The following is a 57149-nucleotide window of genomic DNA, read 5'->3' as shown; positions in this document are numbered from 1 at the left end:
TACTGCGCACCGCGAAGATCGGCGAATACGCGGTCACTGCGTAGTTCGTGCGAGCGCCTTCCCAGGTCACCGGCACCGGGAGCCCCTCCGCAATCCCAAAACGCAGGACATCCGCCACCAGAAGACCCCTTTTGCCGCGAAACGACCCCGTTCGTGGTGAATGTCCTGCGTTTTCGGCAGGGGCAACGGTAGGGCAGGTGCGACGGCAGCGGCAGGGGATGGCGCCGCCGGGAGCGCTCGGAGCCGGCCTAGGAGGCGCGGGTTGCGCGGCGCGCGGCGAGCTCGTCCGCGACGTCCGGACGCTCGGAGTCGAGCTCCACGAGGCTGTTCTCCACCTCGCGCAGAACCTTGCCGACCGCGATGCCGAAAACGCCCTGGCCGCGGCTGACCAGGTCGATGACCTCGTCGTTGGAGGTGCAGAGGTAGACGCTCGCTCCATCGCTCATGAGCGTGGTCTGGGCGAGGTCGCTGACGCCGGCCTCACGCAACTGGTTGACCGCGGTTCGAATCTGCTGCAGCGAGATCCCGGTGTCGAGAAGGCGCTTGACCAGCTTGAGCACGAGGATGTCGCGAAAGCCGTAGAGACGCTGCGAGCCGGATCCGGCGGCGCCTCGCACCGTCGGCTCGACGAGTTCCGTGCGTGCCCAGTAGTCCAGCTGGCGGTAGCTGATGCCAGCGGCGCGAGCGGCGACCGCTCCGCGGTAACCGGCGGTGTCGTCGAGGTCGGGAAGGCCGTCGGTGAAGAGCAGTCCGAGGTCGTAACGAGAATCCTCGTTACGGGTACTGAGCTCACTCATCTGACTGCCTTCCACCTGTTGTCGACCACCCTCAACTCTCAAGGAGTGGTTGATACTTCTGTCCCGACCCACGTTACCGAGAGGACCGCCCGGTTGGGCCGCATTGTCGATCCGAGGTGTCGGCGTGTCGGCGAGATTGCGCTCTCGACGTCGAAGATCGGGAACTTTCAGCTTAGGGGTCGAGGCGCGACAGTGCCGAGCGAATCAGGCTCGATCGCACGATCTCGAGCTGGCCGGCGATCTCGCGCGCGAGTTCGCCTGCCTTGGCCCTGCTCGACGCGTCTTTTCGGCGCGCGACGGGGATGAGGGCACTCTCGATCAGCCCGAGCTCGCGCTCGGCGGCGGCGCGGAAGCCGCGGAGATGCCGCGGCTCGATTCCGGAGCGCTGCAACTCCACCAGCGAGGTCAGCACGGCGAGGGCCTCCTCGCCATAGTGATCCGCCGGAGCGACGAGGGAGGACGACACGGCGTCGTTCAGCAGCTGCGGCGTGGCACCGGCCTCACGGATGAGCTCGTCTCTCGACATCCGTCGCTCGGCCGAGAGGATGGAGGGAGAGGCGAACGTGGAGCCTCCCGGTAGCGCGGGCGGGCGTCCGGCATCCAGCTCGTCCAGATAGCCGCGGATGACCTTGAGCGGAAGGTAATGGTCGCGCTGCATCGTGAGCACGAAGCGCAAGCGGTCGAGGTCGCTCGGGGAGAACTTGCGGTAACCGGATTCGGTACGGGCCGGCGAGATCAGGTGGCGTTCCTCGAGAAAGCGGAGTTTCGACGGCGTCAGATCCGGAAACTCGGCGGTCAACCGCGCAAGCACCTGGCCGATGCTGAGCAGCGGAGCGGCGCCAGGCACGCGGGCCTGGGCGGACGCGCGGGGCACTACTTGCTCGCCTGGTGCGCGAGATCCAATCGGGAGGCGTAGAAGGTGAGGCGGAACTTGCCCACCTGCACCTCCGCCCCGTCGCGAAGAAGAGCCGTATCGATGCGCACGCCGTCGAAGTAGGTGCCGTTGAGCGACCCGAGGTCCTTGATCTCGAAGACCGTGCCGTGGCGGAGAAATTGAGCGTGTCGGCGCGAGACGGTCACATCGTCGAGGAGGATGTCGGCATTCGGATGCCGGCCTGCCGTGGTCACGTCGGCGTCGAGAAGGAACCTGGCGCCGGTGTTCGGTCCGCGGCGCACCACCAGCAGTGCCGATCCGGAGGGCAGTGCGGCGATCGCCGCCTTCTCCTCCGCCGATACTTCACCCTCGAGCGCGGCCAGTTGGGCCTCGAAATCGGTGGTGAGGCGAAGCGTGGTATCGGTGTCGCGAGGCTGGTCTCCTGTTGCGTCATCCTGGTTGCCCGGATCGACCATGTCGCACCTCCCATATTCGCCGAGCTCTCACGAGCGGCGCATCGTTGCTGTCATCGCCGGACCGACTCTCGGGTGACGACCCTTGCTAGCGACCCAGCGTATCCGATTCGATGACGCCGCCGGGTCGCGGGATTCTTGTGACGCGCACGGTTTCGCGCAGATAAATGACTCCGGCCCACCAATACAGGAAGGCTCCCCAGAGGGCGAAGGCCCACCCGAACGGCACCGTGATCCACGCCAGCGCAGGGAATGCCTGTCCGATCATCAGGATCGGCAGCGCGTAGAACAGGCAGAACGTCGCCACCTTTCCGAGATGGTGCACCGGCAGCGGGCCGTAGCCGAAATTCGCCAGGGTGATCCCGAGAATGGCGAGCATCACGTCCCGACCCACGATCACGATCACGAGCCACCAGGGGATGACTCCGCGAACGGCAAGACCGATCAACGCGGTGAAGATGAACAGTCGGTCGGCGGCGGGATCGAGCAACTGCCCGAGACGGGTGACCTGGTTGAGCTTTCGGGCGATGACACCGTCGAGAAAGTCGGTGACGCTCGAAATGACCAGCACGAGAAGAGCGAAGCCGTCTTCACCGCGCACGATGAGCACCAGGAACACCGGGACCATCAGCAGCCGGATGAAGCTCAGGATGTTGGGAATCGTGAGGATTCGGGAACTCACCTGGTAGCTCTGCTCGGGTTCCACGCGCCAAAGTCTATCGGGGGCCGATCGCATCAGATGCGTCGGGCTCTCTGAACGCTATTTACCCTGTGGCCCCCAAAAGAGGGGCAAAAATTCATCTCGGGGTGTTATAGGATCACATAAAGGTTTTGGGCACCCACCCAGACCTCGTGCCATCCGTGTGATGGCACAGCATCATCAGCAGCAAAAGTCCCGAACGATTCAGTGCGTATCCCCGACTGCGTGAGTCATGTTGTGAGGCGCTTACCCAGGCGCTTCGTCGCCGTTTCCCGTAGCACGTGTGGCACTGCGTCTAACACCTGTTAAACCGAAACGCAGGCGAAAACAATGCATCCACCCGATGTGCATTTCTCCCGTCCCCCAACGGGCGTGCAACGCAGCACAGCGCCAGCCACCCGGCAGCGCTCCGCGGTCGCGATCTCATGACAGAGATCCGTCGCTCGCCGAGCACCCGAACACTGACGCGCCCGTCGCGGCCCCGCCGTGAGCGACCATCTCTGCGGCTGGTCGACACAACTCTTCCCGCAATCGATCCGGCGATCGCCCCGGTATCACCGGGAACGCCTACATGGGCCAGCCGCTATCGCAGTCGGTTGGTATCTACGGACCTTGCGGTGATCCTGGTCGCAGTACTGGGAGCTTTCGCCACGAGATTCTGGTGGGATGGCGATGCCGCTGATCTCCCTCAATTTGCCGCCGGCTACTGGATGCTCGCCGTAGTAATCGTCACCGCTTGGGTGATCTCGCTGAGCGCGATGCATACGCGAAACTCGCGAGTGGTCGGCATCGGCCTGGCCGAATATCGCAACGTCGTGTACGCCAGCGTTCTCGCTTTTGGGCTGCTGGCAATCAGTCTGGCGATTCTCGATATCAGAGTCGCCCGCGGATTCTTCGTCTTGGCGCTCCCCATGGGACTCCTCGGCCTTCTCGTCAACCGGTGGCTTTGGCGCCGGTGGCTGGTGCGCCAGCGGAGCCGAGGGCGGTTCATATCCCGGGCGATAGTCGTCGGTAAGGCGAGCGACGTCGAATACGTCATCGGACAAATCGACAAGAAGGCGGTCTCGGTATACCAGGTGATCGGTGCCGCGGTCGATCTAGAGGATGGGCACTCCGTCACCGTGAACTCCCGCCGCGTCTCGGTGGTCTCCGACCTCAAATCGGTTGCTCACGTCGCCGGGCAACTTCGCGTCGATGCCGTCATCGTGGCGGGGCATCCCGGAAGTGATGAGCATTTCATCCGGGACCTCGGCTGGGATCTCGAGGGAACGGGAGCCGAGCTCGTGGTCGCGTCTCGTTTGACCAACGTGGCCGGCCCGCGCATTCACTTTCGCCCGGTCGAAGGACTGCCCTTGATGCACGTGGAGCTCCCTCACTACGAGGGGGGCAAGCATGTGCTGAAGCGCGGTCTCGATGTCGCGGCCTCCGGAGTGGCACTGCTCATCCTCTCCCCCCTGATGGTGGCGATCTCCCTGCTGATCAGGCGAGACAGCGAGGGTCCTGTATTTTTCCGGCAGGAACGAGTCGGGAAGGACGGGCGCACTTTCTTCATGCTCAAGTTCCGCTCGATGGTGAAGACCGCGGAAGACGACCTTGCCGGGCTTCTCGACCAGAACGAAGGCGCCGGAGTTCTCTTCAAGATGAAGAACGATCCCCGCATCACGCGTATTGGCAGGATTCTTCGCAAATACTCCCTGGACGAGCTGCCCCAGCTCTGGAACATCCTCATCGGAGAAATGAGCCTGGTCGGACCTCGTCCGCCACTCATGACCGAGGTCGAGAACTACGGGGATCGTGTTCACCGCCGCCTATACATCAAGCCCGGACTCACCGGCATGTGGCAGGTCAACGGACGGTCGAACCTCGACTGGGACGAGAGCGTCCGACTTGACCTTTATTACGTGGAGAACTGGTCGCTCATCGGCGACCTCGTCATAATCTGGCGAACCTTCCGCGTGCTTGTGAATCCGACAGGAGCGTACTAGCGGTGGAATCAATCTCGAACTCAACGGCCCCCGGTGCCAGCGACAACTATCGGATCGGATACGCCGGTGGCGCGTTCGACCTCTTTCACGTCGGACACCTCAACATTCTGCGCCACGCCAAGAGTCAGTGCGACTACCTCATCGCGGGAGTGGTCTCTGACGACATGCTCGAGGCAACCAAGGGCGCTAGACCGGTCGTTCCGCTCGCCGAACGCCTTGAAATCGTTCGCCACATCGATTTCGTGGACGAGGTCATCGCGGAGGTCGAACTCGACAAGCTTGCAACGTGGCGCGCGCGACCCTTCGACATCTATTTCAAAGGGGACGATTGGAAAGGGTCAGAGAAGGGCATCAAGCTCGAAAAGGCCTTCGCAGAAGTCGGGGTCGAGGTCATCTACTTCCCCTACACGGTTGCGACTTCAAGCACTGTGCTTCGTCGCGCGCTTCGGGCACTGAACCACCGCTCAACTGATGCCGGCTCCGACGGCAGCGGAAAATCCGACCTTCTACGAAGCGAGGGATAGGAGTACCGGCGTGCTTCCCCTGAATGTCACGGTAGTCGGCCTGAACTACGCGCCAGAGCCAACGGGGATCGCGGTGTATTCCGCCGGCCTCTCGGAAGGCCTCGCCGCGCGCGGCTTCCACGTGACGGCTATCGTGGGATATCCGCACTACCCGCAGTGGAAGATCTATCCGGGATTCGACGGTTCGGCGCGCACAGATGGAGAATCCGGAGTCGTGGTGCAACGGGTGCGCCAGTACGTGCCGGCTAAACCCCGGCTCGCCAATCGCATGCTCATGGAACTCGATTTCGGTCTGAAATCCATGTTCAGCCGCTGGCGAAAGCCTGATGCGGTGCTCTTCGTGAGCCCCGCACTGTTCTCAGTGGCGCTGGGAATGATTCGGGCCAGGATAACCCGGATCCCCGCGAGCATCTGGGTTCAGGACATCTATTCGCTGGGGGTCTCGGAGAGTGGAACTGGAGGGCGGTTGGCCGGGAGATTGCTCCGCGTAGTCGAACGCGCGGTCCTTCACTCGGCCGGATCGGTGGTGGTCATTCATGACCGTTTCAAACGGTACCTCGTCGAAGATCTCGGTATCGATGAGGGGCGCGTAGAAGTCGTGCGCAACTGGTCCCACGTCGATATCACGCCGCACGCCCCCCGAGCGACTGTACGGGCGGCACACGGCTGGTCCGACGAGGATGTCATCGTGCTGCACGCTGGCAACATGGGCGCGAAGCAGGGCCTTGAGAACGTCGTTTACGCCTCTCACATCGCAGCCTCCACGGGTTCGAACGTGCGTTTCATTCTCCTCGGCGACGGGAATCAGCGTTCGATGCTCGAAGCGATGGGAGGGAACGACCGGCTGGACATCCTCGACCCGCTTCCCAAGGAAGAGTTCATGTCGACGTTGTTGGCTGCGGATGTCCTGCTCGTGAACGAACGTCCAGGGCTCACTGAGATGTCAGTGCCAAGCAAACTCACCTCTTACTTCAGCACTGGTCTTCCGGTCATCGCCGCGACCGACGAATCGAGCGTCACGGCACAGGAACTAGAGATATCAGGGGGCGGCGTGCGTGTGGATGCCGATTCCCCCGGAGCCTTGGTCGCGGCGGCAGAGCACCTCGCCTCGCACCCGCAGCACTCACGGGACCTCGGTATGGCGGGCAAGCGGTTCAGCGCGCGGCTGCTCTCGCCAGGCCCAGCCATCGATCGTTTCGAAGAGATCCTCTCCCGGGCTTGCGACGCCGACCTGTCGAGCGTGGTCTATGCGACAACCGACACAGAACGGAACTCGACCGGGATTGGTGCCACATAGTTCTTGCAAAGCCAGAAGTACCCCCCTGGCGGAACGACTTCTGCGGCCTCCAGAGACCAGGTTGCGCCGTCCAATCGATAGACGCGGACCGTGTCCGTCGAAACTTCGACCTGTAGCCGAATCCACTGACCGACAACCGGAGCATCTGTCTTGACAGAGCCGATGAGGACCCCGTTGATCGATCCGGCTTCGCGGCTAAACAAATCGATCATTCCGTTCGCCCGCACGGCGACGTGATATCCCGCGACGCGGCTTGCAACCCGCACTCGGTAGGAGCTGTCATCCTGCTGCCCGAATGCGATACCGGCGTGTTCGTTTGAATCCGGAAGAGCTTTCGGCCACCGCAGATCGCAAGCGAAGGTATGTTTCCCTTTCGGAACGGGGCAGGTGGACCCCATGAGGTAGCTCTGAATGTCCTCGACAGCCAAGGAAATCGAACCCGTCGCTTGATCTATGGTCGGCTGCACCGAAGTGCCTAGATCCGTCGTCCAAGGGAGGTCTCCGGCTGCGCGGAGGCCGGAGTCGAAAGCATCCGTGGTGGCGCTCGCGGTCGTCGAGGTGACGTAGGGAAGGTTCGAACACATCATCCCGGCTACGCCGAGCCTGGACATCCGATCGCGCATCGAGCGATAGTGGATTTCCCACCCGATCACTGGTTTTCCAAACTCGACGACCTGGGCTATCTGATCGTCGGTGGCAGTCGAATACACACCGAGATAGTCGAAGTCGGCGCTGAGCTCGGCCGCGCGAGGGTACAGCTCGTCGGTGAAATAGCCCCAGATACGATATCCAGCGGACTGCACCAACTTGTACTGCGCGGCGCCGGCCCATGTCTTCCACACGATGTGTTCAGTCGCCCGCGGATATTTCGCCATGGTGGCGAGGAGTGCGCGGGTATTCGTTCCCTGCTTGTCCTCCAAGAAGATCACGTGGGTCGCGGCAAACCGGTCTAACACGTCGGTCAGTCGAGGAATGGGCTGGGGTTTCGCGGCGGGACCGAGCCAATCAGTTGACGAATTGAGCAGTCTGGACAGTTGGGCGAAAGTCACGTCGGCGATGTTCACGTCCTGGCCCGCAAGACGTTCTGTCGTGACGTCGTGATGGCAGACGAGCACACCATCGGAGGTCGCGTTCACAGAAACCTCGATAGCTTTCGCACCTATGGCGACCGAGTTCTCGTACGCACTCATAGAGTGCTCCACCCAATTGTCACCCGAACCCCGGTGGGCGATATAGAAAGGAACGGTCGCCATGAGGGAATCTATGGTGATCGGCCGGCGTGGTGTGAGAGCGCGGTGAGCCTCCGGAATCTTTCCGCATGCCGCCAGGACGAGCGTGCTGGCCCCTAAGAACAGGAACTGACGGCGCTTGATCGCGCCGGGAACGGTGCGGCCACCATCGACCGCACCGCCCCCGCCGACGTCACGGATCATGAAGCTCGTCAGTAGCTATAGGTGAGCGAAAGCACCGGGCGATACGCCACCGTGCTCGCGTTGGTCGACCATAGCCGCAGGTTGTCTGTTCCGGCGCTGCTCATGGCCATTGTCACAGTTGTTCCGGCGAGGGCGGCGACTTGCTCGACGCTCAGAACGACCGTGTAGATGGCATTCACTCCCGTCGCACCGGTCAGCGTGCCGAGGCTCGGCCCGGCTCCAGTCGGGCGAGTGTCCCAGGTGATCGTCGATTCGGTCCACTGGCCGGTGACAACTGATAGGTCGTGAGCGTCACCCGAGCCCGCACTCGGATCTGTGGAAGTGCGAACTTGAAGCGTCGCACCGGATAGCGACGACCCGGCCGGAGCCATCGGGACGGCGAACTTGAGGTAGGACACAATCGAAGCTCCCGAGATGGGACCCCGGGAAGACAATTGCTGGTCGGATCCGAAATTCGTGGTGGGGAGAACCTGGTAGGCCATGGAGTCTTCCGTGGCGTTCACCGTGAGCACTGTCGGCGGCGTCGTCACCGGGGCGACGGTCACCGACGCGGCGGAGGACGCGGCGCTCGCGTTTCCCGCCGCGTCGACGGCGATGACCTTGTAGAAGTAGGTTCCGGCCGAAACCGAGCTTTGAGTGATCGACGTCGAGGCGACATCGGTGACCTTCGACCCTGAATTGGTGACGAAGTCGGCCGACGCACCGCGGTAGACGGTATAACCGGCGACCCCAACGTTATCGGTCGAAGCCGTCCAATTCACCATCACCGAACCAGCCGACGGCGAGGTTGCGGCAACCGCCGTTGGAACGGTCGGCGCCACTGTATCGGGGCTCGGCGGAGGCGTGATCCCCGCGGTGTAGGTCAGAGTCAGAAGCGGACGGTAGGCGGCGTTCGTCGAGTCATTCGACCACAGCCGCACATTGTCACTTCCGGTACTGGTCTCCGAGAACGACGCCGTCGTTCCGACCAGGCCGGCCAACTGAGTGGCGTCGAGAGCAACCGTGTAGTTCGTGTTGGTAGCACTCGCTCCGGTCAGAACCCCGAGGAGCGGTCCAGCTCCGGTCGGCCTGGTGTTCCAGGTCACACTAGCCGCACTCCACGTGCCCGTGACGATGGAGAACGTGTGGGCATCAGCCGATGCCGCAGTGGCGTCGGTCGAGGTTCGCACCCGGAGGCTCGCGCCGGTCAGCGTCGTTCCATCCGGCGCTGCCGGGATTGCGAACTTCAGATACGAGGAGATCGGCGAGTTCGTGCCGGTTCCCCGCGAGGACAACTGGTTGTCGGTTCCGTAGTTCTTCGTCGGTGCAGCCCCGTAGGTCGCGGCATCCTCAGTCGGGTTGACGGTCAGTGTTGTCGTCTGGCCCGGAGGCGTGACGACCGTAACCGATGCGGAGTCAGACGCAGCGCTCGCGTTCGACGCCGCATCCAAAGCGACCACCCGGTAGTAGTACGTGCCGACAGCGAGACCGGAATCGACGTACGACGGTGACGTCGCCCCGCCGATCCGAGTCGACGCGTCGGCGGTGAAGCCGGCCGAAGCACCACGGTAGACCGAGTATCCGGTCACCGCGACATCATCCGTCGACGCCGTCCAAGACAACGTCACGGTCGAACCAGCAAAAGTCGCCGTCAACCCGGACGGAACCGTCGGAGCTGTCGTGTCAGCGATCGACACGGATGCCGAACTCGACGCCGCACTCACATTGCCCGCCGCATCCTTCGCCGTCACCTGATAGAAGAAGGTGCCAGCACCAGGAGCAGTATCCGCGTAAGAGGTGCCGGACGCATCCGCGATCTTGCTCGACGCATCCGCAGTGAAACCGGAAGTAGTACCCCGATACACCGTGTATCCAGCGACACCGACGTTATCCGTCGAAGCCGTCCACTCCACCGCCACCGAAGTGCCCGTGGCCGTGGCCGTCACTCCCGACGGAGCAGTCGGAGCCGTCGAATCCGTCACCACCGCACTCGCCACATCAGACGCAGCGCTCGCGTTCGACGCCGCATCCAAAGCAACCACCCGGTAGTAGTACGTGCCGACAGCGAGACCGGAATCGACGTACGACGGTGACGTCGCCCCGCCGATCCGAGTCGACGCGTCGGCGGTGAAGCCGGCCGAAGCACCACGGTAGACCGAGTATCCGGTCACCGCGACATCATCCGTCGACGCCGTCCAAGACAACGTCACGGTCGAACCAGCAACAGTCGCCGTCAACCCGGACGGAACCGTCGGAGCTGTCGTGTCAGCGATCGACACGGATGCCGAACTCGACGCCGCACTCACATTGCCCGCCGCATCCTTCGCCGTCACCTGATAGAAGAAGGTGCCAGCACCAGGAGCAGTATCCGCGTAAGAGGTGCCGGACGCATCCGCGATCTTGCTCGACGCATCCGCAGTGAAACCGGAAGTAGTACCCCGATACACCGTGTATCCAGCGACACCGACGTTATCCGTCGAAGCCGTCCACTCCACCGCCACCGAAGTGCCCGTGGCCGTGGCCGTCACTCCCGACGGAGCAGTCGGAGCCGTCGAATCCGTCACCACCGCACTCGCCACATCAGACGCAGCGCTCGCGTTCGACGCCGCATCCAAAGCAACCACCCGGTAGTAGTACGTGCCAGCGCCCAGGTTCGAGTCGAGGTATGACGTGGTCGCGACGTTTGCGATCTTGTTAGCGGCTCCGGCCGTGAAATCGGCTGAATTCCCCCGGTGGACGGAATATCCCGTCACACCGACGTCGTCGGTCGACGCGGTCCAGTTGAGGGACACCGAAGCACCGGAGACGGACGCCGTCACTGCCGTCGGAGCAGTGGGAGGTGTCGAGTCGGCGATCGCGACGCCCGCAGAGGCGGCGGATGCTGCGCTCATGTTGCCAGCGGCATCCGTCGCGGTGACCTTGTAGAAGTAAGTGCCGACCGCGAGCGTCGGATCCGAATAGCTCGCGGAAGTGGTGTCAGCGACCTTGCTCGAGGAATCGGCTGTGAACCCAGACGTCGTCCCGCGATACACGGAGTAACCGGTGACCGCCACATTATCGGAGGCAGCCGCCCAGGTGACGGATGCCGAGGATCCGGCGGCCGTGCCGGTGACACCGGTCACCACGGAGGGAGCTTCGGTGTCGGGAGCCTGGTTCGTGCCGAGTTGGAAGTGGTTGAGCACGTCCGAAGCCGAAAGCTGTATTGGGTAAACGGCGACCTCGTCGAGACTTCCATTCAAGAAGAAACTGGACGGCTGGTCGGGCCAGCCGTTGAGGTTGCCCCCACCAGCCCTCCAGTAGCCGTCGAACGACTGGCTCGCGGTGATGCTGTCCGAACCAACCAGAGCGCCATCGACGTAGAGCTTCAGCCCGTCCAGGCCAAGGGTTCCGACGACGTGGTGCCACAGATTGTCGTTGTAGCTCGCGGAGGTTTCAGCGTATCTCACCCCGCCGACATAGACCCCGTAAATGAGTCGACCGTCGTTGGTCATGTAGATCTGCTTGTCGTAGTTGTTGCCCGTTCCGGTTGCGGAATCCTCGAAGCCGACGATCTTGCCTCCGGAGGTCGTGCCGGTCTTGACCCACGCTTCCTCGCTGACCTGAGCTGATGCGCCAGCGGCGACCTTAGTGGAGATGAGGCCAGCCTGCGTGCCGTCAACCGTGACACCCGTGCCTGTCTGGATGCCGGCACCCTGCGCCAGGGTCACTCCGGACCCGTAGGTTCCGTCGGACTGAGCTGCGAAGGAAGCATCCTTCGCCGTGGTTCCGGATGTGTCGTCGAGACGCCAATACACGTCAGGGCTTTGGGAGAACACCTTCGCACCGTAGACGTCGGCCGGAGCCACCGGAACGGTGATGCTGCCACCGGCCAATTGATAGTGGTTCGCGACCTGCTGCGCGGAGAGAACGTTCGGATACACAGCAGTGTCGTCGATCGTGCCGCCGAAGTAATTGCTCGACGGCTGGTTCGGCCAGCCGCTCATGTTGTCTCCGCCAACATGCCAGTTGCCCAGGTAAGACTGGTTTGCGCTAACCGCGTTCTGACCGACCTTGACGCCGTCCACGAAGAGCTTCATGCCGGCAGACCCCTGCGTGGCAACGATGTGATGCCAAGTTCCGTCGTTGTAGGCATTCGCGGAGCGAATGGCCGACACTCCCCCGCTGTAGATGCCGAAGGTGAGGCGTCCGGAGTTGTCCATGTAGACCTGACGGTCGTAGCTTCCGCTCAGGGTCGCTGCGCTGTTGTTAGTCTTCGGGATGCCGCTTCCGTAACCGATGATCTTTCCGCCACTCGTCGTGGTGGTTTTGATCCAGGTCTCGATGCTGTAGGTGGTGGGTCCAAGCTTCTGTTGATCGCTGTAGACGTAACCGTCGGTTCCGTTGAATACTGCAGCAGTGTCGGAATCCCCGGCGATTGCTCCGGGAGCGTTGAGGGCGATTCCATTCTGATACAGGCCGTTCAGACCGCTGGTCTTAGCGACTGCCGGCGCGGTCACGCCCGACTTGTCCTGTACCCACGGCGTGGTGGTTTCGTCGAAGCGCCAGTAGAGATTCGCTCCGTCCGAGATGACCGTCGACGGATAATTCGCTGCCTTGGTCGCCGGCCGAGCTCCTACGGAACCGGACAGGGTGCTGGTATTGATCCCGTCCGTCGCTGAGACCCGGTAGGTGTACAGAGTGCCCGGTGTCACATTCGTGTCGACGAAAGTCACCTGCGGACGGCTCCACCAGTACGAACTCGCGGTTCCGCTCCAGATGGGCGTGGTTCCGCCGTTGCGGTAGACGTTGTACGTGAGCACCCCGTCATCAGGGTCGACAACCGTGCGGAACCGCACTTGAACCGCATTCGACGTGAGCGCCTCGGCCGCGATCGCCGGCGTCGGGGGGACGGTTACGTCATCCGGACCGAAACGGGTGAGAGCCTGCTGGGTGTGCCCGTTCACCTGGGTGAACTCACCACCGAACCAGAGGTATTTCTTTCCTGTCGTCGCGCCGGTAGCGATGGTCAGCGCGCGCGGGCCGATTCCTTCACCGATTCCATCATTGGCGGTTGGGAACCACTGCAGAATGCTCGCGTCCGTCGTCGACTGTGCCATAAAAAAGTTGCGCTTGCCATCGCCGAAGGCGTTGTTGCTCGAGCAGTCGTGGGCGTGGCTGGCGATATAAAGGGTGCCCTGATAGACCTCTAGGGCCTGTGTCGCACCGAGGCAGGTGTCGTGCCAACGCTGGTCAAGTGTGTCCCAGCTGAGTGCGGTTCGGCCATCGAATACGCCACCACCGGTTCCCTCGTTGCCCACGTAGAAACTGTTGCTCGCCGCGTCGGTGGTGATCACCTTGACCACTGTGTTCTGCTGCCAGGTCGGGACCGCGCCGGTGCCGCTCTGCGAATAGGTCATTGCGGAGGGGTTGCCACGATCCACCGGGTAATTCCGCACCGTTGCGCCGGTCGTCGAGTCGACGACCGCGATGGCGTGCGAGTCATTGCCGTTCACGTTGTAGAAGTCACCGCCGACAGCGACTTTGGTGCCGTCGGGCGAGACGGCAACTGCACGCGCGATGCCGTCGGCATCCGGTGCCCAGGGCAGCAGCGCTCCGGTCGAGGAGTTCACCGCCGCCAGACGATCGCGCCCCTGGCTCGCCACTGTGGTGAACTGGCCAGCGAGGAAAACTGTCGAGTCGGTCACGGCCAACCCGAGCACCGATCCCCCGATCCCCGGAGTGCGGAACGGTTTGATAGTGCAGGAGATCGGGTCCAGGGCTGCCAGGCGCGCGACGGCCACACCGTTGATCGAGGTGAAGTCACCACCGATGAATATCGTGGTGCTTCCCGGGGCAGCGACGATAGATCGAACTGACGGCGTGCCGCCCGAAAACGCGAGGGTGTATTGGCAGGAGTCTGGTGCACCCGTCTCGGCATTGAATATGGCAAGGGCATTTCGCGCCTGGGTCGTCCCACTTCCCCCGGTCGGCGGGGAGATCTGGGAGAAGGTTCCGCCGGCGAGAACCTTCCCGCTCACCGTTCCCGTCGCATAGACGACCCCGTTGGTCTGCCAGGTAGCCAGGTCTGCGGCACTGAATGCGACGCCTGGCGTGAGTGCGGATGCAGGCATCGCGGTCAAGCTCGACAGAGCTAATCCGCTGACAACCGCAATGGTCGACAATATGAAGGCAGGCTTGCGCATGTCCATTTATCCCTCGGGTAAGCAGCGAGGCCACGGGTATGGACCTGGATCGCTGCGGGTAAATAGGTAAGTAGCGAAACTAACGCGCCCATGTCATCACTTCTGGGTGGGAAGCGTGAGAGCCCTAGATCTAGCTCCGCATACCGTACCTCGAATAGGGGTCAAGGCACAAACCCCCCGAAGGGGTGCCAGTCGGCGGCACACGGAGAGATGATCCGCGCTGACGTTGCGGTCGGTTAGGGTCGACGCAGGGTGCGGTCGAGCGCACTGACGTCACGGTACCCACTCGACAAGGAGATTGCCATGGCCACAAGATCGTTTCGCCAAGCACTCGGTGACCTGTCGTCGGCCCAGAAGCCCAATCGCGGGGTCTCTCTGTACAGCAGATATGTGAATAGGCCGGTAGGCCGGCTTCTCGCTGCACTCTGTTATCGACTCGGCATGTCACCGAACCAAGTCACTGTCGCTTCCGCACTGATCACCGCCCTGGGGATCATCGCGCTGATGACCGGCCCGCCGCATCCAGTACGAGGGATTCTTATCGCGGTTCTACTTGCGCTCGGGTTCGCGCTCGATTCTGCCGACGGACAGGTAGCCCGACTCACCGGGCGAGGTTCTCCTGCTGGGGAGTGGCTCGACCACGTCGTGGACGCCGGCAAGATCGTCTCGATCCACGCTGCTGTGCTTGTGGCTGCCTACCGCTTCTTCCCGCTGGGCGGAGCGTGGCTTCTCGTGCCGCTCGGCTTCCAGGTGGTGTCGATCGTGACGTTCTTCGGAGGCGAACTCGAACGCCATTTACGACCGGCGACCGGCGATTCGACTGTTCCCGATGCGCCGTCGACCATTCGCGCCGTCGCCCTGCTGCCTGCCGACTACGGCATCCTGGCATTGAGCTTCATTTTCCTCGGGTGGCCGTGGCTGTTCGCTGTCGTATACGGCTTGCTGTTCGTTGCCACCACAGCGATCATGGCGCTGCTGCTCTCAAAATGGTTCCGGGCACTCTCCCGTTCCCCTGTTCGCGATTCCTAGAGGGCATCTTCCACGGTTTTACCCGTCGCCGGGATGAACACCCGGCTGGTGCCGGTCGCCGTTCGCCCGAACCACTTGCCTTCGACAGGTCCTCGAAACCGGGCAGGAACGCCCGCGTACAGTCCAGGTTCGCCCGCTGACTTTGAGCGAGCGAGAACGGAGCCGGCCGCGAGAACGGATCGTTCGGGAAGAAAAGCTCCCCCAAGAATGAGGCACCGCGCGCCCACGAAACTCCGGTCGCCAATGATGATCGGGTGCGCGACCTGCACATCTTCGCGCACGTCGATGCTGTGAGACAGGATCTTCGTCTCGTGCCCGGCGATCGTCGAAAACGAGCCGAGAGTGATGGACCCCGAACAATCGAGCTGGTGACGACTTGTAATGAAGGCATTCGACTTGACCGATAGCGAGGCACCGTCCGGGTACAGCCGCTTGTACACCGGATGGGACGAAATGACGTTGAGTCGACCAATCGATGCGCTCGCCCCTATGGACACAAGCCGAAGGTCTTTAATGACGTTCCACTTGCCAATGCGACTTCCCGGACCCATAGTGATGCGACTCACTTTCAGCACGATGTTGGACCGAGCAATTGCCGACGGGTGGATGAAATGGCCGAGGCGTCGAAGTAAATGGTTCTTCGTGTGACCCGCTGGCAGGATCCACACGAACGCGAGCACCAAGTTCCTAAGACGATTCATGCGATGTCCAATCCGAGTTCGGGGTCGATTGCGGTGTCGATAACAGGATGCTCCGGGTCGGAGGACGCAGGCCTGCTCGAAGACATCGCCGATCGCATTCCCACCAGTTCCAAGATAAGACGCAGCACCAAACCAACGAGAATGCCGATAAGAGCACCTAGCGCTCCGAGCGAAAGGCTGCCGACAGCCACGAGTGGAAGACCGACGAGAGAGCCGATAGCGGTCGACTTCGCGACCACGTCGAGCCGTTCAAGCGCGGAGAGTGCCGCCTTGCTCACCACTGATTCGAACAGGCTGACGGCGGTGATAGTCGCCATCAGCGCGAGGATGGCCATCGTCGGCTGAATGACCCCGCCGCCGAGCCACCGAATCAATTCCGGAGCGGCGGCGAGCATCAGGCCACCGAGCGCAACGGCGAAGACCGCGGTTGCGAGAGTGCCCTGCCGCACGCGCCGATGAAGCGCTTCGATACCGCGAGCCCGTGGGACCCATCCCTGCAAAACCGTGACGAACGGTCCGAGCGCCACAATCACCTGCCGCTGCACCTTCTCCACCACGGCGTATACCGGCTGCGCTCCCGGCGCGAGTATGGTCACGATCACGATCGGCGTGGAGGCGTAGACAGAGGACAGAATCGACGAGGTTATGCCCTGGCGTTGGTCAACAAGGACTCTGCGCACTGGTTTCCTGGAGATCGATCGGAGCGACTCGAGCCGCCACGGTCGAAGGATGACGAGACTGCACAGCGTGAATGCCGCGACCATCCCGAACAGCTGCCACAGCACTCCAATAAGCGCCGACGATCCGGTGGTCATGAACCAGATTCCGACGATGGTCCCACCAACGCGCGGCACCGTCTCGAAGAGCAGCATCAGCCAGGGTTGGCCGCGACCGACGAAAAACCAGCCCGCAGTGAGGCCGATGGACGCCATCGAGACAGCACCGATCCCGGCGAAGATCGCGAAATCCCGGCCGACCAACCAAGCGAGGAGAAATGCGAGCCCGGCGATGGGAACGCTGAGCAATATCTTCGTAACGGCCGACTCTGAGTACTCTTTCATCCGTCCGAGCTCGTCGGCTCGCGCGATAGCGGCGGGCCCAGACAGGCCCCACCCGTAAGCGATGACTACCGCAGCGACTCCTCCGATGGATTGACCGACCGCGATAGCTCCCCATGCGTGCGCGCCGCTAGCGGCGACCATCGCAGGGATCGCGAGCAGCGAGGATATGGCTAGCAGCACCATCGACGTGCCATAGCCTGCAACCGAAACCAGAGCCTTTCGCGCGCGCCGGAATCGCGGAGCGCGTTGGTCATCGGATTCTGCCGTCGTCATGGCGTTATCACCCCTGGGAATGGTTCAGTCGAGAATCGGGTTAGTCGAAGACCTGAGGATAGGTGCCCAAACTATCAGCCCCCTGTCGAACATGTATCGGCTCCGGTTACCGCTCAGTGCGCCGCCACTAACCGCTTCCCCCAATTTGCGGGATAGGAACACCGTGCTGCCGCCGCTATGGTGTTGGTGAGCGGACCGCAGCGGAAAAACCCGAAACCGTTTCGTGACCTCTCGTGAAAGTAGGTGTACCGCAATGTCTGGACCCTCGCGACCGCGAATCCGTTTTACACCTACTGTCGGAGCAGCGCTCGTCTTTGGCGCCCTAGGGCTCTTAACCGTCTTGGCGATCGTGCTCGCGACACTCGCCCTCATCTCCGGCGAGACCGCGAAGGCCACAGGCCCACGATCGACCATTCGAACTACGAACTCGACCGACGCTGTATTCATCGGCGACTCGTACACCCAGGGCGCTGGCGCCTCGGGCCCGGCGACGAGATGGGTCACCCTCGTGTCACTGAAAGAGGGCTGGGAGCCCCAGAATCTCGGCAGAAGCGGCACCGGCTACCTGTCGTCGGGAACGCCAACCGAATGCGGCCAAGTGAGATGCCTCAACTTCGTCGAAATGGTTCCGTTGGCCATCGCTGCCAAGCCGGAGGTGGTGTTCGTCTCAGGCGGTCAGAGCGATTTCGAGCTGTTTCTCAAAGACCGAGCGTCGGTTCTCACGGCGATCGACACCACCTTCGCTTCGCTGCGCACCGGCCTCCCCGACGCTCACATCTATGCCATCGGGCCATCGACAACCGGGGCGGTTTCCAAGCCGATAGTCGAATTCGATTCGGCAGTGCGCGCGGCAGCAGCTCGCGCAGGAGCAACCTACGTGAGTTTGATCGAACCGAACGTCATCAAGCCGACGTTCATCGCCGCTGATCGAGCTCATGTCAATGATGCTGGCTATTCTGCGATTGCCGCTCGCATCGAAGAAGCAATCAAGAAGTAGCCGGGCTGCTGGGAAGTGTCGGGCGAAAAATGCCGAAGGACGAACTAATTCACGAACAGCCCGGACGGATCCGCCACAATCTCCGCGGATTTACCGGCGCTGGCTACGACAAGGGACGGAGCCCTGTCTGGCAAGTGTCGTGGATGCTCGTCTCAGGTCTCGTCGTCACGCGATGGTGGTGCCCTGTGCCCGTACGGAATCGCATTCTCCGCGTATTTGGTGCCAACATCGGGCGGAGCGTGCTGATCCGTCACCGCGTTCGCATCCATTGGCCGTGGAAACTCACGGTTGGCGACGGTTCATGGATCGGCGAGGAGACCTGGATTCTGAACCTCGAGCCGGTGACCATCGGGGCCGACGTCTGTATCTCGCAAGGAGTGTTCCTCTGCACAGGGAGTCATCTCCGACGCTCCGCTACCTTCGAGTTCGACAACGCCCCGATCGTCATCGAGGACGGCGCGTGGGTGGCCGCGCGCGCGACGGTTCTTCGTGGGTGCACAATCGGCGCTGACAGCGTCGTCGGTGCGACTGCTCTCGTCGTCGCAGATGTCGCTGCGGGATCGATCGTGGTCGCGCCAGCATCGACCGAGGCACCGATCAAACCGCCACGGAGATCGACTCGATGAGGATCTTCTCAATCGTGACACTGGTCAGCCCTGATGGAGAGTACGGAGGCCCAGTTCGAGTTGCTGTGAATCATGCGCGTGCGCTGCGGGAGGCGGGACACGACGCGCGGGTGGTCGGAGGGGCCCGCGGTTTCGGACCCGTCATGCCCACCGAAATCGACGGGGTGCCGGTTCATCTCTTCCGAGCGCGCACAGTCATTCCCGGAATCGGCTTCGCCGGTCTCGCGTCTCCAGCCCTTCAACGCTGGCTCCATCGTCATGGTTCTTCGGCGGACATCCTGCACATTCACGCTGCTCGGGATTTCGTCACCCTTCCGGCGGCCGATTGGGCACGACGTCATCGTGTCCCCTATGTCTTACAGACCCACGGAATGATCGACGTCTCGAGCAATCCGCTGGCCCGGCCGCTTGACGCCGCCATCACCCGGCGCGTGCTAACTCACGCGAAAGTGGTCTTTTACCTCACCGATCGCGAACGGAGTGATCTCATTCTCGTTGCCGGGCGAGACATCCCCCTGGCGGAATTGGGCAACGGAGTGCCGACGAGCACGCTCGAACGACATCACCTACGCGACCCCGCGGAGGTTCTTTATCTGGCTCGCCTCGCCCCGAGAAAAAGACCCTTGGCATTCGTGCAGGCTGCCGCGATTCTGGCGGCTTCGTATCCGAACGCCGAATTCTCTCTCGTTGGACCCGACGAAGGAGAGGGAGCCGCCATCTCCGAGGCGATTGCGGGCATCGGCACTGACGCGATCAGGTGGGAGGGCGCACTCCCGCCCGAGAAGACGACAGGGAGGATGTCGCAGTCGTCCATCTATGTCCTGCCGAGCGTCGACGAACCCTACCCGATGTCCGTGCTCGAAGCGATGTCGGTGGGCTTACCGGTGATCGTGACTGAGACCTGTGGGCTTGCGCCGGCGATCCGGGAGATCGGATGCGGAATCGTCGTTGACGCCACGCTCGAATCGCTTACCACCGCCATCGGGGAGCTCCTCGGCGACCCGGCATTGGCCAGAAGAATGGGCGAAGCCGGCCTGACCGCTAGTCGCGAACGATTCGGGATGGCCGCCGTCGCGGAACGTCTCGAAGCGTCGTATCGATCCTGAACCGGTCGCCTGTCAGAGTTGTTCGGTCAGGCTTCCGCACAATGAGAAGACAGGCGAGCGCGACGGCAACCGCACCCGTGGCCTGCAGCAACGATCCCCTCAGCAAAATAGTCATGTAGACGGGGAAAATGGCCCCCACGATCGCCCAGTAGCCGGCTGCCCCGAACGCAGGCAATAGTCTCCTGTCCATGGCCCGCACGACATAGCCCACGACCAGGAAGCCGATCACCAGGAGCGGTACCCCGCCGTTCACCAGGAATTCTGCCCACAGCGGCGCCGACAGATTCGTGAAGCTGTAGCCGCGATAGTTGGCGAGAAGGATGCTGGTATCGACGGGTTTGTCCGGCCACACCGCTCTAGGGACCCAGAACAAGAGGCTTCCGAGTGCTTGCTGTCCGACATGGACCAAACCGTCGAGCACGAAGGAATATGCATTCGCGATCTGCCAGAAAGCGTCATAATCCGGATTGCTCTTGTACTCGCCGAAGAACCCGTTCCGTACCAGGTTGACGGCCGGTGACCGGAAGGCGTCTGCAAGGGGGAAAAGGAAGATCAGCCCGGCGATAGCCGCAACGAGAGTGCCGCGAACGCGGCGAGGATTGACCACGGCGCCGGCATACACGGCGAGGGCGAAAAGCACCGTCGCCAGACTGTACCGGGCGCTGCTGATCGGGTTGATGATCGTGAGCAGTACCGCCGAGGCTGCCAGGATAACGACCAGATACCATCCGGAAAGCTCTCGACGCACGGACTTGCGCACCTGGGTGATAGCGCCGATTCCGACGAGGAGTGGGTAGATCGCCAACGAATACATAACGGAACGGATGGCGGGGTCGGGCCAGGCGATAGACCGGGCGGCAAAAGCCTGGTCTCTGCTGCCGAACAGGGAGTCGATTCCTGTCTTCGAGATGAAATAGGCGCTGAAGGCGATGCCGAATCCCAGCAGCAGGAATGCGCGCACTCGGCTCACTTTGGTCTGTTGCGATTGGAGAGCACGTCGAACCGCGATAACCGACGATGCATTGCCGTTGGCGCGTTCCCTGAGATATCGACTCAGACGCCCCAGCTCGTAGAGAGCGATCCCCACGGCCACGAGTACCGCCGTTGGCACGTCGAAGCCTGAGTCGATGCCCTTTGTCGTCGTCGAGAGGAGATTGCTGCGAATTTGCACCGTCGGCGCCAAGCCCATGAACACGTAGCAGAACATGAGGAAGAAGAAATCGAACAGCATCGGCCGACCTGCAGCGATGATCGCCGATAGCCGGAGCCCCGTCCAGACTGCAATGGCAAGGGTGATGATCCACGCGGTGCTTCGCCCGACATTCTCGACCTGCGCTAGAAGCATTAGGGGAACGAGAGCCGAAAGAGCGAAGGCCGAAAGGGCGAACCAGATGTACCTGACCCCGCCGGCGGCAGCGGAAATGGGAGGTCGCGCAGGAGCTTGCACTGTCACTGTGTCGCTGCCTCCCTCAGACCGATCATGGGCCCATCCTTGCATAACAAGGAAACCCCCCTTAGTGGGCGAAGCGGGCACCCTCCCACCGATTGGTACTATCGAGTCGATGCGCGGACCCGACCGCTCACTTCAGTTGGGGGAGGTGATGATCCGATGGATCATCGTCAATTTTGGAATCTTGTGCGGTCTCGCTGGATCGTGCTCATTGCCTTCGCGCTAGTCGGTCTCATCGGCGGGTCCGTCTATGTCCTCGCCACCCCGCGCGAATACACCGCGGAGTCAGAGTTATTCGTCTCGGCGGCGGGCATCGACAATACAAGTGATCTCGCACAAGGCGGCGCCTTCTCGCAGCAGCAGGCTCGCAACTACAGCGCGATCGCCACGAAGGAACTCGTTCTCGATCCGGTGATCTCATCGCTCGGCCTCGAGTCGACCGTGGCCGAACTCGCTCGCAACGTCTCAGTAACGGTGCCGCTCAACACGTCGATCATCTCTATCGTGGTGACAGACAGCTCCCCCGGGAGGGCAGCAGGGATCGCCAATGCCATCGCAAGCAGCCTCGTCGACGAGGTCGTCAAGCTCGTGCCCAAGAAGAGTGACGGCACCACGCCGATTCGGCTCGAACCGGTTCAGAACGCCACGGTTCCCGCAGCGCCATCCGCCCCCAACACGCGGGTCGCCCTCCTCCTCGGACTTCTCGCCGGCCTCCTCGTGGGGCTGGTGCTCATCATTCTTCGGGAGATCGCCAGCACCCGAGTGAGGAGCACAGAGCAACTCCTCGAGTTCACCGATGCCCCCATTCTCGGCACGGTCGTCAACGATCGTGCTGCTGCGCGCGCGCCTCTTCTCGACGTCGAGCTGGAGAGCACGGTGCGTGCGGAAGAATTCCGCCAGCTGCGGACCAATGTGCTCGCCCTCGAAGTAACCGACCCCCGTCACGCCATCTTGATCACCTCGTCCATTCCGCGAGAAGGAAAGAGCGTGACAGCGGCAAACCTCGCAATTTCGATAGCCGCAACCGGGCGCACGGTATGCCTTGTTGACGCAGATCTGCGCACACCAGCCATCGCCACACTTTTCGCGCTTGACTCGACCGCGCTCGGCCTTTCCGACGTGCTTGCCGACGGCATACCCTTCGCCGACGCACTTCAACCGTGGGGATCGTCTAGCCTCAGCATTATCCAGTCCGGATCCGTGCCGCCCAACGCGAGCGAACTCGTCGGGTCCAACGCCGCCGTTGTGCTCTTCTCCCGCCTTCGCCAGGAGTTCGATTTCGTCATAGTCGACAGCCCTGCGCTGCTCCCCGTTACCGACGGCGCGATCCTCGCCAACCTGGTCGGAGGGGCGCTTCTGGTGGTGGGCGCCGGACGCGTGGAGGCCCGGGAACTCCGCCGTTCGCTCGAACTGCTGGAATCTGCGGATGGATCGCTCGTCGGAACCGTGTTCAACCGTGCCTCAGCTCGAACCCTCGGTCGCTTCCGAGCGAGCTACGTGCCGAAGTCGCGTAGACAGTCAACGGCAACCTCGTCCCCGGAGTAGCCGTCAGCCAACGCCGAGGGGCTGACGGGTGATCGCAACCGGTGCAGATTCCCATCGCGAGGGATATCCCATCGCATGCCAGAAACTCGACTTCGACTTGTGACGGTGACCGGTAACTGTGACTATGACTGGCGACCTTGAAACACGTCGCCATGCTCGTCATTGCTCACGGCTACTGTTCGCGTAGTACGCCAGGTCTTGAACGAGCGGTTTCGCGACAATCGGATGAGTGGAGACAACCTTCGCGACTTGAGTCCCCGCTCGCTCTGCGACCACCGAGATGCCGCCGATTGCAATTGGGAAAGTCTTCGTGGAAGCGCCCGCTGGAGCCGTGTACGTCGAGGTCGTGTTGCCAATCGTGACCGTCACCACAGCGCTCTTCGCGAGAAACGTGAGAACCTCAACCGAGTCTCGGGGCTTGACGGTCGTGCCACTCAGAGTCGGGGCCATGAGCTGCTGCACCGTGCTCGGCACAGCTCCGAATGCCTGGATTCGGTTGGTGATGTAGATCGCATCACCGGTGACGGCAGGTGCTGCACCGGTCTTGAAACGCGTCGCGTAGAAGGCATTGATGTCGAGAAAAGAATCTCCGTGTCCGGCTGAGGGAGCGAAGGATGTGCCCTCGGAGTAGTCGTTCCAGGTCACGAGTTGCACGAGATCCGCGCCGTCAGACTCCGCGCGATCCCACGACGCACGAAGGGTCTCGGTATTGCTCGCCTCGGCGTAGAGGAAGCTTCGTGGACGCTCATCCTGAATTGCAACGGGAGCCATCCATTTCACGCCGAGCGCGTGGACCTTGGCCGCATAGGCCGGGGCGTCCTTGACGGTCTGCGCGGTCCGCGTGCCCCAGTCGCCGATGGCGTAGCTGATTGGAGCAAAAGCCTTCAAGTTCGAGTCGCTTGGGCTGAGCAAGATGGCGATGAACGCGGTCTTCACCCCGTAGCGAGTCGACAGAGTGTTCTTCAGCTGGGTCCACCACGCAGGACTCTGCCGCTCCGCCGCAAAGGACGAGAGAACGTACTCCCCCGTGGGAAGTTTGTAGGCGGAGGAATATGCATACAGTTCGGCAAGTTTTGCGGCTACGGTGTTGATGTCGGACTTTCCCGCGCTTGCTGTGGCATCCAGATTCGGCACGATAGTGAAATGACGACCGGACTGCTCGGCGGCCTTCATCAGAAGCACAGTGCGGTTCCAGTTGTCTCCGCCGAGGCTCAGGATGTCGACGTTGAACCCGTCGATTCCGGCATCCGCTGCAGCATTCACCTCGGACTTCATGTCTGCCAGTTGCCAGTCGCCGGGAAGCGGGTCCCTGCCTTCGGGTCGGTCGCGGAGCAGACCGCCTGACAGCGCGTGCACCCCACCCTCACCGGTGGCAGTGAGGTAGTTCCGTGCGTAATAGTCGCTGGCGGCCGGCTTATTGTCGAACGATATGGGGTATGGAGGAAAGTAATGAGCGAAGACCTTCTTCGCCGAACTGTTCGACTTCGCTATGGCGAAGGCCATGCCTGTGGTCGGCTCCGAACCGGTGGTTGCTGATGGTTCGGGCGACGATGACGCACCCGGCTCGGACGGCTGCGGACTCGGTTCCGGCGACGTCGAGGACGCGCCGTCTACAACAACGATGAGCTTTGGACCGTAGGTGCCCGAACGATAGAACGTATTACTCGTGAATGCTTGCGAGTAGCGGATCTCGAACGATGTGGCAGACCCTGACCATAGTGATGAGTCGGTCGAGAGCGGTATCGAAATCGTTCTTCCTGCTACCGCCGCTACCGAAGCCGTGCTCGCAAGAGCACCGGTTCGGGAAGGTATCGACTTTTGAGTGAGAGTCGACGTCGACCACGTCGACGCTGTCGGGTAAACCTGCACGCCCGCCCGAGTAGCGCCAGTGCTGGCGACCCGCAACTGCAAGAACACACTCCTCACTTTCGAGCCTGTGAGGCTCGGCAAGCTGAATTTGAGAAAACTCGCATCCGCGGTTCTCGATGCACTGAGATAGGGCTGCGCGGTGCGTGGAGAGGATGGGTATCGCGTTGATGTCCACGTCGCCTCCGTTGCCGGGATGGTCACGGATCTACTTCCCGCGGTGACATCGGAGGCGAGGGCTGGAGTAGCGGGAATCACGGGCCTGATCGGGGTGCCAGCGGCGACCGCGGGAATGGCGAGTCCGGCGACGGCGACCGCGGCGACGATTCCCGCAAGTAAGCGATTACGTGGACGATCGAATATGCGCGCGACCGACCGTGAGACGATGCGGGAGGACCACCCACCGGAGGTCGAATCAGAGTGGCGGTGCTGCGGGGGTCGGCTCATGGCTCAGTTAAGTCCAAACGTTCACATCAGTATCGAATAAAGCCCGCCGCACACCCCCCTGTCGACACACAGGTCACAACAATGTAACAGAATCCGCGTTCAACGCCCAGTCGGTGGGGAGTTCCTCATCGTCCCGAGGCACACCTGCGACCTATGATTCGGCACGTGACATCTTTTGCGTTCGTCTCGATCTTGTATCTGGCGGCCTGCGCCTTCGCCTGGCTCGCCTCCCTGATCACCGGTGACACCTCCTGGGTCGATCGGCTGTGGTCGCTGCTTCCGGTGGCCTACCTCTGGATCTTTGCCGGATCGGCGGGGCTGCAGGATGCGCGGCTCGATGTCATGGCGGTGCTGGTGACTCTGTGGGGAGCGCGCCTGACCTTCAATTTCGCTCGCAAGGGCGGGTACTCCGGCGCAGAGGACTACCGTTGGCCGGTGCTTCGGTCGCGCATGACGCCCCGGCAGTTCGGACTGTTCAATCTCTTCTTCATCGTGATCTACCAGAACATCCTGCTGGTGCTGATCACCCTCCCGGGTCTGGCCGCCCTCGAGAACGGTCGTGTTCCGTTCGGCGGACTCGACGTCCTGCTGAGCGCGCTCTTCCTCGCCTGTCTCGTCGGTGAGACGATCGCCGATCAGCAGCAGTGGGACTTCCACCGCTGGAAGAGAGCCGAGCTCGCGGCCGGGCGTGAACCCCGGCCACGCTTTCTGCAGACCGGGCTGTTTCGACTGTCGCGGCATCCGAATTTCTTCTTCGAACAGGCGCAGTGGTGGCTGCTGTTCTTCTTCGGAGCCGTCGCGATGGGAACCGTGTGGCACTGGACCGTGGTCGGCGCCGTGCTCCTGAGTGCGCTGTTCGTCGGCTCGACCCGCTTCACGGAGAACCTCACGGTGGCGAAGTACCCCGAATACGCCCGGTACCAGCAGACGACGTCGCCGAGCATCCCCTGGTTTCCCCGGCGGAACCGGGCGGGACTGATCGCCTGAGAATTGCCGCGAATCGACTGCGCGATCGGGGTGTTTCGCGTGTCGGACGGGGGCTGTCGGTATCGTGACCGTCATGTCCTGCATCCGTTTCAACACCCCCGCCCAGCGCCAGGCCATGCGTGACCACGCTCCGGTGATGCTCACCAGCGAGGAGGCGGCGACGCTGCATCCCGCTCCCCCGGTGACGGCGAGCAAGATCCGCCGACTCCGGCTGCTCGCGGCCGACGCGAACCCCAAGATCCGCGAGAGCGCGGCCAGCAGCTACAACACGCCGGAAGACCTCTTCGTGACGCTGGCGCACGACACTGACGAAGGGGTTCGGGCGTGTGTCGCTCGCAACGAGACCGCCCCCTGCGATGTGCTGCGCTCGCTGGCCGATGACCCCTCGGAGCGGGTGAGGGGATTCCTCGCCGTCAACTTCTTCGTGCCGGCCGATGTGATGCAGCGCCTGGCGGATGACCCGAGCGAAACGGTCCGTGGCCTCGTCTCCTGGAAGGGCTCCCTCGCCTCCGCCTGATCGCGCCATTTCGAGGTCGTAGAGTCGAAGAATGGATGCCCCGACCAGCGCGCGAGTCGACAGTTGGATCTGGGCGGTGCGCCTGGCGAAGACCCGCTCGGCGGCCACCGCGGCCTGTCGTGCCGGCCATGTGCAGGTCAACGGCGAGAGAGCGAAAGCCGCACAGTCCGTGCACGTCGGCGACGAGGTTCGACTGCGCACCACCGACCTCGAACGCACCGTTCTGGTGGCCCGACTGGTCTCGAAGCGCGTCGGCGCATCCGTCGCCGTGGAGTGCCTCGTCGACCTCACCCCACCGCCCCCGCCGAGGGAAGAGGTCGCGGTCACCGTCCGGCGCGACCGGGGTGCTGGGCGCCCGACCAAACGAGAACGACGAGACCTCGAAAAACTCCGCGGGCGATCAGCGGAAGACTGAGCCGGCATTCGCGGCGCGGCCGATTCGCCCGGTCTGGGGAGCGCGTCTACTGTGGATCGAGGCTGGAACGACCGAGTGATTGCGGAGATGAGGAGGTGAGCGTGCGGAACAGAATAGTGACTTCACTCGCGCTGGCCACATCGCTCCTCCTGAGCGGATGCGCGGCGATCGCCGCCACGCCGGCTGCGAGCCCGTCGCCCTCAGCCTCGCTGCCGGCGATCCCCACCGAGCTGTATGTCGTGCCAACACTCGCGAACGCCACCTCGCTCGACCGGGACACCCACGCCATCACCACGATCGGCATCGACGGCGTGACCATCTCCGCCGCCGGGGATGCGGTGTCGAGACTCCCGGCCAACGCGGCCGGCCTGGTTGCTGCGGCGCACTCTCGCGGACTCACCGCAGACCTCCTTGTGAGCAACTACGACTCGCTGACGTCGGACTTCTCCGGCAAGATCGCCTCCGCCCTGCTTTCCAGCGCCCAGAACCGCTCGACCGTCATCACCCAACTGGTCGCACAGGTCTCCGCCGCCGGATTCGATGGAGTGCAGCTCGACCTCGAGTCTCTCGGAGCCGATGATGCCCCCGGTCTCGCCGCCTTCACCACACAGCTGCACGACTCCCTCGGTGCACCCCGGTCGGTATCGATGGCGGTGATGGCGGCGAGCTCGGCTTCGCGGTACCGGGATGCAGGCTACGATTTCGCGCAACTCACCCCCCAGCTGACGCGAGTCGTGCTCATGGCCTACGACCAGCACGGTCCGTCCTTCTCGAAGCCCGGACCGGTCGGCGGTCTGCCGTGGGCCACCACCGCTCTCGACGCCCTCATCGCCGCGGGCGTGCCGACCGCCCGAATCGACCTCGGCGTGGCCGGCTACGGCTACTCCTGGCCGGGCAACGGATCAGAGGGCAAGCAACTCAGCGACGACGACTCTCGCGCGCTCGCGGGCGACCTCGCCCAGTGGGACTCGACCCAGGCGGAGTGGACAGCGACGCTTCCGGATGACACCGTCGTCTGGTGGTCGGACGCCCGGTCCCGTGAGGTTCGGCACAGCCTCGCGCTGAGCCGCAACCTGCACGGGCTCGCCGTGTGGGAGCTGTCGCTCACCGATCCGCTGTAGACGAGCACTCCGAACGATCGGCCCACGGGGAAGGCCCGGCAGGCTCAGTCGGCGGCACCCTCGATGAGCGTGACCGTTGCGGAGTGGGCGGCTCCCGCGGCATCCGTCCACCCGATCGCGACGGAGTCGCCGGGGGCATGACCACCGAGAACCGAACTGAGCTGACTGCCGGAGGTGATCGCGTCGCCATCCACCGTCGTGATCGTGTCGCCGGCGACGAGTCCTGCGGACTCCGCCGGCGTCCCCGCGACGACACCCGAGATCACGGCTCCGGATACGGTGGGGTCGGCCTGGCCGATGCCGATGCCGAGGAACGCGGGAAGGCCGATGGTGATCTGGTCGGTCGCGACCCCGGACTCGATCTGGGTGGCGATGTGGAGGGCCGTGCCGATCGGGATCGCGTAGCCGGTGACCGCGGACGACCCCTTGGAGGCCGCGGTATCAATGGCGACGACTGCGCCGTCGGAGTCGTAGAGCGGCCCCCCGGAGTCTCCCGCTACGACGTCCGCGTCGGTCTCGATGAGTCCCTTCAGGGTCTCCGGATCGCGCCCAGACTCCCCCGCCGCGGTGATCGTCTGGTCGACGGCGGTCACCGTGCCCGCAGCGGCGGTGAGTGAACCCGTACCGCCCGCGTTCCCGACCGCGGTGACGGCATCCGAGACGGCGACCGTTGAGGCGGTGTCGAGCGGGGCGGTGACCAACCCGGACGCGCCCCGCAGCTGCAGCACAGCGATGTCGCTGGTGGTGTCGGTTCCCACCACATCCGCGGTGTAGGTCGTGCCCGTGCTGGCGACCGTCACGGAGATGCGGGTGGCGCCGCGGATCACATGGTTGTTGGTGAGGATCTCGCCACTGGCGCTGAGCACGATGCCCGTCCCCGCCGCTTCCGCGCCCTCGTACCCCAGAACGGCGTCGATCATCACGATGCCGAGGGACTGGCGAGCGGTCGCGGGTGTCGCGCTCGCGGTCTCGGAGGCGCGGGACATCGATCCGGATGAGCCACGCTGGGGAAGGAGAGTCGCGTTCGTGCCGGTCGATGACGACGAGGAGACCCCGGCCTGCAGCGACATCACCCGCGCGGTCGCGGCGATGCCGGTCGCGCCGCACGCGATGACCAGTGCGCCGACGGATGCCGCGATAACGATCGAACGCGGTCGCCACCTGCGGTGGGCGGGAGCGGCCTCGGGGTGGAACGGTGCAGATTCGTTCATGCTCATGGAGGCGGGAGTCCTTTCGACCGACTCGATCGTCGGGCTGAACTCCAGCACAGCCCTCCGGGCTATGGGGCAGCTATGCACGGGTTGGGCGCCACCTTCGAGGGCGATGAGGACTGCCCCTGCGGTGTTCCGCCGGGAATACCGCAGGCTCGAAACACGCTTCATCCCCCATGAAACGAATCGGATTCCTCTCCTTCGGGCACTGGCAGGACGTGCGAGGCTCCCTCACACCGACGGCGCAGGATGCCCTGCTGCAGACGGTGGAGCTGGCAGTGGCCGCCGAGGAACTCGGCCTGGATGGCGCGTACATCCGCGTGCACCATTTCGCTCCACAGCTCGCCTCGCCGTTTCCCCTGCTCGCGGCGATGGCCGCTCGAACGAGCCACATCGAGGTCGGCACCGGAGTCATCGACATGCGCTACGAGAATCCGCTCTACATGGCCGAGGAGGCGGCGGTGACCGACCTGATCAGCAATCGACGGCTGCAACTCGGCATCAGCCGTGGCTCCCCCGAGACGGCACTGAACGGCTCCGAGGCATTCGGCTACCTCCCCGGTGACGGACAGTTGGATGCCGACCTGGCCCGGGCACACACCGAACTGTTCCGTGCCGCAATCGACGGCGCCGGGGTAGTGCGGGCCAATCCCCGAATGAGCGGCCACTCCGCGGCGCTGTCGATCCAGCCGCAGTCGCCCGGGCTCTCCGAACGCATCTGGTGGGGCTCCGGAACGAGGAAAACCGCAGTGTGGGCGGCCGAGCAGGGCATGAACCTCATGAGCTCGACCCTTCTGACAGAGGACACCGGGGTGCCGTTCGACGAGTTGCAGGCTGAACAGATCGCCCTCTATCGTGCCGCCTGGGCCGAAGCCGGTTGGGACCGCACCCCTCGGGTCTCCGTGAGCCGAAGCGTGCTTCCGATTGTGACGGATCGGGACCGCGCCTATTTCGGCGGCCGGTCATCCGATTCGACAGACCAGGTCGGACAGCTCGACGGTGGAGCGGCTCGATTCGGACGCAGCTTCGTGGGAGAACCCGACAAGATCGCCGAAGAACTCGCGAAGGATGCCGCCGTTCGCGCGGCGGACACCCTGCTCCTCACCGTTCCGAACCAGTTGGGGGTCGAATACAACTCCCGACTGTTGGAAACGATTGCGAAGCACATCGCTCCGGCAATCGGATGGGAGCCGGCGGCCGCCGCAGTCTGACCGGTGCCGTGGCAGATACTCTGGAAGCGACACAACAGGAAGTGGAACCAATGACTGACGCCGGTGAACTGAGCGAACCAGTGCAGGACGGCAGCAGCGATGCCTCCCGCGAGCAGAAGATCGCAGGACTGGCGAGCCAGGTGAGCGCAGACATCGCACTCAAGCCGGATGACCTTCGCGGAGAAGACGACATCGTCGACGACCTTCGGTTGCGCCTCTCCGATGCGGGCATCGTCGTGACGGAAGACGAGATCGTCGCCCTCGCGGGCACCATCCACTCCGGCGCGTAGCGCGCGACACTATGGTCCGAGCAGCCACCCGTCCGGGTCGGCGAGCGTCGTCGCGGCATCCGGTCCCCAGGATCCACGGGCGTAGGGCAGCACGGTCGGCGGATCGTCGAGAATCGGCGCGACGACGTCCCACGCATGCTCGAGGCCATCCGGGCGGGTGTAGAGCGAACGATCCCCGAGCACCACGTCGTTGATGAGCTTGACGTAGGGCGGAAGCGGATCGGCGTCGGTGACCTCGGCAAGCGGCAGCGCTGTCGTTCCCGTGGCGAGTTCGAACTCGGGCCCGGGCTCCTTGACGACCACGCGCAAGTCGATCGCACCCGATCCCTCGAGTTTCACCGTGAGCACATTGCCCACCACTGGGGTGTCGTGGCTCAGTGGACCGTCCCCCGGCTTTCGGAAGATGATGCTCACCTGCTGGGCTCCCTTCGCCATCTGCTTGCCGGTGCGGAGGAGAAACGGCACGCCACGCCACCGATCGGTATCGATCCAGAGCCGCGCAGCGACGAAGGTGTCGGTGGTCGAATCCGGCGCGACGCCGACGGTGTCCGTGTAGCCCTCGAACTGCCCGAAGACGACCTCGTCACGGGACAGGGGACGAAACGCGGCGATCACGGATTCGCGTGCCGCCTGCAGGTCGTCCGCCTTCATGGAGAGCGGCGGCTCCATCGCGATCTCGGCCGCCACCTGGAACAGGTGGGTCACGATCATGTCGAGGAAGGCGCCGGTCTCGTCGTAGAACTCGGCGCGGTCATCGATGTCGAGGGTCTCCGGAATATCGATCTGCACCGCGCGGATGTGCTCCCGATCCCAGGAGCTGTCGAAGAGTCCGTTGCCGAAACGCAGGGCGTGAAGGTTCTGTGTGCCCTCCTTGCCGAGGAAATGGTCGATGCGAAAGACCTGGTGCTCTTCGAGCACCCGGTGCACCGCGGCATCCAGCTCCCGGAAGTTCTCTGGCGAGGTGCCGAACGGCTTCTCGTAGACCACCCGAGACCCCGCGGCGAGGTCGTGCTCGCCGAGTCCCTCGGTGACTTTGATGAAAGCCGTCGGCGGGATCGCGAGATAGTGCACGAACTGCGCGTCCTCTCCGAGCTCGGCCTTCGCTTCGGCGAGCACGTCGAGCAGGGATCCGGGATCGGACTTCTCGAACCCGCCGCCGGCGAATCGCAGGTTGGCACTGAACTGCTCCCACGGCCCGTCCGCGGGCTTCGGCCCGAATTCGGCCAGTACCTCGCTCACGTGTTGCCGGAAGTTCTCGTGCGACACGTCACCACGACCGTTGCCCACCAGGAGCCACTTCCGGGGCAGGAGATCGTGCTTGGCGAGCTCGAAGAATGCGGGGAGCACCATGCGCTTTGCGAGGTCGCCGGTTGCCCCGAACAACACGAAGACTGTCGGGCCGGCTTCGGAACTGTTTGTCATGGTGATCTCCTTCACAGAATTCCGGCACACGGATACCGGTCACCGAGCACAGTGGACCGGGGCGCCTTCGATTTCAAGGGGCAGCGGGTCAGGTCACAGGTGCCTCTCGGGCCCCAGTGCGGTTTCACAGGAATGCGTGGACAGACCTGTTGGTCTGACGCGAAAGGGTCTATCATCGGCCCTAGCTCCCCCAGACCCTGGCGGCACGTTTCTCGCACTCTGCGCGCGTGCGAGCGCCCCGGGTCACCGATTCGAACACCACTAGGTGACTGGCTTCGGCAGACCAGGGCAGAGGAGCTCGATCTTCGGGTGGTCGTGATCCTCAACGGGCGAGGCCGGTGCCGTTCGATCAGGTACGCCACCGGCCTCGGTTCCGTTCTCCGGCGCCAGCGCTCTCGGCCGATCCCGGGCTACGCGTCTCCCCAGTCCCGCAGGCGACCCCCCGGATCGAGCCTCGAGAGGATGCGCCCCATGATGCGGTCGAGGTCGGCGATGTCGGCGGCATCCAGAACATCGATCACACTGTCGCGCACTGTCGCGACGTGACCGGGCGCTGTGGCGACCACCTTCTGCCAGCCCGTCGCCGTGAGGGAGGCATTGGTGGCTCGGCGATCTTCCGCACACGGTGAGCGTTCGACGAACCCTCGCTTCTCAAGCCGGCTGATCACGTGGGAGAGTCGGGCGAGGCTCGAGTTCGTCGCGGCAGAGAGGGCTGTCATCCGCAGGCGGCGATCGGGCGCTTCGGAGAGCCGGGCGAGGGTGAAGTACTCGAAATGAGTCACACCCGCGTCGCGCTGCAAGGGGGCATCCAGGGCCCCGGGCAGCAGTTCTACCACCGAGACGAGCCGGATCCAGGCATGCATCTCTTCCGGCGTCAACCAGGGCGGATCCGTCATCCCGTCAGTCTACGGCGTTGCTTTACGCGACAACTAAAGCCGAGATGGTGCGGGATCACTGCACGCAGACCGGCCCATCACCGCGGTGACGGGCCGACCTGCGTCTCCACCCGCTGTCAGTGGATCAGTACCTTGAGGGCGTCGTGTTCTGCAGCGTGGCCGAAGACCTCGTAGGCCTCGATGACCTGGTCGAAGCTGAATTCGTGCGTGACGAACTTGTCGGCCGGGAGCTTGTGCTCGGCGACGAGTTTCAGCAGCATCCCCAGCGTGTTGGTATTGACCAGTCCCATCGAGATGTCGATGTTCTGGATCCACAGTTCGTTGAGCGCGAGCTCGACCGGCTTGCCGTGCACACCGATGTTGGCGACATGGCCGCCGGGGCGCACGATGACAGTGGCCATGGTGAAGGTCTCTGGCACTCCCACCGCCTCGATCGCGACATCCACCCCGAGTCCGTCGGTGAGAGCGAGCACCTGCTCCTTCCAGTCCGCATCCCCCGAGTTGACCGTATCGGTGGCTCCGAAATCCTTCGCGCGAGCGAGCCGCGCGTTGTCGAGGTCGACGGCGATGATCTTCGACGGACCGTACAGGCGCGCGGTCATCACCGAGGAGAGCCCAACCGGGCCAGCGCCGATGACCGCCACCACGTCTCCGGGTGTGACCTGGCCGTACTGCACGCCGATCTCGAACCCCGTCGGCAGGATGTCGGAGAGCAGGATGCCCTCGGCATCCGTGACCCCCTCCGGCACCTTGTAGACCGAGTTCTCGGCGAAGGGCACGCGCACGTACTCGGCCTGGGTGCCATCGATCATGTAGCCGAAGATCCAGCCGATGCCGGCGATGCCCTCCGGATTCAGACAGTGGCTGTAGAGACCCTTGCGGCAGTTGGAGCACTGGCCGCAGGAACTGACACAGGCGAGGATCACGCGGTCTCCCACGGCGAGCTGGCTCACACTGCCGCCAACCTCGGTGATCACTCCGATGCCCTCGTGCCCGAGGATGCGACCGACGGCGACCTCCGGCACATCGCCCTTGAGGATGTGAAGGTCCGTGCCACAGATCGTGGTCGCCACCATTTTCACGATCACATCGGTCGGAGCGAGGATCACCGGGTCCGGCACATCCTCCCAGCTCTTCTGGCCGGGACCTTTGTAGACGAGGGCTTTCATAGGGGTGACCTTCCTGTAGTTTCGGTACTCCCGAGTCAACGCCGGTGATCAGCCGGTGGCAGGGCCGAAAGTCCCACGGGTCCGGCCGGTGCCGAGGAGTCTTGGCCTCCTCTAATTAGCGCTCTCCGAGTCTGCTCCCAGCGGACCACACGCCGCCTCGACGGCTAGCGGTACTCCGGGTTCGCCTCGGATCCGAACCGCGTGGTCAGCGCTGGGTCGCCACGTACACGGTGTTGGAGGAGATGCCGGAGGTCAGCAGATTGTCGAAGTCGACGACGTGGGCGACGACACCGCCGAAGACGGCCGACGCCCGCGCCAGGAACTCTTCGTCTGGCGGGTCGTCGGACCAGAGGGCGAAGATGCCGTCTGGCTTCAGGTGACGCACCAGCGCCCGCATCCCGTCGACCGTGTAGAGGTCGGCATGACTCGGGTCGAGCTGGTGCCGCGGCGAATGGTCCACATCGAGAAGGATCGCGTCGTAGCGGGATTCGTCGGGCTCGCGTCGCATCAGGGCGAAGAAGTCGTCGTGCAGAAGGCTCGTGCGCGGGTCATCCGTCAGCGTCGCCGAGATGGGGAGCAGTCCACGCCGGTGCCAGTCGATCACGGTGGGCAGGGTGTCGATCACGGTGACGGTGCGCACCCGGCTGTCCGCAAGGGCGGCGACAGCGGTATACCCGAGGCCGAGCCCGCCGACCAGCACGTCGAGATCCGTCGGTGCCTCCACCGCCGCGAGACCGAGGGTCGCGAGCTCCTCCTCCGCCACCGTGAACAGGCTGGACATGAGGAACTCCTCCCCCAGCTTCACCTCGAAGACATCGACGCCGAGCGTCGGTTCGACTCGGCGGCGCAGGCTGAGGTCGCCCATCGGCGTGGGCTGGAAATCCAGCTCCTCGAATCGCAGGCTCATGGCTGTGTCCTCTCCGGTCGCCGGGAGCACGTTTCGTGCGCCCAGACTGTTCTCACCGTAGCCTGTGACCCATGGTCAGAAGCATTGCAACCAATACCCCCGCCGACCTCGCCGAGATGCTCGAGTTCGTGCGCCCGCGGCACCGGATGCTGCTGGCCACCACCCGCTCCGATGGCAGGCCCCGGATCTCGCCGGTCGCGGGCGGGGTGGATGCCAAGGGGCGGATCGTCATCTCCACCTACCCGGCGCGGGCCAAGACCCGCAATGCCGAACGCGACAGCCGGGCATCCGTTCTCGTGCTCTCGGACGAGTGGGATGGCGCCTGGATCCAGGTGGACGGAGACGCCGAGGTAGTGCACATGCCCGAAGCATCCGACGGTCTGGTCGACTACTTCCGGTGCATCGCGGGCGAGCATCCCCACTGGGACGAGTATCGGGAGGCGATGGCGATCCAGGACAAGTCCCTGATTCGCATCACTCCGACCAGATGGAGCCCGATCGCCACGGGCGGGTTCCCGGCAGACGTAGCCGAGCGGCTCGACGCGCTCTAGAATCCGTTCAGAACCGCACCGACGAGAGGGTGATCCAATGCCCAGTTTCACCACCGAGCTGCTGCAGACCGGCAACAATGTCGGCATCGTGATCCCGGACGAGGTGATGCAGCAACTCGGAGGAAAGCGCGTGCCCGTGGTCGTCACCCTGAACGGTGGCTACAGCTACCGCAACACGACTGCCGTGATGGGCGGCCTCAACCTGGTGTGTCTGAATTCCGAACACCGGGCGGCATCCGGATTCGGCGGTGGCGCGACCGTCGAGGTCACGATCGAGCGGGACGAGGCACCGCGGGAGGTCGACGTGCCGGAGGCGCTGGCGGCGATCCTTGCGACGGATCCGGAGGCCACCGCGGCCTGGGACAAGCTGCCCTACAGCCAGCGGAAGGAACATGCCCGCTCGATCTCTGAAGCCAAGGCTGAGGATACTCGGGCACGTCGTGTCGCCAAGACGATGGCCGGCTTGCGCGGAGAGTCCTGATCCCTCGGCGGTGTATCAGGAGGTGAACTGTGCGCTCCTGTCTTGAGAAGCCTCGCTGAGGCTTGCGCCAGACAGACATCGCCTCGGCGCTCCCGATTGTGAAGGGATTGTGCCGTGAACACCAGATCCGCCGCCTTCGTCGTCACCGCCGCCAGCGCGGTCCTTCTCGTGAGTTCGTGCTCAGCCATCGGTAGCGTTTCCGGCAGCTCGCCGGACGCCGCATCCGCGCCATCTGTCGCGCCGAGCGTCCCGGAACAAACCCGCGCAACGCGGGCTGACACGGTCGAGAACATCGATGTCTGCGCGCTGCTGCCGCTGGAGACCGTGGTCGGCGTGACGGGTCGGGCGTTCACCCGGGCCTCGTCCGGTACCGCGGTCAAGGATGGCATCCCGCTCGCCGCGTGTGCCTATGAGGGCGCCGACCAGGATCTGGCCTCGATGCTGGTGATGTCGGTTTTCGTCTACCCGGCCGGGGGTGCAGCCGCGGTCGACTCGTACCGGAAGAACTTCGGCGGCGGCTCTTCTCGGACGCCGCTTCCCGGCGTCGGAGATAGTGCGGAGAGCAGCGGTCACGACCTCGTGGCACGCTTCGGGCAGCACGTGATCGCGGTGGTCGACGGCAGTCATGGCGGCTACGCCGACGACTTCACCGTCGACAAGCGCGCGGTGCTCGTGCAGGCGGTGCACGACGCACTGTAGGGTCCTCGACCGACACTGGTCATCCCGCAACGCGGGGGTGAGTGGCAACATAGTCAGCATCGAAAAGGAGACCCTCTTGCCCCAGTACGCGGTCCTCATCTTCAGCCCGGCAACTCCCGACACCGAGCAACCGGGCCCGGCGGAGGGCGACGTGCACGGTGCGTATGCAAACGAACTCATCGAATCGGGTGCGATGGTGGCGGCGTTCGCGCTTCACCCGGCCGCCTCGGCGACCTCGATTCGCCGCGACGGACAATCCGACGGCCCCTTCATCGATGCACCCGAGGTCGTGGCCGGCTTCTACGTGATCGAAGCCTCAGACCTGGATGCCGCGCGGGAGATCGCCGGGCGCAATCCCATCCTCGAACAGGGCGGTGGCGTCGAGGTGAGACCGGTCGAAGGCGGATTCATCGTCGATCGAGCACCGGAGTCCTGACCGCGGCCACGGTCGCCATCAGGAGCACTGACTGGTCGAGCCGAAGTGTCGGCACGGGCTTCTACACTCAGAAGCTGCAGAGGCCGACTGCTCCGAGAGGAGAGCCGGTGGGCACCAACAAGCGTTACGCGGATGCGATCGACCGGCAGCAGCACGACCGCGTCAACGACCTGATCATGCGCGACTCCACGCCATCCAGCCTCACGGATGCCGAACTCGCGCTCGACCGATTTCCCCTGACCCGCACTCCGATGCCGGAACGCGTCAGGGTGTGGGTGCGGTATCGAGAGACCGCGATCCGCATCGACGCGGAGCTCATCGCCTGGACCCCGCGCGCCTGCGCCGTGCGCTGGAGAACGTCCACCGGCGAACAACACCGGGCCTGGGTGTGGGCCTCGGCCGTGGAGAAGCTGGGCTGATCGCGACGGCGATGGGGTGGAGTGGCTCGCTGCATCCTCTCCCGAATGCGAATCCGAATGCGAATCCGGATGCACCTGCAGGCGGTTAACGACACACCCGCGCCTCTCCACGGCGTCAGCCATACCTTCCCACGGGTTTCGCACTTTCTCGACCGGTTTGAACTCGCCCGCACTTCGCATCGTCCAACCGATTTCGAAAAGGTTAATACTGCGGAAACAAAACGATGGCGTATCTGAAATACAACTGATATATCTATTGGCTACCAAGTTTTCCCGGTTGTGTTCCCGTACATAAAGGAGAGTTCATTCCCATGACTGACAGTCGTTCCGACAACAAGGCCGCATCCCCGCACGGGCTTCAACGCGGAGTCCTGACAATCCCCAACGCCATTGCCCTCTCGGCCGCGGCTATGGCTCCGGTACTCGCGGTCGTACTCAACGCCCCGGCCGCCGCCGCCGCCGCGGGCGCCGCACTTCCCCTCTCATTCCTCATCGCCTTCCTCGCCTGTGCCCTCGTCGGCAATACCGTCGTGCAGTTCGCAAGAAAGCTGCCTTCCGCCGGGTCCTTCTACACCTTCAACCGCGCCGGCCTCGGCCCTGCAGCCGGCTTCTTCACGGGATGGCTGTTCTGGATCGGGTACGCGATCCTTGCCCCCGGCCTCTTCACGGCCTTCGGAGCATTCGTTCATGACTACGTGCTCGCAACGTTCGGTGCGGACCTCCAGTGGTGGATCTTCAGCCTGATCGCGATGGCCATCGTGTTCGGCCTTTCCGTGCGCAGTATCAAGGCATCGGTGAACGTCGACCTCACTCTTCTGGTCGTCGAGGTGATCGTGTTCCTCGTCCTCGGGATCGTCGCCATCGCAACAGCCAAGTCGGGGAACAGCCCCACGTACTTCCTCACCTCCGCGGCGCCCACCGGCTTCGCCGGAGTCGGGCTCGGCGTCGTCTTCGGCATCCTGTCGTTCATCGGATTCGATGCTGCCGCCACTCTGGGCGAGGAGACGAAGAACCCGCGGAAGAGCATTCCGTTCGCCATCACCGGCGCCCTCGGCGCAGTGGGCATCTTCTACGTACTCATGATGTACGCACTCGCTGCCGGCTACGGACTCAACGACCCGGCGAAGATGGGTGCATTCCTCAAGGACCCGAACCCCTTCGTCACTCTGGCCTCAAACGTCACTCCCTGGCTGCTGCAGCCCATCGAGCTTTCGGCGATCGCCGGCCTCTTCAGCTGCTTCCTCGCCATTCACAACACCACGGTCCGCGTGATGTTCTCCATGGGTCGTGACCAGGTGCTGCCTGCCTCTCTCGGCCGCATCCACCAGACGTGGTTTTCGCCGCTTCGCGCCATCGTCGTGCAGTCGATCTTCACCATGGTGATTGGCATCGGTGTCGGCATCTGGCTCGGTCCGGGCGCGACTGGCGCCTACGGTTTCACCGGGACCATCGGCACCGTAGCCATCGTGATCGTCTACATCATGAGCAACATCGCCCTGGTGAAGTATTTCTGGAAACTCGCTGAGCGGAAGATCATCACGCATGTGATCGTGCCGGTTCTTGGTGTGCTCGCCCTGCTGTACCCGCTCTATGCGGTCGCCAACCCGGCCCAGTCGTACCCTTTCAACCTCGTCCCGATCATTGTGCTGCTGTGGATCGCGGCCGGCGTGGTGCTGTATTTCTATTACAGGGCGAAGTCACCGGAGAAGATTGCCGCACTCGGCTCCTTCATCACCGAGGAAGACCTGCCGGAGGGCGAACAGAACGCCGCACTCCAAACCGGTCGTGCACCCTCGGTGCAGCATCCCACGGTCGCTGAAGAAGCCGCCAAGCACCCGGAGACTACAGGCAACTGAACCATGATCAACGTCGACGGCAAGGCCGTCTACACCGAGCTCGCCGAACTCGTCGATCCAGCGCACACCGCGCTTCTTCTGGTCGACATGCAACGGGATTTCATCGAACCGGATGGACTGTTCGGCGAGCTCGGAGTCGACCTCACCATGTACGAGGAATCGCGACCCCGACTGGCGGCGCTCCTCGAGAGCGCCCGCCAGTCGGGCGCCCTCGTCATCCACATCCAGAACACCTCGCTACCGGACCGCATGAGCGATTCTCCCGCGCAGATCCGCTTCAACCTGCGGATGCATGAGCACGCGCGTCACAACGGACCCCCGCTTCGCTACACCGTGCCAGGCACCGCCGGCCACGAATTCGTCTCGGAGTTCCAGCCGATGGCCGGCGAGCTCGTGGTGGACAAGTACCGATCGAGTGCGTTCTGGGGCACCAACATGGAGATGCTGCTACGAAGCAACGGTGTGGAGACCGTGGTGATCGGCGGATGCACAACCGAGGGCTGTGTCGAGTCCACCGCCCGCGACGCCATGTTCAACGACCACTACGTGGTCATCGCTTCCGACTGCGTTGCCAGCGACGACCCGGCACAACACGATGCCTCGATGCTGCTGATGCGTCACCGCTTCGACATGGCGACGGCCAGCGAAATTGCGAAGGTCTGGATTTCGCCCCGCGGCGCCGAGCAAACGATAGACAAGTAAGAGGAACTGACTATGAAGAAGCTTCAGGGTCGCGTTGCGTTGGTCACCGGCGCCGCATCCGGCATCGGTCGCGGCATCGCCGTCGAATTCGCTCGCGAGGGTGCCGACATTGTCGTCGCCGACATGGTCTCGCCGGAAGACGCAGCTGTGGTGCTGTCAGAAATTGCCGAAACAGGCACTCGCGGCGTGTTCATCCGCACTGACGTGAGCGATGAAACAAGCGTCCGAGCGCTCGCGCAGCGCGCCATCGAGGAATTCGGTCGCGTCGACATCCTGGTCAATAACGCCGGAATTTTCACCGAATCGCTGCTCGAAGACATCTCGGTGGAGGATTGGGACCGGGTGCTGAACACCAACCTGCGCGGCACCTTTCTCTGCACTCGGATGCTGATCGGGCAGATGCTCGAGCGCGGGGACGGCAGGATCATCAACATCGCATCGCAGCTCGGTCAGATCGGCGGAACCTCTGTTCCACACTATGTCGCCAGCAAAGCGGGCATTATCGGTCTGACCAAGGCACTGGCACGCGAAGTCGCCGGGCGCGGCGTTCTAGTGAATGCGATCGCGCCGGGACCGATCGAGACACCCTTGCTCGACCGCGAGACCGAGGAGTGGCGAAGCGGCAAGCTCGCAGAATTGCCCATCAAGCGATTCGGTCGCGTCGATGAGGTGACGCCGACGGCTGTTCTGCTGGCCTCGGCGGACGGTTCGTACTACGTGGGCCAGACCCTCGGACCCAACGGTGGAGACGTGATGCTGTAGGCGATCGCCTGCCGCAGAAAGAAGCATGCCAGTGAATATCAGTGAAGTAGTCGCCGCCGCCCACGAGGCCGGAGTGAAGCTCATCCGTTTCGAATACTGCGACGTCAGCGGGGTCGCCCGCACGAAGGCCGTGCACGTTGCGCAACTCGAACACAAACTCCTGGAAGGGGTGAGCCTCACCCGAGCCCAAATGTCCATCAACCTGTTGGAGCAGATGATCCCCATCGATGGTTTCGAGCCGATTGGTGAGATCAGGCTCGTGCCCGACCTCTCGACTTTCACGGTGCTGCCCTGGGCTCCCGGAAGCGCCAGCGTTCTCTGCGACCAGCTCGGTCATGATCGGCTCAACTGGGGTGCGTGCGGCCGCTCTTATCTCAAGGACATGATCCAACGCGCGGCGGGTCACGGCATCCAGGTGCAGGCCACCTTCGAGAACGAGTGGTATCTCGCAACCGAGGTGGACGGGGAGTACATCCCGTTCGACCTCCACGATCACACGCCCGTCTACAGCGCCATCGGGCACGACCTCAACAATGACCTGATGATCGAGACTGTCAATGCACTGGAGGCACAGGGCATCGAAGTTGAGGCGGCGATCAACGAGTACGGTGCCGGACAGCAGGAGATCTCCATCCGTCACTCCGGCGCCTTGACGGCAGCGGACAACCAGATGAAGTTCCGCGACACGGTGCGCGGAGTCGCCCTCCGACGAGGACTGCTCGCTTCGTTCGCACCGAAGCCCTATCCCGACCAGATCGGAAGTGGCGCTCATCTGCATTTCAGCCTGTGGGACCTGGCGGGAAAGAAGAGTCTCCTCTACGACCGGGACGCCGAAGGGGGCCTGTCGAAGTTGGGCCGCCACTTCATCGCGGGTGTCGCCGAGCATCTGCCCGCACTCGTCGCGCTGACCACCCCGAGCTACAACTCATCGCGCCGGCTGAAACCGAACGCATGGGCATCGGCGACGACAGCATGGGGGTTCGACAACAAAGAGGCCGCCCTACGGGTGTGCTCGCCGTTCTTCCAACGCGAAGAGCAGAGCTACAACATCGAGTTCAAGACCTCGGATGCCAGCGCGAACCCGTATCTCTCGCTCGGAGCGATCATCGCGGCAGGCCTCGATGGCATAGAGCGCGAACTGGATCCGGGCGATCCGAGCGAGCACGACCCCGCCTACCTGTCGGCGGAGGATCTCCAACGCGGCAAGGTTCGCCCCCTGCCCACCTCGATGTCTGCCGCACTCGACGAGCTCGAGACAGACGATTTCCTCCTTGGCACGCTCGGAGATCTTCTCAGTCGCTGCTATGTCGGCGTTCGTCGCTCCGAAGCGGAGGCATTCGCCGCCGAAAGCCAGGACTTCGAAATCCGCAATCACTTCTACCGATTCTGAATCCATGACGACTTTCATCGACCTGTCCGATGTTCCAGTCATCGACAATCACTGCCATGCTGTCGAGGCTGTGCAGAGCGCCGATCCGGTTCTGTGGCGCGCGCGCTTCACCGAATCCCCCGATCCCACGATGGGCGCGGAGCACGTGCACCACACCGCGTTCTACCAGAGACTCATGCGTCGGGCAGGAACTTTCTACGGGATCGGATTCGAGCAGGAGGATGAAATTCTGAGGCACCGCGAAAAGCTCGGTGCGGCGGCGCTCGTCGGAAGTCTGTTCCGGGATGCGCGCATCGGCGGTGTCGTGATCGACACGGGTTATCCGGCCCCAGACAAGGCAATGAGCCCCTCTGCTCTCGTAGCCGCGAGTGGTACCGAGTACGTGGCACTCCTGAGACTGGAGGTCGAATTTCAAAAGCTGATCGTGCTGCACGACGACTTTGACGCCCTTGTTTCGGCGGTCGGAGACCTGGTTTACCAGCTGCGCGCCAAGGGATTTGTTGGCTTCAAGAGCATCGCAGCCTACCGAACCGGACTCGCGATTGAACGATGGGACGACGCCTCGGTCCGGCACGCCTTCGGGAGGGCGCGAGCCGAAGTCGCCGCATCGGGGAAGGTGCGCCTCGGCTATAAACCGCTGCTCGACACACTCCTCCACATCGCGTTCGAAGCGGCTGCGGAGCAGCGCCTGCCCGTGCAGTTCCACGTGGGCTATGGAGATCCCGACGTAGATATTCGCCAGGCGTCGCCGCTGGAGCTGCGTGCCCTGTTCGAAGAACCGGCCTATCGCTCGATGCCCATCGTGATGCTGCATGGGTGTTGGCCATATTTTCGTGAGGGCGCGTATCTGGCAGCGGTGTATGGCAACGCCTACCTGGATGTTTCCTATTCCATCCCGTTCCTCTCAAGGGCCGAGATGACATCGATGACACGGGCAGCCCTCGGCGCCGCTCCTTTCAGCAAGGTGATGTACAGCTCCGACGGGGTCGGAATTCCCGAGATGCATTGGATGGGAGCGATCGAGGGTCGCCATGCGATCGGAACGGTGCTGGGAGAGATGGTCGACGCGGGCGAAATGGACGAAGACGCGGCCGGTCTTGCCGGACGTATGATCCTCAACGTGAATGCGGCCCGTCTCTATGGGCTCACGGAGGCAGCGCAGTGAAGCATCTCGAGGGAAAGCGCATCTTCGTAACCGGCGCCGGTGGTGCTCTGGGAAGGGCGAGCAGTCTGCTGTTCGCCCGCGAGGGAGCGGCGGTCGCGGTTGTCGACATCAGTACCGAGGCAGCCGAAGAGACGCGGCGGCTGGTCGAAGCTGCGGGAGGCAGCGCCGTGGCAATCACCGCCGACGTGCGCGATGAGGCACAGGTGCGGGATGCCGCGACCACGGCCGCGAAGGAGCTCGGCGGACTCGACACGCTCTTCAACAATGCCGGGGTGATGCCCCATCAGGACAAATCGTTTCTCGACGGCGATCTCGACCTCTGGCACATCATCAGCAACATCAACCTCGATGGAACGATGCTCTGCTCAAAGCACGTCGTGCCGCACATCGTCGCGGCAGGCGGCGGGGCGGTGCTCAACATGAGCTCGTTCCTCGCGGTGCTGGGCTGCTCCTTTCCGCAGGACGGCTACGCCGCGAGCAAAGGTGCCATCAGCTCCCTCACCCGATCGATGGCCGTGCAGCTCGGACCGAAGGGCATCCGCGTCAACGGCATGGCGCCGGGGCCAGTGCTCACCGAACATGTCGAGCAGTTCTTCCCCGACCCCGAAGCCCGCCGAGTGCGATTGGAGCGCGTTCCGCTCGGCCGCTTCGGACATCCGGACGACGTTGCGGGGCTTGCGAGCTTTCTGGTGTCGGATATGGCAGCTTGGATCACCGGTCAGGTCGTCGTCCTCGATGGCGGCATTTCAAGCAACTACCTGTAATAGCGAAGGGCTCTTTTCATGTGTCGCCTGCTCGGCTTCGTCTCACGACGTCCCACCACCCTCAAAGAACTCCTCGGCGAGGAGGAACTCGCAGAATTCACCGAGCTCTCGCTCAAGCACGGTGATGGGTGGGGATTCGCGTGGGCGACAGCCACCGGTGTCGAGGTGGAGAAGGCTCCGGATGCTGCGCGGGAGAGTGACCTGTTCGCGACTGTCGCCGCTGAGCAGAAGGCGGAGCTCGGCCTGCTGCACCTGCGCTGGGCGACCCTCGGGCTCGGTGTGGTGCCGGAGAACACCCATCCCTTCACCGACGGGCGGATCGCTTTCGCTCACAACGGCTCGATAAAACCGCCCGAATCGCTTGACCCGTTCATTCCCACCGATCTCGCTGCGCGGCGGCGGGGCACCACCGACAGCGAACGTTATTTCCTCGCGATGTTGGGGGCTGAGCGGCTCGGAGACCCGTCTACGGCACTCGAGCGCACGGCGGCTCGCATCGCCGAAGAGTGCGCTTTCAGCAGCGTTAACGCCATGATCGCTACCCCTGACACACTCCAGGTCATCAACCTGTTCGACCCCGTCGCCGAAGCCCGCGAGGCAGAACCTCACTATTACCGCATCGGCTATCGGGTAGACGCAGACTCGGTCGTTGTCTCCTCGAGCGGCTGGGGCTCGGGCTGGACGTTCCTCGAAAACGGGGAAACACTCACCGTGGACCGAGAAAGCTGCGAGGTCACGATCGGCCGCGCAGTGAATGCACCGGTGGCACCATGACCTTCGCCGCGGACGGAGTCGAACTTCGCGCAAGCGAAATCGCCTACAACGAGCTACTCGAACGGATCGTCGACCTGCGCTTGCCCCCGGGCTCCGTGATCAACGAGAAGGCGATGGGCATGTCGCTCGGGCTGGGGCGGATGCCGGTCCGCGAAGCCATCGCTCGACTCGCAACAGGACGCTTTCTCACCGTCCTTCCTCGCCGTGGCGCGGTCGTCAGTCCGATCGGCCTCGCCGACGTGCTCGATATGTTCGAAGCGCGGGAGGCGATCGAGTGCGGCGTCGTCTACATCGTCGCCGAACGCGCGACAACTGAGGAGCTGGCAACGCTGCGCGACCTCGTCGCCCGCGCAGACAGTGCGCGAACGGGCACCGATCACGAGATATACCTGCGCACCGACCACGCGGTGCACGCCTACCTCGTGCACATGGTGCACAACGGATTACTTCAGGATGCCGCAGACCGACTACTGCTGCACAACCTGCGCTTCTGGCACCTCTACTGGTCCAACCGGCCAGCCCAGCCCTCCACGATGATGTCCCATACCCACCTCGTCGAAGCGCTCGAGGCACATGATGCCGAGGGCGCCGCTCGCGCTATGCGCAGTCATCTCGTGGCATCGCGCGCTCTCGTCCAAGAGGCGTTCTAGCAGACGTGCCCGATACACATCCACAAACCGATCCGGAGCGACCATGAAGATCAGTGAGGTACTGGCGGTGCCGGCAAGAGCAGGCTTCTTCGCCGATGATCAGGCGGCTATCCTCGGCGGTGCGAAGCGCGATGGTGCTGCCTATCTGGGGGCCCCGGTGACACCAGGGTTTCGATCGGTGCGACAGGCCGGCGAGGCAGTATCGGTACTGCTTCTGCTGGATGACGGTCAGGTCGCCCACGGAGACTGCGCCGCGGTGCAGTACTCGGGTGTCGGCGGGCGAGACGCCGTGTTTGACGCGAAACGAGCGGTAGAGGTGATCATCGACCAGGTGGCTCCGCTACTGGCTGGCAGTGAGCTCACGGACTTCCGGAGCATGGCTGCCGCCATCGACGGCTTGGTCGTCGACGGGCATCGGCTGCACACGGCGATCCGATACGGCGTGACTCAAGCGCTCCTGGATGCAGTGGCCCGCGCCCGCGGTGTCACGATGGCCGAGGTGGTTCGTGACGAATACCAGACCGGAGCTGAGATCCTGCCGGTGCCCATGTTCGTGCAGTCGGGAGACGATCGCTACGACAATGTCGACAAGATGATCTTGAAGCGGGCGGATGTTCTGCCACACGGCCTGATCAACAACGTCGATGCAAAGCTCGGTAGCGATGGGCAACTTCTGGTGACCTATCTCACCTGGGTTCGCAACCGGGTGCTCGCCCTGCGTGACAGTGAGGATTACGCGCCCGTCCTTCACCTCGATGTGTACAGCACGATTGGCGTGGCCTTCGACAACGACGTTGAGCGCGTCGCGGACTACCTGGTATCCCTCGGAAAGGTGGCAGTCCCGTTCCGGCTACGCGTCGAACATGCGATCGACGGGGGAAGCAGGGACGGCCAGATCGCCGTTTCCTCGGCGCTGCGTGCGGCGATCCGAGCGCGCGGCAGCGACGTTCAGATCGTGGTCGATGAGTGGTGCAACACCCTGGAAGATATCCGGTTGTTCGTTTCCGCCGGTGCGGCCGACGTCATCCACGTGAAGACGCCGGACCTCGGTGGCGTCAACAATACGATCGAGGCCCTGCTGCTCGTGGCTCGCGGCGGGCTCTTGGCTTACTGCGGAGGCACATGCAATGAAACGGATCGGTCCGCCCAGGTGAGTGCGAATATCGCTATGGCGTGCGCCGCTAGCCAGGTGCTGGCAAAGCCGGGAATGGGCGTCGACGAAGGCATGATGATTGTCGGCAACGAGATGACACGTGTCGCCGCGCTGGTGGCCGCCCGATCGGCGCGAATGGTGCGGGACCTGTGAAACCGCTCGAGGATCTGCGGATCGTCGCCATCGAGCAGTACGGGGCCGGTCCATTCGGAAGTGTGCACCTCGCCGACCTCGGCGCCGAGGTCATCAAGATCGAGGACCCGGCCTCCGGCGGCGACGTCGGGCGTTACGTGCCTCCGTACCAGGAGGGCGAAGACAGCCTCTTTTTCGAGGCGTTCAACCGCAATAAGCGCAGCATCAGCCTCGACCTCACCACGCCGGAAGGGCGAACCATCTTCGAGGATCTGGTTCGGGTGAGTGACATCGTCTACTCGAACCTCCGCGGTGACGTGCCCGCAAAGCTCGGTATCACCTTCGATGACCTGCGCCATCTCAATCCCACGATCGTGTGCTGCTCGCTCAGCGGTTTTGGCATGACCGGGCCACGACTGGCCGAACCTGGCTACGACTACGTTCTGCAAGGCATCGCCGGATGGATGGACATCACTGGCGAGCCATCGGGACCGCCGACCAAATCGGGATTGTCTCTTGTGGACTACTCCGGCGGACTCGTCGCCGCCATCTCGATGCTCGCCGCTGTGCATGCCGCCCGCAGAGACGGGGTCGGCACCGATTGTGACATCAGCCTCTTCGACACCGCTGTTTCGATGCTGACTTACCCGGCGATCTGGACTCTCAATGGCGACTTCACGCCGACGCGAACTCACCATTCCGCCCATCCGTCGCTGGTTCCCTTCCAGGCGTTCGAGGCGATGGATGGCTGGATCGTCATCGCCTGCCCGAAAGAGAAGTTCTGGAAGCGACTCGCGGCAGCGATCGGGCGTCCGGACCTTGGTACGGCTGAGCGTTACGGCACGTTTATCGCGCGGCGCGAGAATTCAGACACGCTATTGCCGCTGCTGGACGACATCTTCGCCACTCTCCCCGCCCTCGAATGGCTCACGAAGTTGCGAGCGGCCGGTGTTCCCTGTGGGCCGGTAAACAGCGTGTCCGAGGCCCTGAACGATGCACAGACCGACGCGCGGGGGATGATCGTCGAAACCGAGCATCCGCGGTTTGGAACCGTGCGCCAGGTGCGCAGCGCGGTGCGGGTGGGAAACGCGACCCCGGAGTATCGGCGGGCACCGCTCCGGAATGAGGACGTGGACTATGTCCTGCAAGATGTGCTTCGCTATGACGAGGGGCGCATCGCCGAACTTGCGGCACACACACGGAATGAGGAGGCATCATGACGGTTCGTGAAGGGTGGAGCGGCAGGTTCTTTGAGGACTTCGAAGTGGGGGATGTTTACGAGCACGGACTCGGGCGCACGATTACCCAGGCCGACAATATCTGGTTCACCCTCCTCACTCAGAACACAGCGCGTGTGCACTTCGATGCCAATTACGCAAAGCAGACGGAGTACGGTCGTCCTCTCGTCAATTCGACCTTCACGCTCGCTCTAGTGACCGGGCAATCGGTAAACGACGTGTCCTACAACGTGATGGCGAACCTGTCCTGGAACGATGTGCAGTTACCGAACCCCCTATTCGAAGGCGACACCGTCTACTCCTCGAGTGAGGTACTTGCGGTCAGGGAGTCGCGGTCCCGACCCCAGGTGGGCATCGTCACGGTACGGACTCTCGGTGTGAACCAGGACGGCACGCCGATCATCACGTTCGAGCGGACGGTGATGGTCTACCGACGCGGGTTCGGGCCCATTCCGCGACCCGTGGGCACACTCCCCCAGTGAACGGGCGTTTGTTGTCCACGCACACGACCGGCGATCCCGTCTGACGCGCGGGGCAGAACACACGCAACGTCATCCCCTGTCCCCTCGAAGGACGCCCGAGAGACTGGACCCACATCCGACCGCGCCCTTCTCAGTGCGCGACCCGTTCTCAGCGCGCGACCCGTTCTCAGCGCGCGAACGTGACGTGGATGACGCCGCTCTCGGCCACCTCCGAGGTGACGGTGTAGTCGCGCTCGAGCTCTCGCAGATCGTCCCAGAGTCGCACTCCCCGGCCCAGGACGATCGGACTGATCGCGACGTGCACTCGATCGACGAGCCCGGCCCGCAGGAAATCACGTGCGACGCCGGCTCCCCCGCCGACCCTGATGTCGCCATCGCCGGCATGCTCCCGGGCCCGAGTGAGCGCATCCTGCGGCGTCGCGGCGACGAACTCGAACCGCGTGCCGTTGGCGAAGTCGATGGCCGGTCGCTCCCGATGGGTCAACACGAGCACGGGAACGCGGAACGGCGGTTCCTCACCCCACCACCCGCGCCAATCCGGGTCGTGCGGAAAGGCATGGAGCCCGAACATCCCCGCTCCCATGATCTCGGCGCCCACCGCCTCGAAGTAGGCGGTGGCGTACCGGTCGTCGATGCCGGTCGTCCCCTCCCCCGTCGTGTCGTGAAGCACGCGCTGCCGAAAGGTCTTGGTGCCCATGTACACCTCCACCAGTCGTCCCCAGTCCGCGCCCATGGGGTTATCCGACGACGGATTGTCCGGCGCGACGACACCATCGAGCGAGAGGTTGAGGTCGATGCGTACCGCCATGAGATCCCTCCGGGAGATTGTTGTGGACAGCGTACCCATCGATCGTCGTGGGCATGGGAAGTCGCAGAGAGCCACCGAAATCAAACGGGAACGACAGCCGCTGGCGCGGTCATCCGCGATCGCTAGAATCGGGGAATGGCCCTTACGTCGCTCGAGCCGGAACTCGATCAGGAATCGGGGGACGAGGGCGAAACGACCGTCTCCCCCGGGTGGTACGTGCTGATCTACCGGATCCCGTCGGAGCCGACGCGCCTTCGCGCAACCGCGTGGCGCCGGCTCAAGGCGCTCGGTGCCGTGTATCTGCAGAACTCCGTCGCCGCGCTGCCTGCCAGTCCGACCGCCGAGCGAGCCCTTCGGAAGCTCCAGCACGACATCGTCGGGATGTCTGGCACCGCCGTGCTCATGAAGTCCTCCGTCCTGGTGGGGGAATCTAACGTTCTTGCCATCTTCCAGGCGGCCCGTACCGACGAGTACGAGGAGATCATCGACCGCTGCACCGGCTTCCTCGCTGAGTTGCAGAAGGAATACGACAAGCAGCACTTCAGTTACGCCGAACTCGAGGAGAACGAGGTCGACCACACCAAGCTAGTCAGCTGGTTCGCAAAGGTGAAGGCTCGTGACGAGTTCGTGGCGCCGGGCCGTGCGGAAGCCGAGGCCGCACTGCAGGAGTGCGAGACCGCTCTCGAGGAGTACGCCGCCCGGGTCTACGCGGAGGAGCCGGAAGGGCACTGACTCCTGACACCCGCCTAGCGCATCGCGCGACGGATGCCGTACGGAAGTAGGAACACGACGGCGATGGGCATGACGATCCACGCGATCGGCGTGGCCGTCGACACGACGAAGGTCAGCAGCATTCCGAGACCGATGCCTGCCGCGATCTGCCAGTCGTCCCCGATGATGAAGTCGTACCAGAAGGCTCCGAACGAGCGAATTCGAGAGCCGAGCGTCGCGGCCGGCCGTGGAGCAGGCGACGGCACATAGTCGGCCGCCGCGTCCATCGGACCATCGGTCAGGTCCCCGCCACCACTGGCGGCCGCAACCGTGACCGGCATCGGTGCGGGCAGAGGTGCGGGCGTGCGGGAGAGTCGGTAGCGTCGCATCCCCACAACCAGGGCGAGGGCGAGGATCGCGATCGCCGGGGCGATAACGAGCAGCGAGGTATCGGCGCCCGGCCACACCGCGCCGGCTCCCTCCGCACCCCAGAAGGTGCCGAATGCGGTGAGCATCACGCCCACGATGAACTTGAGCGTGTTCTCGGGGACGCGCGAAAGCGGCCCGCGCACGACGATTCCGAGGATCAGGACGATGACAACGGCGACACCGGCGGCGATCGCGGCGACTGGAAGGTTCTTCTGGTTGGTCCCGAAGGTCAGCACGATGAACACGACCTCGAGGCCCTCGAGCACGACGCCCTTGAAGGAGAGGGTGAAGGCGTACCAGTCCTGGACGCCGCGGCGGGATCCGGTCTCCGCCTGAATCGCGGCCGCGACCTCCTTTTCATAGATGGCGGCCTCGTCGTGCAGTGCTTTGTAGCCACTCGCGCGCAGAATCGCCTTGCGCATCCACTGCAGTCCGAAGAGGAGAAGCAAGCCACCCACCACTACTCGCAGGATGCCGATCGGTAGCAGCGAAATGGCCGGGCCTGCGATTGCGATCGCGACCACCAGCACAGCGATACCGGCGAGCAGGCCCAGCATGGCGGAGCGCCAGTGCCGTGCGGTACCGGCCGCGAGGACGATCGTGGCGGCCTCGACCGCCTCGACAATGCACGCGAGGAACACGGCGAAGAATAGGGCGACGTCATTCATGAAAACTCTTTCGGTTGGTTATTTTGTTTGTTCAAAAAGATAACAGTGGTTAGTTATCGCGGGAAATCACCGCGCGGGGAAGGCGATCATTCCCGCTGGGTCTATCGCGACCAGGCAGCGGTCTCCGCGGGCCCAGGCGCGCTCGTCAAACACCGAGGTCAACAGACCATGGCCGGTGTCCACAACGTGGTCATAGCCGCGGCCACGGTAGGCGACGTCCACAATGCACGCCGGCATCCGGTGGTGGGAGCTCTCGCGAGACCCCGACTCCTCCACACTCTCGAGCCGGGTCGCGGTCGGCCGCACCATCACTTCGACGGCGCCGCCCGGATTCACTCCCTCACCCGCTGACGCGGTGAGCTCGTTCTCGCCAACCCGAACCCGAGCGCGTCCATCGCGCAGGCCCGCCGTCATTCCCTGGAAGGACCCCGCGAGACCGGTGAAACGGGCGACGAACGGGGTCGCCGGACGGCGGAAGATCGCCTCCGCGCTCCCTCGCTGCTCGATCGATCCCTCGTTGAGGATCGCGACCTCATCGGCGAGAGCGAACGCCTCCGACTGATCGTGCGTGATGTAGAGCGCCGTGGCACCGGTCTCCCGGGTGAGGGTGGAGATCTCGAGCCGGAGGTGTTCGCGCAGGTCGGCATCGAGATTCGAGAGGGGCTCGTCGAACAGGATGAGCTCCGGCTCGCTCACGATGGCGCGGGCCAAGGCGACGCGCTGCTGCTGACCGCCCGATAGCTCGTGCGGGTAGCTGGTCGTCTTCGCGCCGAGACCGACTCGCTCGAGAACGGATTCGACGCGGCGGGCGCTGTCGTGGCGTGCGAGGTGACGACGACGCAGCGCATATCCGACGTTCTGATGCACGGTCATGTGGGGCCAGAGCGCATAGTCCTGAAACACCATGGCGAGGGCGCGCTTCTCCGGCTTGGCGTGAGTGTGATGGTCACTGATCGGCGTCGCGCCGAAATGGATGCTGCCGCCATCCAATCGCTCGACTCCCGCGATCGACCGCAACAGAGTCGATTTGCCGGAGCCGGATGGCCCGAGCAGCACGGTGAAGGAGCCGGCAGGCACGTCGAGGTCGACCCGCCGGAGCACCCCGAGGGCGCCGTAGTTTTTAGTTGCGCCACGGACGATGACGTGATGACCGGTCATTTGGCAGTCCCCAGGGTTCGCCAGCCGCGCGGGGTTGCGAGCCGGAAGATGAGTGTGGCGGCGAGCACGACGAGGAGTGCCGTGAGGATTGCGAGAACCTCCATCGCGGTGCCACCACCGAAGTCGTACTTGGACAGGGTCACGGTGATCCCGACGGAGATCGGCTGCTCGCCGGGCGGCGCCAGCAACTGCGATACCGGCAGTTCGAGGAGGGTGGCGGTGAAGGTGAGCAGCCACGCGTTGAGCAGCGGGCGCGAGATCACCGGCAAGACGATGGAGAACCAGGAGAAGATCGCCCCCGCGCCATGCACCCGCGAGGAGTGCAACATCGAATTCTGGATCTGACTCATGCTCCCGACCAACAGCCGCGAGGTCGAGGGCAGGGCCGTGGCGATGTAGGCGAGCACGAGAAGGACGGTCGTGCCGTACAGGTGGACGCCCAGCGCATTGGTGAGCGGGAGGTTGTAGGCGAAGATGTAGCCCGCCGCGAACACGATCCCGGGCAGAGCGACCGCGGCGAGCAGCACCATGTCGAGAACTCGGGAGCTCAGGCTCGTCTGCCCGGCCGCCAACAGGCGGGCGCAGACCACGGCGAGCACTGTCGTCACCGAAGCGGCGATCACCGCCGCCTGCATCGAGTACAGCAGGGGCGCACTGAGGTCGGGGCTCGTGATCACTCTGGCGTAGTTGGCGAGCGTCCAGGAATGGGATCCGCCGACAGAGCCGAGCCCGTCGATGAGCGAAGCGGAGACGGCACCGAAGGTGGGCACTCCGAGTGCGATGAGGATGAGCAGGGACATGCCGAGGACCACGGCGGCCTTCTCGACCTTCGACAGTCGACGTCGCACGGCGCGTCTGGAACGTCCGCCCAGCACTCGGTAGCTCCGGCCCTTGAGTGCGCGACTCTGAGCCCAGAGTGCCAGCACAACGAAGATCAACAACACCCAGCTGATCGCCGAGGCGACCGGGAACTGTACGGGGAACGCCTGTACAGCCGTGTAGAGCTCGAAGGTGGCGACGGTGAAATGCGAGTCGTTGGCCAATGTCGACGCCACCCCGAAGTCGCTCACCGACTCGGCGAAGACGATGGCGAGCGCCGCCCAGATGGCCGGCGCCAGCAGGGAGACGACGACTCGCATCGACGCTAGCGCTCCCCCTCCGTGCACCCTGACCGCATCTTCATACTCGTGCCCAAGGCCGCGAAGCGCATTGGAGATCGCGAGGTAGGCGAAGGGGATGCCCTTGACCGTGAGCACGATCACGATTCCGCCCGGTCCATAGAAGAGGTCGCGCGCGCCCGCTGGATCCCACCCCAGCGTCTGCAGCACGCCATTCGGCTCGAGCAGGCGCTCCCATCCGAGAGCTATGAGGTAGGAGGGGGTCAGGAAGAGGGCGAAGACCACCCCGGTCCAGATGCCGCGGGCCGGGGCATCCGTTCGGATGACGATCCAGGCCAGTACGAAGCCGATGATCGCCGCCGAGACCGCAGTCACGATACCGATGACGAGCGAATTCACGAAGCCGAGCAGCAGGTGCCCACTGAGAGCCGCCGAGAATGCGGAGAGGGTGAACCACTGTGGACCCTGCGACAGTAGCGCCGGAGAGAAGGCGACCGCCAGGAAGAGCGCGATCGGCAGTACCAGGATCGCGACAATCAGCAACCAGAATGCGGTGAGAGCGTTGAAGCGCGGGCGCCGTCGGCGTGGACTCGCTTCCACGTCGGGCTTGGCGCCAGCGCGCCCTCGTGCGCGGACGTTGTCGCGCAGGAGGGCGGACTGGATCACCACGAGGCCTACTTGATGTTCGACTCGAACCAGGTCACAACCCGGCTCTGGAGCGGGCCCCAGAATGCGGGGTCGAGGGACTGGTACGCCGCCGGGAACGCCGGCAGATCCTTCAGCGACTTCGCGTCGTCGACGACAGGCCAGAACAGCGAGTCCCCAGTCGCGTCTCCCGTCAGCATGACGGCCTGACCCTCGGGCGACACCACGAAATCGATGAACTTCTTTGCCTCGGCCTGCTGAACCGCCGACGCGCCCTTGTCGATTCCGATGACGCTCGGCAGGAGGGTGGACTTGGGAAGGTAGACGATCTTGGGCTGGAAGTTCGCCGTCGCCTTGACCTTGAGCACTTCACCGATCGCCGCAGAACTCTGGATCATTCCGTAGTCCACTTGCCCCGTCTCGAGCGCGTGCAACGTGTCGCCATTGGTCGGGAAGACCTTGAGGCCGTTAGCCTTCAGCTTCGTCAGATACGCCTCGCCCGCGGCGACTCCGCCGGTCTGGCCACCGAGCTGGTTCATCAGGCCCGCGATGAACGGGTAGGTGGGACCGGACTGGGCGGGGTCGTTCATACCGACTTTGCCGCTGTAGGCGGAGCCAAGGAGATCCTGGTAGGTGGCTGGCACGGTTGTGACCTTGGCTGCGTTGTAGATCAACGCCGACATCACGGTGGTGCCCGTCGGTGTGTAGGCGTTGTCGCTGGGGATGATCGCCTTGCCGACCGCGTTCCAGGACCCATGCGCGGCATAGGGCGCAAGGAGTCCCTGCTGGTCGAGCGATGAGAAGGCCGTGTCGCCGTCCACCCACAGGATCGACCACTGGGGATTGTTCTTCTCGGCCTGAATCTTGGTCAGCAGCGGACCCGTGCTGTCATCGACGAGCTTGACGGGGATCCCGGTCTTCGCGGTGAAGGCCTTGGCGCTCACGGCGTCGAAGCCTTCTGCGGCGTAAAGAACTAGCGGCTCGACAGCTGCGGTGGCCGATCCGGAGCTCGACGCTGACGCTGCCCCGGCGCAGCCGGTCAAACCGACAAGAGCAACGCCGGCGAGGCTCAGAGCAGCCCATCGAGTTCTGACATTCATGGAATCTCCTTGGGGAATCTTGTTGCGAACGGAAACTAACGACCGTTAGCAACTGTATGAAACGACTGTGGCCCGTTTGTGACACAGAGGTGTCCATTCGGTGAACGAGCCCGGCTGACCCATCCGGGCGCTCTGCAAGGGGTCGATCAGGGTCGAGCCAGCCCCGTTTTCACGCCGTGCACCGGGAGAATCGCACCCGGGGAAGGTAACCGCACCGGGGAATCTGTCACAGGACTGGGCTGTCGCCGCCAAAATCCTGGTTCGCATAGGCGCTCGTCAGCGCGGCGATCACCGAGGTCGTCGCGTGGCTGAAAGCCCGGTCAAGGGACGCCCGACGGAGGAACTCGATCCCTTGCATTGTGGTGAGCATGACGAGTGCCGCCTCTTCGATGTCCACCTGGGGCCGAAGCTCCCCGCGGTCACGAGCCTCGGCCAGAGCGCGGGCGAACAAGCGGGTGATCTGAGCGAAGGTTCGGCGCGACAGGGCACGCACCTCTGGGTCCAGGTCTCCGAGAGAGGATGCCGCCACGGAGAGATAGCACCCGGAGGTGTCGAGGAGAAGCCGCCCATCTTCGAATACGACGACAGAGGTGATCCACTTCCAGGGGCTCTCGCATGCTGCCAGCTCGGTCTCGAGTGCGGCTAATTGGCCGGCGCAGTAGACCTCGAGGGTGCGAATCAGGAGCCCGCGTCGGCCCCCGAAGGTCGCGGCCAGAACAGACGGTGAGAGTCCGGTCGCCTCGCACAACGCGGCCTCGGTTGTCGCGCGGTACCCCCGTCTGCGGAATTGTTCTGCCGCCGCTTCACATACCCGGTCGTGGTCGACTTCGGCGGCGGAGCCCGGCTTGAAGATCTTCCGAGTGCTGGCGATGAGGTCGGGGACGCTCGGGCTCATGCTGGTTATGTCCTTTCACCAGCCGGGATGTGCGGTCCGGGCATCGAGAAAATGGCAGGCCGTAAACGACTTCGAAAGGCCATCGTGAGGGATCGCGCCACTGATTGCGCCGGCTGAATCAACAATTTCTCGAACGTGCACCGAGTGTTGGATCTTCGTTCATCTCACCAGGCGTGGGAGTTGCCGACGGTTCCGATCGAGGCGGGACTACCCGCATCGGCGAGACGTTCGGCGTCGCGGATCGAAGGTGGCCGCCGTATCACCGCAGTAGTGCCCCATAGAGTGGTGTAACTCCTGGTGGCCGGCTCGTCGCGAGACGTAAGCGCGGTCACCGTGTGAGACCTTCGAGAAGTTTCTTACCTCCACTCGAAAGGCATCATCACGATGACCGCTCCACATATTGTCGACCCTGCACGCCTTCTTGGCGAAGCCCTCACCGATGCGTCCCCCGATCTGATGCGCAGCCTGCTGC

53 protein-coding genes and 1 pseudogene (1 of these 54 running past the window's edge) are annotated in these 57149 nt (G+C 63.7%); 32 read left to right on the top strand and 22 right to left on the bottom strand.

Annotated elements, in window-relative coordinates; genetic code table 11:
- Nucleotides 1-44, top strand: partial view of a ParA family protein gene (locus ABIB54_RS13940; protein WP_354576168.1) — the final stretch only. Its footprint begins 763 nt before the window's first position; only the last 44 of its 807 coding nucleotides appear in the window; its start codon lies off the left edge, out of view; the stop codon is at nucleotides 42-44.
- A 204-nt stretch (nucleotides 45-248) separates the two neighbouring features.
- Here ABIB54_RS13940 and ABIB54_RS13935 read toward each other — a convergent pair whose 3' ends face one another.
- The 4 genes from ABIB54_RS13935 to ABIB54_RS13920 form a co-directional block, all read right to left on the bottom strand.
- Entirely contained in the window at nucleotides 249-797 is a 549-nt protein-coding gene (locus ABIB54_RS13935) for a MerR family transcriptional regulator (protein ID WP_185203613.1), read from the bottom strand.
- A gap of 172 nt (nucleotides 798-969) precedes the next feature.
- Nucleotides 970-1671 (bottom strand): transcriptional regulator FtsR, encoded by a 702-nt coding sequence (gene ftsR, locus ABIB54_RS13930; protein WP_354576122.1) that lies wholly within the window; start codon nucleotides 1669-1671, stop codon nucleotides 970-972.
- Nucleotides 1671-2147 carry an FHA domain-containing protein gene (locus ABIB54_RS13925; RefSeq protein WP_354576121.1) on the bottom strand — a complete coding sequence of 159 codons (477 nt, stop codon included), beginning with the start codon at nucleotides 2145-2147 and terminating at the stop codon, nucleotides 1671-1673. The genes ftsR and ABIB54_RS13925 overlap by 1 nt, the downstream gene beginning before the upstream one ends.
- A gap of 85 nt (nucleotides 2148-2232) precedes the next feature.
- Nucleotides 2233-2850, bottom strand: a complete 618-nt coding sequence (locus ABIB54_RS13920; protein ID WP_354576120.1) for a CDP-alcohol phosphatidyltransferase family protein — start codon at nucleotides 2848-2850, stop codon at nucleotides 2233-2235.
- 611 nt (nucleotides 2851-3461) lie between these two features.
- Between ABIB54_RS13920 and ABIB54_RS13915 the strand changes: the two genes are divergently transcribed.
- Genes ABIB54_RS13915 through ABIB54_RS13905 form a run of 3 tightly spaced genes read left to right on the top strand, consistent with a single transcriptional unit; the run spans nucleotide 3462 to nucleotide 6650 of the window.
- On the top strand, nucleotides 3462-4829 hold the full coding sequence (locus tag ABIB54_RS13915; protein ID WP_354576119.1) for a sugar transferase: 1368 nt from the start codon (nucleotides 3462-3464) through the stop codon (nucleotides 4827-4829).
- Nucleotides 4830-4831: 2 nt separating this feature from the next.
- A complete protein-coding gene (locus ABIB54_RS13910; RefSeq protein WP_354576118.1) occupies nucleotides 4832-5353 on the top strand; it encodes an FAD synthase family protein in 522 nt (173 codons plus the stop codon).
- Nucleotides 5354-5363: 10 nt separating this feature from the next.
- Nucleotides 5364-6650 (top strand): glycosyltransferase family 4 protein, encoded by a 1287-nt coding sequence (locus tag ABIB54_RS13905; protein WP_354576117.1) that lies wholly within the window; start codon nucleotides 5364-5366, stop codon nucleotides 6648-6650.
- On the opposite strand, the gene ABIB54_RS13900 is transcribed toward ABIB54_RS13905, so the two are convergent.
- Both ABIB54_RS13900 and ABIB54_RS13895 read right to left on the bottom strand, forming a co-directional pair.
- A complete protein-coding gene (locus ABIB54_RS13900; RefSeq protein WP_354576116.1) occupies nucleotides 6599-8083 on the bottom strand; it encodes a glycerophosphodiester phosphodiesterase in 1485 nt (494 codons plus the stop codon). The genes ABIB54_RS13905 and ABIB54_RS13900 overlap by 52 nt on opposite strands.
- Nucleotides 8084-8091: 8 nt before the next feature.
- Complete coding sequence (locus tag ABIB54_RS13895; RefSeq protein WP_354576115.1) at nucleotides 8092-14172, bottom strand: LamG-like jellyroll fold domain-containing protein; 6081 nt, start codon at nucleotides 14170-14172, stop codon at nucleotides 8092-8094.
- A gap of 513 nt (nucleotides 14173-14685) precedes the next feature.
- Here ABIB54_RS13895 and ABIB54_RS13890 point away from each other — a divergent pair.
- Nucleotides 14686-15273 carry a CDP-alcohol phosphatidyltransferase family protein gene (locus tag ABIB54_RS13890; RefSeq protein ID WP_354576114.1) on the top strand — a complete coding sequence of 196 codons (588 nt, stop codon included), beginning with the start codon at nucleotides 14686-14688 and terminating at the stop codon, nucleotides 15271-15273.
- Here the strand turns inward: ABIB54_RS13890 and ABIB54_RS13885 are convergent.
- On the bottom strand, nucleotides 15270-15953 hold the full coding sequence (locus ABIB54_RS13885; RefSeq protein ID WP_354576113.1) for an acyltransferase: 684 nt from the start codon (nucleotides 15951-15953) through the stop codon (nucleotides 15270-15272). The two genes, ABIB54_RS13890 and ABIB54_RS13885, sit on opposite strands and share 4 nt — an antisense overlap.
- Nucleotides 15954-15970: 17 nt before the next feature.
- A complete protein-coding gene (locus tag ABIB54_RS13880; protein ID WP_354576112.1) occupies nucleotides 15971-17035 on the bottom strand; it encodes a hypothetical protein in 1065 nt (354 codons plus the stop codon).
- 526 nt (nucleotides 17036-17561) lie between these two features.
- Between ABIB54_RS13880 and ABIB54_RS13875 the strand changes: the two genes are divergently transcribed.
- The 3 genes from ABIB54_RS13875 to ABIB54_RS13865 all read left to right on the top strand — a co-directional run bounded on the left by ABIB54_RS13875 (nucleotide 17562) and on the right by ABIB54_RS13865 (nucleotide 20037).
- Nucleotides 17562-18305, top strand: a complete 744-nt coding sequence (locus tag ABIB54_RS13875) for an SGNH/GDSL hydrolase family protein (RefSeq protein WP_354576111.1) — start codon at nucleotides 17562-17564, stop codon at nucleotides 18303-18305.
- A gap of 185 nt (nucleotides 18306-18490) precedes the next feature.
- Nucleotides 18491-18931 (top strand): LbetaH domain-containing protein, encoded by a 441-nt coding sequence (locus tag ABIB54_RS13870; RefSeq protein ID WP_354576110.1) that lies wholly within the window; start codon nucleotides 18491-18493, stop codon nucleotides 18929-18931.
- Complete coding sequence (locus tag ABIB54_RS13865) at nucleotides 18928-20037, top strand: glycosyltransferase (RefSeq protein WP_354576109.1); 1110 nt, start codon at nucleotides 18928-18930, stop codon at nucleotides 20035-20037. Before ABIB54_RS13870 ends, ABIB54_RS13865 begins: the two co-directional genes overlap by 4 nt.
- On the opposite strand, the gene ABIB54_RS13860 is transcribed toward ABIB54_RS13865, so the two are convergent.
- Nucleotides 19973-21382, bottom strand: coding sequence for a hypothetical protein (locus ABIB54_RS13860; protein WP_354576108.1), 1410 nt, complete (start codon nucleotides 21380-21382; stop codon nucleotides 19973-19975). The two genes, ABIB54_RS13865 and ABIB54_RS13860, sit on opposite strands and share 65 nt — an antisense overlap.
- 264 nt (nucleotides 21383-21646) lie before the next feature.
- Here ABIB54_RS13860 and ABIB54_RS13855 point away from each other — a divergent pair, with 264 nt between their 5' ends.
- Entirely contained in the window at nucleotides 21647-23032 is a 1386-nt protein-coding gene (locus tag ABIB54_RS13855; protein ID WP_354576107.1) for a tyrosine-protein kinase domain-containing protein, read from the top strand.
- 159 nt (nucleotides 23033-23191) lie between these two features.
- On the opposite strand, the gene ABIB54_RS13850 is transcribed toward ABIB54_RS13855, so the two are convergent.
- Complete coding sequence (locus ABIB54_RS13850) at nucleotides 23192-24535, bottom strand: glycoside hydrolase family 71 protein (RefSeq protein ID WP_354576167.1); 1344 nt, start codon at nucleotides 24533-24535, stop codon at nucleotides 23192-23194.
- A gap of 177 nt (nucleotides 24536-24712) precedes the next feature.
- A pseudogene (locus ABIB54_RS13845) lies at nucleotides 24713-25345 on the bottom strand (DNRLRE domain-containing protein); the annotation flags it as partial.
- A gap of 165 nt (nucleotides 25346-25510) precedes the next feature.
- Here ABIB54_RS13845 and ABIB54_RS13840 point away from each other — a divergent pair.
- The 4 genes from ABIB54_RS13840 to ABIB54_RS13825 all read left to right on the top strand — a co-directional run bounded on the left by ABIB54_RS13840 (nucleotide 25511) and on the right by ABIB54_RS13825 (nucleotide 28385).
- Nucleotides 25511-26332 (top strand): DUF1295 domain-containing protein, encoded by an 822-nt coding sequence (locus ABIB54_RS13840; RefSeq protein WP_354576106.1) that lies wholly within the window; start codon nucleotides 25511-25513, stop codon nucleotides 26330-26332.
- A gap of 73 nt (nucleotides 26333-26405) precedes the next feature.
- Complete coding sequence (locus ABIB54_RS13835; protein ID WP_354576105.1) at nucleotides 26406-26849, top strand: hypothetical protein; 444 nt, start codon at nucleotides 26406-26408, stop codon at nucleotides 26847-26849.
- 31 nt (nucleotides 26850-26880) lie between these two features.
- Nucleotides 26881-27264, top strand: coding sequence for an RNA-binding S4 domain-containing protein (locus tag ABIB54_RS13830; RefSeq protein ID WP_354576104.1), 384 nt, complete (start codon nucleotides 26881-26883; stop codon nucleotides 27262-27264).
- Between the two features lie 101 nt (nucleotides 27265-27365).
- Complete coding sequence (locus ABIB54_RS13825) at nucleotides 27366-28385, top strand: glycosyl hydrolase family 18 protein (RefSeq protein WP_354576103.1); 1020 nt, start codon at nucleotides 27366-27368, stop codon at nucleotides 28383-28385.
- A 44-nt stretch (nucleotides 28386-28429) separates the two neighbouring features.
- Here ABIB54_RS13825 and ABIB54_RS13820 read toward each other — a convergent pair whose 3' ends face one another.
- Nucleotides 28430-29602: a S1C family serine protease gene (locus ABIB54_RS13820; RefSeq protein WP_354576102.1), complete on the bottom strand. Its 1173-nt coding sequence runs from the start codon at nucleotides 29600-29602 to the stop codon at nucleotides 28430-28432.
- Between the two features lie 170 nt (nucleotides 29603-29772).
- Between ABIB54_RS13820 and ABIB54_RS13815 the strand changes: the two genes are divergently transcribed.
- Together ABIB54_RS13815 and ABIB54_RS13810 are read left to right on the top strand one after the other, a co-directional pair.
- On the top strand, nucleotides 29773-30807 hold the full coding sequence (locus tag ABIB54_RS13815) for an LLM class flavin-dependent oxidoreductase (protein WP_354576101.1): 1035 nt from the start codon (nucleotides 29773-29775) through the stop codon (nucleotides 30805-30807).
- 50 nt (nucleotides 30808-30857) lie between these two features.
- The gene (locus ABIB54_RS13810) at nucleotides 30858-31097 is read left to right on the top strand and encodes a hypothetical protein (protein ID WP_354576100.1); all 240 of its coding nucleotides are present in this window, start codon (nucleotides 30858-30860) and stop codon (nucleotides 31095-31097) included.
- A 9-nt stretch (nucleotides 31098-31106) separates the two neighbouring features.
- Here the strand turns inward: ABIB54_RS13810 and ABIB54_RS13805 are convergent, their stop codons facing one another.
- The 4 genes from ABIB54_RS13805 to ABIB54_RS13790 all read right to left on the bottom strand — a co-directional run bounded on the left by ABIB54_RS13805 (nucleotide 31107) and on the right by ABIB54_RS13790 (nucleotide 35491).
- Nucleotides 31107-32519, bottom strand: coding sequence for a glucose-6-phosphate dehydrogenase (locus ABIB54_RS13805; protein WP_354576099.1), 1413 nt, complete (start codon nucleotides 32517-32519; stop codon nucleotides 31107-31109).
- 410 nt (nucleotides 32520-32929) lie between these two features.
- Nucleotides 32930-33415: a MarR family winged helix-turn-helix transcriptional regulator gene (locus ABIB54_RS13800; protein ID WP_354576098.1), complete on the bottom strand. Its 486-nt coding sequence runs from the start codon at nucleotides 33413-33415 to the stop codon at nucleotides 32930-32932.
- A gap of 116 nt (nucleotides 33416-33531) precedes the next feature.
- The gene (locus tag ABIB54_RS13795; protein ID WP_354576097.1) at nucleotides 33532-34584 is read right to left on the bottom strand and encodes a zinc-dependent alcohol dehydrogenase family protein; all 1053 of its coding nucleotides are present in this window, start codon (nucleotides 34582-34584) and stop codon (nucleotides 33532-33534) included.
- Between the two features lie 205 nt (nucleotides 34585-34789).
- On the bottom strand, nucleotides 34790-35491 hold the full coding sequence (locus tag ABIB54_RS13790; protein WP_354576096.1) for a spermidine synthase: 702 nt from the start codon (nucleotides 35489-35491) through the stop codon (nucleotides 34790-34792).
- A gap of 71 nt (nucleotides 35492-35562) precedes the next feature.
- Between ABIB54_RS13790 and ABIB54_RS13785 the strand changes: the two genes are divergently transcribed.
- From ABIB54_RS13785 to ABIB54_RS13710, 16 genes are all read left to right on the top strand, one after another.
- The gene (locus ABIB54_RS13785; protein WP_354576095.1) at nucleotides 35563-36042 is read left to right on the top strand and encodes a PPOX class F420-dependent oxidoreductase; all 480 of its coding nucleotides are present in this window, start codon (nucleotides 35563-35565) and stop codon (nucleotides 36040-36042) included.
- A gap of 37 nt (nucleotides 36043-36079) precedes the next feature.
- Nucleotides 36080-36523, top strand: coding sequence for a YdeI/OmpD-associated family protein (locus tag ABIB54_RS13780; RefSeq protein WP_354576094.1), 444 nt, complete (start codon nucleotides 36080-36082; stop codon nucleotides 36521-36523).
- A gap of 114 nt (nucleotides 36524-36637) precedes the next feature.
- Complete coding sequence (locus tag ABIB54_RS13775) at nucleotides 36638-37222, top strand: hypothetical protein (RefSeq protein ID WP_354576093.1); 585 nt, start codon at nucleotides 36638-36640, stop codon at nucleotides 37220-37222.
- A 76-nt stretch (nucleotides 37223-37298) separates the two neighbouring features.
- Nucleotides 37299-37658: a YciI family protein gene (locus ABIB54_RS13770; RefSeq protein WP_354576092.1), complete on the top strand. Its 360-nt coding sequence runs from the start codon at nucleotides 37299-37301 to the stop codon at nucleotides 37656-37658.
- 107 nt (nucleotides 37659-37765) lie between these two features.
- Nucleotides 37766-38077, top strand: a complete 312-nt coding sequence (locus tag ABIB54_RS13765; protein ID WP_354576091.1) for a hypothetical protein — start codon at nucleotides 37766-37768, stop codon at nucleotides 38075-38077.
- 311 nt (nucleotides 38078-38388) lie between these two features.
- Nucleotides 38389-39933 (top strand): APC family permease, encoded by a 1545-nt coding sequence (locus tag ABIB54_RS13760; RefSeq protein ID WP_354576090.1) that lies wholly within the window; start codon nucleotides 38389-38391, stop codon nucleotides 39931-39933.
- Between the two features lie 3 nt (nucleotides 39934-39936).
- The gene (locus ABIB54_RS13755) at nucleotides 39937-40635 is read left to right on the top strand and encodes a cysteine hydrolase family protein (RefSeq protein ID WP_354576089.1); all 699 of its coding nucleotides are present in this window, start codon (nucleotides 39937-39939) and stop codon (nucleotides 40633-40635) included.
- Nucleotides 40636-40647: 12 nt separating this feature from the next.
- On the top strand, nucleotides 40648-41397 hold the full coding sequence (locus ABIB54_RS13750; RefSeq protein WP_354576088.1) for an SDR family NAD(P)-dependent oxidoreductase: 750 nt from the start codon (nucleotides 40648-40650) through the stop codon (nucleotides 41395-41397).
- 31 nt (nucleotides 41398-41428) lie between these two features.
- The gene (locus ABIB54_RS13745; protein ID WP_354576087.1) at nucleotides 41429-42787 is read left to right on the top strand and encodes a glutamine synthetase family protein; all 1359 of its coding nucleotides are present in this window, start codon (nucleotides 41429-41431) and stop codon (nucleotides 42785-42787) included.
- Between the two features lie 4 nt (nucleotides 42788-42791).
- Nucleotides 42792-43952 carry an amidohydrolase family protein gene (locus ABIB54_RS13740; protein WP_354576086.1) on the top strand — a complete coding sequence of 387 codons (1161 nt, stop codon included), beginning with the start codon at nucleotides 42792-42794 and terminating at the stop codon, nucleotides 43950-43952.
- Entirely contained in the window at nucleotides 43949-44716 is a 768-nt protein-coding gene (locus ABIB54_RS13735) for an SDR family NAD(P)-dependent oxidoreductase (protein ID WP_354576085.1), read from the top strand. The genes ABIB54_RS13740 and ABIB54_RS13735 overlap by 4 nt, the downstream gene beginning before the upstream one ends.
- An 18-nt stretch (nucleotides 44717-44734) precedes the next feature.
- Nucleotides 44735-45490 (top strand): class II glutamine amidotransferase, encoded by a 756-nt coding sequence (locus ABIB54_RS13730; RefSeq protein WP_354576084.1) that lies wholly within the window; start codon nucleotides 44735-44737, stop codon nucleotides 45488-45490.
- Complete coding sequence (locus ABIB54_RS13725) at nucleotides 45487-46140, top strand: GntR family transcriptional regulator (protein WP_354576083.1); 654 nt, start codon at nucleotides 45487-45489, stop codon at nucleotides 46138-46140. The genes ABIB54_RS13730 and ABIB54_RS13725 overlap by 4 nt, the downstream gene beginning before the upstream one ends.
- 43 nt (nucleotides 46141-46183) lie before the next feature.
- Nucleotides 46184-47446: a methylaspartate ammonia-lyase gene (locus ABIB54_RS13720; protein WP_354576082.1), complete on the top strand. Its 1263-nt coding sequence runs from the start codon at nucleotides 46184-46186 to the stop codon at nucleotides 47444-47446.
- Nucleotides 47443-48645 (top strand): CaiB/BaiF CoA transferase family protein, encoded by a 1203-nt coding sequence (locus tag ABIB54_RS13715; RefSeq protein WP_354576081.1) that lies wholly within the window; start codon nucleotides 47443-47445, stop codon nucleotides 48643-48645. Before ABIB54_RS13720 ends, ABIB54_RS13715 begins: the two co-directional genes overlap by 4 nt.
- Nucleotides 48642-49145, top strand: a complete 504-nt coding sequence (locus ABIB54_RS13710; protein WP_354576080.1) for a MaoC family dehydratase — start codon at nucleotides 48642-48644, stop codon at nucleotides 49143-49145. The genes ABIB54_RS13715 and ABIB54_RS13710 overlap by 4 nt, the downstream gene beginning before the upstream one ends.
- A gap of 166 nt (nucleotides 49146-49311) precedes the next feature.
- Here the strand turns inward: ABIB54_RS13710 and ABIB54_RS13705 are convergent, their stop codons facing one another.
- The gene (locus ABIB54_RS13705; RefSeq protein WP_354576079.1) at nucleotides 49312-49953 is read right to left on the bottom strand and encodes a dihydrofolate reductase family protein; all 642 of its coding nucleotides are present in this window, start codon (nucleotides 49951-49953) and stop codon (nucleotides 49312-49314) included.
- A 135-nt stretch (nucleotides 49954-50088) separates the two neighbouring features.
- On the opposite strand from ABIB54_RS13705, the gene ABIB54_RS13700 reads away from it, so the two are divergent.
- A complete protein-coding gene (locus ABIB54_RS13700; protein WP_354576078.1) occupies nucleotides 50089-50685 on the top strand; it encodes a Chromate resistance protein ChrB in 597 nt (198 codons plus the stop codon).
- A gap of 14 nt (nucleotides 50686-50699) precedes the next feature.
- On the opposite strand, the gene ABIB54_RS13695 is transcribed toward ABIB54_RS13700, so the two are convergent.
- The 5 genes from ABIB54_RS13695 to ABIB54_RS13675 all read right to left on the bottom strand — a co-directional run bounded on the left by ABIB54_RS13695 (nucleotide 50700) and on the right by ABIB54_RS13675 (nucleotide 56677).
- Entirely contained in the window at nucleotides 50700-51761 is a 1062-nt protein-coding gene (locus ABIB54_RS13695) for a COG4280 domain-containing protein (RefSeq protein ID WP_354576077.1), read from the bottom strand.
- Between the two features lie 66 nt (nucleotides 51762-51827).
- The gene (locus ABIB54_RS13690; RefSeq protein WP_354576076.1) at nucleotides 51828-52919 is read right to left on the bottom strand and encodes an ABC transporter ATP-binding protein; all 1092 of its coding nucleotides are present in this window, start codon (nucleotides 52917-52919) and stop codon (nucleotides 51828-51830) included.
- Nucleotides 52916-54706, bottom strand: coding sequence for an ABC transporter permease (locus ABIB54_RS13685; protein WP_354576075.1), 1791 nt, complete (start codon nucleotides 54704-54706; stop codon nucleotides 52916-52918). The genes ABIB54_RS13690 and ABIB54_RS13685 overlap by 4 nt, the downstream gene beginning before the upstream one ends.
- A 5-nt stretch (nucleotides 54707-54711) precedes the next feature.
- Complete coding sequence (locus ABIB54_RS13680; RefSeq protein ID WP_354576074.1) at nucleotides 54712-55782, bottom strand: ABC transporter substrate-binding protein; 1071 nt, start codon at nucleotides 55780-55782, stop codon at nucleotides 54712-54714.
- A gap of 226 nt (nucleotides 55783-56008) precedes the next feature.
- Nucleotides 56009-56677, bottom strand: a complete 669-nt coding sequence (locus tag ABIB54_RS13675) for a TetR/AcrR family transcriptional regulator (protein ID WP_354576073.1) — start codon at nucleotides 56675-56677, stop codon at nucleotides 56009-56011.
- Between the last annotated feature and the right edge of the window lie 472 nt (nucleotides 56678-57149).

The organism is Frigoribacterium sp. UYMn621 (genome assembly GCF_040549525.1).
Classification (GTDB): Bacteria; Actinomycetota; Actinomycetes; order Actinomycetales; family Microbacteriaceae; genus Lacisediminihabitans.
The sequence above is the reverse complement of the archived record's forward strand: the minus strand, read 5'-3'. Positions and strand labels throughout refer to the sequence as shown.

What these genes read in the sequence shown, in the direction of transcription:
- ABIB54_RS13935 (WP_185203613.1), bottom strand. Translation starts at nt 797, where the DNA reads ATGAGTGAGCTCAGTACCCGTAACGAGGATTCTCGTTACGACCTCGGA.
- ABIB54_RS13925 (WP_354576121.1), bottom strand. Translation starts at nt 2,147, where the DNA reads ATGGTCGATCCGGGCAACCAGGATGACGCAACAGGAGACCAGCCTCGC.
- ABIB54_RS13900 (WP_354576116.1), bottom strand. Translation starts at nt 8,083, where the DNA reads ATGATCCGTGACGTCGGCGGGGGCGGTGCGGTCGATGGTGGCCGCACC.
- ABIB54_RS13895 (WP_354576115.1), bottom strand. Translation starts at nt 14,172, where the DNA reads ATGCCTGCATCCGCACTCACGCCAGGCGTCGCATTCAGTGCCGCAGAC.
- ABIB54_RS13890 (WP_354576114.1), top strand. Translation starts at nt 14,686, where the DNA reads ATGTCACCGAACCAAGTCACTGTCGCTTCCGCACTGATCACCGCCCTG.
- ABIB54_RS13880 (WP_354576112.1), bottom strand. Translation starts at nt 17,035, where the DNA reads ATGAAAGAGTACTCAGAGTCGGCCGTTACGAAGATATTGCTCAGCGTT.
- ABIB54_RS13875 (WP_354576111.1), top strand. Translation starts at nt 17,562, where the DNA reads ATGTCTGGACCCTCGCGACCGCGAATCCGTTTTACACCTACTGTCGGA.
- ABIB54_RS13865 (WP_354576109.1), top strand. Translation starts at nt 18,928, where the DNA reads ATGAGGATCTTCTCAATCGTGACACTGGTCAGCCCTGATGGAGAGTAC.
- ABIB54_RS13860 (WP_354576108.1), bottom strand. Translation starts at nt 21,382, where the DNA reads ATGCTTCTAGCGCAGGTCGAGAATGTCGGGCGAAGCACCGCGTGGATC.
- ABIB54_RS13855 (WP_354576107.1), top strand. Translation starts at nt 21,647, where the DNA reads ATGGATCATCGTCAATTTTGGAATCTTGTGCGGTCTCGCTGGATCGTG.
- ABIB54_RS13850 (WP_354576167.1), bottom strand. Translation starts at nt 24,535, where the DNA reads ATGGCCTTCGCCATAGCGAAGTCGAACAGTTCGGCGAAGAAGGTCTTC.
- ABIB54_RS13835 (WP_354576105.1), top strand. Translation starts at nt 26,406, where the DNA reads ATGTCCTGCATCCGTTTCAACACCCCCGCCCAGCGCCAGGCCATGCGT.
- ABIB54_RS13830 (WP_354576104.1), top strand. Translation starts at nt 26,881, where the DNA reads ATGGATGCCCCGACCAGCGCGCGAGTCGACAGTTGGATCTGGGCGGTG.
- ABIB54_RS13820 (WP_354576102.1), bottom strand. Translation starts at nt 29,602, where the DNA reads ATGAGCATGAACGAATCTGCACCGTTCCACCCCGAGGCCGCTCCCGCC.
- ABIB54_RS13815 (WP_354576101.1), top strand. Translation starts at nt 29,773, where the DNA reads ATGAAACGAATCGGATTCCTCTCCTTCGGGCACTGGCAGGACGTGCGA.
- ABIB54_RS13810 (WP_354576100.1), top strand. Translation starts at nt 30,858, where the DNA reads ATGACTGACGCCGGTGAACTGAGCGAACCAGTGCAGGACGGCAGCAGC.
- ABIB54_RS13805 (WP_354576099.1), bottom strand. Translation starts at nt 32,519, where the DNA reads ATGACAAACAGTTCCGAAGCCGGCCCGACAGTCTTCGTGTTGTTCGGG.
- ABIB54_RS13800 (WP_354576098.1), bottom strand. Translation starts at nt 33,415, where the DNA reads ATGACGGATCCGCCCTGGTTGACGCCGGAAGAGATGCATGCCTGGATC.
- ABIB54_RS13795 (WP_354576097.1), bottom strand. Translation starts at nt 34,584, where the DNA reads ATGAAAGCCCTCGTCTACAAAGGTCCCGGCCAGAAGAGCTGGGAGGAT.
- ABIB54_RS13790 (WP_354576096.1), bottom strand. Translation starts at nt 35,491, where the DNA reads ATGAGCCTGCGATTCGAGGAGCTGGATTTCCAGCCCACGCCGATGGGC.
- ABIB54_RS13785 (WP_354576095.1), top strand. Translation starts at nt 35,563, where the DNA reads ATGGTCAGAAGCATTGCAACCAATACCCCCGCCGACCTCGCCGAGATG.
- ABIB54_RS13780 (WP_354576094.1), top strand. Translation starts at nt 36,080, where the DNA reads ATGCCCAGTTTCACCACCGAGCTGCTGCAGACCGGCAACAATGTCGGC.
- ABIB54_RS13760 (WP_354576090.1), top strand. Translation starts at nt 38,389, where the DNA reads ATGACTGACAGTCGTTCCGACAACAAGGCCGCATCCCCGCACGGGCTT.
- ABIB54_RS13755 (WP_354576089.1), top strand. Translation starts at nt 39,937, where the DNA reads ATGATCAACGTCGACGGCAAGGCCGTCTACACCGAGCTCGCCGAACTC.
- ABIB54_RS13750 (WP_354576088.1), top strand. Translation starts at nt 40,648, where the DNA reads ATGAAGAAGCTTCAGGGTCGCGTTGCGTTGGTCACCGGCGCCGCATCC.
- ABIB54_RS13740 (WP_354576086.1), top strand. Translation starts at nt 42,792, where the DNA reads ATGACGACTTTCATCGACCTGTCCGATGTTCCAGTCATCGACAATCAC.
- ABIB54_RS13730 (WP_354576084.1), top strand. Translation starts at nt 44,735, where the DNA reads ATGTGTCGCCTGCTCGGCTTCGTCTCACGACGTCCCACCACCCTCAAA.
- ABIB54_RS13725 (WP_354576083.1), top strand. Translation starts at nt 45,487, where the DNA reads ATGACCTTCGCCGCGGACGGAGTCGAACTTCGCGCAAGCGAAATCGCC.
- ABIB54_RS13720 (WP_354576082.1), top strand. Translation starts at nt 46,184, where the DNA reads ATGAAGATCAGTGAGGTACTGGCGGTGCCGGCAAGAGCAGGCTTCTTC.
- ABIB54_RS13710 (WP_354576080.1), top strand. Translation starts at nt 48,642, where the DNA reads ATGACGGTTCGTGAAGGGTGGAGCGGCAGGTTCTTTGAGGACTTCGAA.
- ABIB54_RS13705 (WP_354576079.1), bottom strand. Translation starts at nt 49,953, where the DNA reads ATGGCGGTACGCATCGACCTCAACCTCTCGCTCGATGGTGTCGTCGCG.
- ABIB54_RS13700 (WP_354576078.1), top strand. Translation starts at nt 50,089, where the DNA reads ATGGCCCTTACGTCGCTCGAGCCGGAACTCGATCAGGAATCGGGGGAC.
- ABIB54_RS13695 (WP_354576077.1), bottom strand. Translation starts at nt 51,761, where the DNA reads ATGAATGACGTCGCCCTATTCTTCGCCGTGTTCCTCGCGTGCATTGTC.
- ABIB54_RS13690 (WP_354576076.1), bottom strand. Translation starts at nt 52,919, where the DNA reads ATGACCGGTCATCACGTCATCGTCCGTGGCGCAACTAAAAACTACGGC.
- ABIB54_RS13680 (WP_354576074.1), bottom strand. Translation starts at nt 55,782, where the DNA reads ATGAATGTCAGAACTCGATGGGCTGCTCTGAGCCTCGCCGGCGTTGCT.
- ABIB54_RS13675 (WP_354576073.1), bottom strand. Translation starts at nt 56,677, where the DNA reads ATGAGCCCGAGCGTCCCCGACCTCATCGCCAGCACTCGGAAGATCTTC.